Origin of the sequence: Wolbachia endosymbiont (group A) of Rhinocyllus conicus (assembly GCF_947250775.1) — a bacterium.
GTDB lineage: Bacteria > Pseudomonadota > Alphaproteobacteria > Rickettsiales > Anaplasmataceae > Wolbachia.
Map to the genome: position 1 here is coordinate 1,614,799 of NZ_OX366349.1, position 57,671 is coordinate 1,672,469.

Here is a 57,671-nt window from a genome sequence, read left to right on the forward strand (position 1 = left end):
TAATATTAAGTTTCTTAAACCTTCTTGATGCTTGTGAATAGCTGATAACTGCCAAATCTCTTCCTATTTGTTGCAAATACCCTTTTATAAACCCGACTGTTTGTCTTAAACCAATTCTAAAGAAACTGACGATTATATGCACCAAAATCACAACTTTATCACTATAAATATAGTTGCCGCCCTGCATTTTTGGACAATTCTCGTACCAATTTTCTATGGCGTCATTGATATAACAAAAAATGCTTCCTCTTTCTTGGAGAAATTTGTTATATTCATGGCAGTTACTGACTCTCATTTTTTGTGGCATATTTTTTCTTCAACGGTTAAATGGCTATTTATAATGAATTTTGTCAGTAACTGCCAGTTCTTTTCACTTGAGCGATGCAACAAAGCCCACTGGCATCCAGTTTTCCATATAATCTCATCGAAAATGTTGTAACCACTTTCTATGCTAGTTTGCTTGCTTACAAGCAAACTTTTCTGGATCCCAGTGGGCTTTGTTGCATCGCTACTTATGAAAGGCTAACTATAGCTAGGATTATAAGCAACCTATTGAAAATCTTGTTTTTTTGCAATCAATCTGATCAAATTTAAGAATAGTAATTTATTATTTATATTAATAAACTTAATTCTATTGAAAATAGCTAAAGCATTGAAATTCTTGAATTTTAGCCGGATTAGTGAGTGGTAGTGAAATTTCTTTTACTCAAATTTAGGTATTCACTGACCGTTCTTGTTATAAATACCAGAATAATAAGCTACTGATATTCTCCATCTTTTTTATCTTTAATCCATCATAGCTAGCGATGCAACAAAGCCCACTGGGATGACACCGTCATAAAGGAACTAGTGTCAGCTACTTGGATGACAGGAGAATGACACCCTCCTGGTAGGCCCAAATTGCAATGTTCGTACAGTTGTGGACGTCGAGCCTATCCTAGTGTTGCATATCAAGCTCATACTCAGTATGTAAATCTTTGACCAAAGCTACAACGTATTCTTTTTGAACAATTATACTGATTTTGATTTCGGATGTTGTGATAGCAAGTATTTCTATCTTTTTTTCGCTTAAAACCTTGAGTGTGCGGTGTATCACTTCAGTGTTAGACATAACACCAATACCAATTATTGAAATTTTAGCTACATTATCGTTTATAGCATAATTTTCATTCTTATTCAGTAACTTTTCCATTAAATCAATATCAAATTTGGAGATAACAAAACTTGACCCATGTATCATATCAATTTTAACGTTTGCCCCTACTATACCTCTTAAAGTACGCAAGTTATTTGCAAGGTTAGTGAAAGTTACAAGAGCTTCATTAGTGCTATAAGCTATTCCAGTAATTAAGTATCTCTCTAGTACATCCCTTTTGTGTAGTACTGTGGTGCCTTCTACTTCTTTAAAAGTGGATAGCACTTGCACTTTAATGTTATGCTTCATTGCAAGTTGTACTGAACGATTATGCAGTATTTTAGCACCAGATGACGACATTTCCAACATTTCATCGTAAGAGATAAATTTGAGCTTGCGTGCCTTTGGAACAATTCTCGGGTCTGCTGTATATATTCCATCAATATCAGTAAAAATTTCGCAAGTTCTAACACCAAAGGCTACCGTGAAGGCAACTGCTGATATATCAGAGCCTCCTCTTCCAAAAGTAGTGATTCTATCATCATTTATACCCTGAAAACCAGCGATGATCGCAGCAGTATAACCCTCAGCAAAAGATCTTTTCACACGGTCAATCTTTATTGTTTTTATTTTAGACTCAGAATAAAAATCATCAGTTACAATCGGTAACTGCCAGGCAAGCCACGATTTAGCATTAACTCCGATCGATTGGAGAGTGATAGCTAATAGACCGCAAGAAATTTGTTCTCCTGCTGAAAGCATAACGTCATACTCTGATAACTCTTGTCTGCAACTTAAATTTGAGATTTGCCTAGCCTGAAAAGCCATTTGGTCAGTAAATCCTGCAACAGCAGATACAACAACGATTACATTACAACCTTTCTCAATATCGTTTTTTATCAAATTTGCAACTCGGTTTAAATCAGTTAGCGAAGTCCCACCAAATTTTTTTATGATTATTTTGTCCATAGTTACAATATAACTCTCTTCTGAAGAAAAATATAGTTTTTGTAGAGATAGAGGTTGTCCGGAAACTAGAATTAAGGTAGAGTATAAGATGTATGGTTCCAGAGTGTGATGGTGTGGATCTATTATAAATAATTCAGGAGACTTTGTTAACTGAGAACATATAAATTCAAAAGGCGTAAGACCCCTAAGAGCTTTGAGTCTCTTTGCATAATTGTAGGCCATAACAAAGTCATAAAGATGCTCCTTAAGTTGCTGATGCGAACGATAGTAATATTTCTTAACTGTAGCATTCTTTAAAGTTTTATTCATACGTTCAACTTGTCCATTTGTCCAAGAATGGCTAACTTTTGTCAGACGATGTTCAATGTTATTTTCTTCACAAACTCTATCAAATATGTGTTGGAAGGCGTATTTATGGCGCTTCTGATTTGTAAATTGTATGCCATTATCTGTCAAAATAGTGTGGATTTTATACGGTAAAATTCTAATCAGATTACCTAAAAACTCAGCAGCTATGGGTTTTGTAGCACTTTTGTGCAACTCAACGTAGGTGAATTTGATCTATTGCAACAAACAAATACAGCTTTCCTTCTTCTGTTCTAACTTCCGCGATATCAATATGGAAATAGCCTATAGGATATTGTTTGAATTTCTTTCTTGGTTTAACTTCACCATCGACATCTGGTAGTCTGCTAATGTTGTGCCTTTGTAAACAACGATGTAAGCTGGAGCGACTCAAATGTGGGATTGAGGTTTGCAAAGCGTAGAGACAGTCATCTAATGGCAATAGAGTATGCTTACGAAATGCAACACTCCTCTTCTAAAGTTAAAACAGTTGATCTTGGATGCTTTGGACCCATACCAGCATCTTTGGTAAATGAGCGTTTTCTCCACTTAATAATAGTTTTTGGTTTAAGGTTTGGAGAGTTTTGCTATGCTCTCTTTACTATTTTGTATTGCTCTACGAATTGTCTCTGTTGTTCTGGCGCACCCATGTAATACTTGTCCCATAATTCCTCCCTTGATGATATTTTTTTCTCACATTTTATCATACCATCACACTCTGGAACTGTACATCTAATACAATTATAGAACAAGTTTAAAAGTTCTGGTAAAGTAGTTTTATTTACAAAGAATATGCTACTTGAAATTGAAAAGCGCAGCATAACAAATGCATTGTGGAAGTTGCAAGAAGCAGATCAAAGGGAAATCTTAACTCTTATACAGAGATTTGAGTTGCCAGAAGTACTAGCAAGAATATTGGTTACTCGTGGTGTTAACATAGAAAATGCAAGCGACTTCTTATATCCACTAATCAGATTGCTATTACCAGATCCCTTTCACCTTCTTGATATGGATAAAGCTGTTTCTCGTATAATACGGGCAATAAAAAATAATGAAAACATTGCAATATTTGGTGACTATGATGTTGATGGTGCAACGTCGTCAGCATTGATTAACAGGTACCTGAGAGCAATCGATATACACTCTATAATCTACATTCCAGATCGTGTTGATGAGGGCTATGGATTAAACACAGATGCTTTATTACAACTTAAAAAAAACGGGATCGATTTATGTATTTCCGTTGATTGCGGTACGCTTGCATATCAACCAATAGAAGATGCAAAGGTCTTTGGTCTTGATATTATAGTTGTCGATCATCATCTTGGTACGGAAAAGTTACCAAGCGCCGTAGCAGTTGTTAACCCAAACCGCCTTGATGAAAGCTCTCCTTATACTAACCTTGCAGCAGTTGGAGTGTCATTTCTGCTGATTATTGCTCTTAATAAAAGCCTACGTGAGCAAGGATTTTTTACCAACAAAAAAGAACCAGATTTATTTGATCTGCTGGATTTAGTTGCCCTTGGAACTGTTTGCGATGTTATGCAGATTACAGGCCTCAATAGAGCATTTGTCTCACAAGGATTAAAAGTTATGTCAGCAAGAAAAAACGTTGGCTTGCGTGTTTTATTTGATGCTTTGGGGATCCTTGAAAAACCAAGTGTTTCACGATTAGGGTTTAGTATTGGGCCATGCATAAATGCTGGAGGAAGAATTGGAGAAGCATCGCTCGGTGCAAGGTTGCTTTCCACCGATGATGATGAAGAGGCACATTCAATCGCGCTAAAATTAATAGATTTGAATAATGCAAGGAAAGTGTTAGAAAATGAGGCTCTCTTGGAAGCTACAGCACAAGCGGAAAAATTTGCCCAATTAGGTGTAAATTTTATAATGGTAAGCGGCAACTGGCACCAGGGAATAATCGGTATAATTGCATCGAGGCTAAAGGAGCAGTTTCACTTACCAACAATAGTGATGTCTTTAAACAATGGAATAGGAAAAGCAAGCTGTAGATCAATTTTGGGAGTTGATATCGGTGCTGCAGTCCTTTCCGCAAAGTTTACAAATTTAATTATTGAAGGTGGTGGCCATAGTATGGCGGCAGGATTTTCAATTAAAGAAGACAAAATAAATGATTTGCATGATTTTTTTACTGAAAGATTTTCAAACTCTATAAATGAGAAAACTTTAAAAGCTGATAGTATAGTAACTGCTAAAGCAATAAACTTATCTCTGTGGAACCAACTGCAACGCTTGGGACCATTTGGAGTTGGGAATCCTGAACCAAGGTTTATCATTCAGGGAGCAAAGATAAGAAAGCCTGAAGTTATAGGAGTTGACCATATAAAATGTTTTATTGCTGATGATAATGTTATGGTAAGAGCTATTGCATTTCGCTCTGCAAATACTCACCTTGGCTCTGCTATCATGCAGGGTAATGTTAAAGCCATTTTGGGTAAAATCTCTATGAATTACTGGAATGGCAATGAATTTGTACAATTTTTAATAGAAGATGTATTGACCATTAGTTGAGTTACTATTTTACAATAATTACCTATCAATCTCACCAAAAACTATATCGAGTGAGCCAATAATTGCTGCAACGTCGGCAAGCATGTGTCCTTTTGCCATAAAATCCAAAGCTTGTAAATGTGCAAAGCCAGGTGCTCTTATTCGGCATCTATAAGGTCTATTGGTACCATCTGAAACTATATACACTCCAAACTCACCTTTTGGTGCCTCAACAGCTGTGTAAGCTTCACCTTTTGGTACGTGATATCCTTCTGAGTAAAGTTTAAAATGGTGAATCAGAGCTTCCATAGATTTTTTCATCTCTGCTCTTGGCGGTGGAGAAATTTTTCTATCTTCAGTTTTTATTGGGCCTCCAGGCATTTTCTCTATACACTGCTTCACCAAGCTAACAGACTGCCTAATCTCTGCCATTCTAACTAGATAACGGTCATAACAATCGCCATTTTGGCCAATAGGTATATCAAAATCTAGCTGATCATATATTTCATATGGCTGGCTTTTTCGCAAATCCCAAGCAAGCCCAGCAGCACGCAGCATTGGTCCACTAAAGCCCCAGTCAAGTGCCTGTTTAATTGATATTTCACTGATTCCTACAGTGCGTTGCTTCCATATCCTATTTTCTGTTAAAAGTTCATCAACATCGTCTATATACTTTGGAAATTGCTCTATAAACTTTGCAATATCCTCAATCAAGCCTTCTGGAACATCTGCTGCAACTCCACCTGGTCTGATGTAAGCTGCGTGAAACCTTGCGCCTGAAGCTCTTTCGTAAAATTCCAGTATTTTTTCTCTTTCTTCAAAGAGCCATAAAAGAGGGGTCATTGCTCCAACATCAAGCGCTTGAGAAGAAACGTTCAGTAAATGATTTAGTATTCTCGTCAGTTCACAGAACAAGACACGTAAATACTTTGCCCTAATTGGAATTTCGCATTGCAACAATTCCTCTACACATAGTGAATACGCATGCTCTTGTGACATTGGTGACACATAGTCAAGGCGATCAAAATAAGGCAAAGCTTGAAGATACGTTTTATGTTCTATTAATTTTTCAGTACCACGATGCAAAAGCCCAATATGAGGATCAGCTCTCTCAACCACTTCGCCGTCCATCTCTAAAACAAGGCGCAACACTCCATGTGCAGCTGGGTGCTGAGGGCCAAAATTTAACATCATTGTCTTTAGATCGGGCATGTCCAGTAGTTTAAGATATTAAAATTGTATAGGCTAAAGTGCGCTCAAAGTCAATAGACTTCTTGCATAGGCTACAACTGTCATTCAATAGAAACAAAAACTTTTACAATGCTAATAAGTGTTGGTAAAACTAAGTCACTTTAGCTATAGAATGACAAAAAAGGTTTGCATTAGCCAAATTTTTAGTTGAGGTAGCATAAGAGGTTAAAGGAAAAGCTTTGTGTTAATGGATTCATTTCAGGTATAATACAGATAATACCACAATACTTATAAAATGGATCATGTTGTTAATGCGTACAATAGACTTGACACTCCTATAGTTAGGGGAGAAGGGGCATATCTTTTTGACAAAGATGGTAAAAAATATTTAGATTTTGCTGCAGGTATTTCTACAACTTCTTTAGGGCATTGTCATCCATACATTACAGACAAACTGAAAGAGCAATTGAGCTCACTATGGCACTGCTCTAACATTTTCACTATTCCCGAGCAAGAAAGGCTTGCTGACCGTTTAACAACCCTTACTTTTGCAGATAAAGTTTTTTTCTGCTCAAGTGGGCTTGAAGCAACAGAAGCTGCAATTAAGTTTATTCGTCGTTACTTTTATTCAAAAAGGCAAGCAAAACGTAATCGTATTGTTACAATTGAAGGAGGGTTTCATGGCCGCAGTATTGCTGCAATTTCTGCTGGAGGCAATGAAAAATCACGCGAAGGTTTTGCTCCGCTCCTTTCTGGTTTTGATAAAGTGCCAAGAAATGACATTAAAGCTTTGGAGAAAAAAATCAGCGATGAAACAGCTGCTGTGTTTTTAGAGCCCATACAAAGCGAAGGCGGAGTATATCCACTAGACGTAGAATATCTTCAAAAAGTAAGGAAAATAACAAAAGCTCAAGGGATAATTTTGTGCTTTGATGAAGTGCAATGCGGATATGGACGCATCGGTTCTTTATTTTATTATCAAAATGTCGGCATTGAACCTGATATGCTAACCTGTGCAAAAGCTATGGGTAACGGTTTTCCTCTAGCTGCATGTTTAGTAAAAGATTACATAGCAGAAGCAATCACTCCAGGAACTCATGGATCAACCTATGGTGGCAATCCACTTGCCATGACTGTTGGTAATGCAGTGCTCGATATAATGCTAAAAGAAGGCTTTTTTGATCATGTTAAGAGAATTAGTAAATATTTAAAAGAAAAGCTGTTGCCTTTAGCTAAAGAATTTCCTGAGATGATTTCAGAAGTTCGTGGAGAAGGGTTACTAATGGGAATAGAACTAGCAACTCCTGTAGCTGATAAAGTTATTAGTCGATCTCTTGATAAAGGTTTAATAATAACTAGGGTTTCAAACAACAAAGTAGTAAGGATAACCCCACCACTTATCATTGAGGATGAGCATGTGAATGCGGCGTGTAATATGCTTTATGATTTATTTTTTAAGATTAAAGATATATAAAATTCGGCAATATAAATTCAGGCTTGCAAATACCTCTCATAACATGTAAAATTAATTTTATTTTTTATCACAATAACATCGTACTTTAATGGATTGGTTATTGGTCTTAGTATCATCAGCAATTTTTATTTTGTTAATTTTATCGTTTTTGTTCTCAGGAGCAGAAATAGGCTTAACCTCAATTAGCCGTTCTCGAGTTAATAAGCTAAAGCTAGACGGTAACAAAAGAGCCAGGATAATAGACCGCTTATTAAATAAGAAAGAATTGACAATAGGAACGGTATTGCTCGGCAATACAATTATTAATATTACTTGCTCTGCTTTATTTACAGCAATATTTATCAATCTTTTTGGAAATGAGGGCATTCTCCTATCAACAATTATAATGACATTTTGTATTTTATTATTCTGCGAAGTTCTACCAAAAACTTATGCTATTCAAAATCCTGAAAAATTTGCATCATTTTCTGCTTATTTTGTATTGTTTTTTGTAAAGATTTTTTCTCCATTGACGCTAGGTATTCAATTTATTGTTAACCTCATCCTGAAATTATGTGGGCTGCATAAAGATAAGGAAGTAATATCTGCAGCGGATGCAATGCGTAATATGATTACTCTTCACCGCAGTGAAGGAACTATGTTACAACAGGATTTAGATATGCTAAGCAGCATACTTGATTTGGCTGAGACAGAAATATCACAAATTATGACCCATAGAAGAAATTTATTTTCTCTTGATATAAATCGAAGTAAAGAAGAGTTAATAAGGGAAATTTTAACTAGCAGTCATAGTAGGATACCTTTATGGCAAAAAGAACCAGATGATATTATCGGTGTAATTCACGTGAAGGGTCTAATAAATGCCTTGCGTGAAAAGAATAATAAAGCGGAAGAAGTTGACATTACCCAAGTTATGTCAAAGCCTTGGTTTATACCAGAAAGTACACCGCTCAGCGTGCAACTTCATAACTTCCGTAAGAACAGGAAACACCTTGCATTTGTTATTGATGAGTATGGAGCACTGCAGGGAATTGTAACTCTTGAGGACATACTGGAAGAAATAGTTGGAGAAATTTCGGATGAACATGATTTGATCACGGAGAATTTCATAAAGAAAATATCTGACAATATGTATCACATAGAAGGAAAATCTACTATTAGGGACATTAACAGGCAGTTACACTGGAATCTCCCTGATGAAGAAGCTACAACTCTAGCAGGTATGATTGTGAATGAAATAGAGCGCATTCCTGACGAAGGCGAGGAGTTTTCCATGTATGGTTTTCGCTTTAAGATTTTAAAAAAAGATAAAAATATTATTACTGTTGTTGAAGTGCAAGTAAAAACTGGTAATACTAGTAGCAGCAATTAATTAGTGGAGTTTCATGGAAGATACAGTAAAAATAACGGCTGAAGAGTTGAAGGGTTACATAGAGAGAATCGAAAAACTTGAACAAGAAAAGAGGGATGTGCAAGATCACATTCGTGATGTATATGTAAAAGCCGCAGATGAAGGTTGGGATATAAAAGTGATGAAACAAATTATTAGGCTGAGGAAGATGGATGATGATGACAGAGAGGAACAGGAAATATTGCTTGATACCTATAAACGTGCATTGGGAATGAGCTACGAAGAAGAGTTAAGTGAATAGCAGAATTGTAATTGGAATAAGTGGAGCATCTGGTTCTATTTACGGTGTACGTATTTTAGAGGCGTTAAGAAATATTAATAGATCTCTTATCCCTGTCATCCGAGTGGCTGACACTGGGATCCAGGGAAAAGGAAATATAGATTCCAGCGTCACGCGCTGCAAATTTGGTTATGAAACTCATTTAGTGATAAGTCGTGCTGGAAAAATAACTCTAGCTCATGAGATTAAAGAAAAACTTGAAGATATTACATCACTTGCAGATTTTTACTATTCTGAAGAAAAAATAGGAGAAAAAATAGCAAGTGGCTCATTTAAAACCTCAGGAATGATTGTAGCACCATGCTCTATGAAGACAATGTCTGAAATTGCATCAGGTGTTACTTCCAATCTATTGACAAGGGCTGCAGATGTAACGCTAAAAGAAAGAAGAAAATTAATTCTTATGGTGCGAGAGTCACCACTACATCTTGGGCATTTACAAAATATGTTAAAATTAACGGAGATGGGAGCAATAATTGCTCCACCAGTGCCTGCTTTCTATATTAAACCAAAATCGTTGGATGATATTATTAATCATTCTGTTGGCAAAGTATTGGATTTATTTGATATCAAATTACCTGACTTTAAGGAGTGGCAAGGAAGTGACAATTATTATTGATGGTAAAAAAATAGCAAACGACCTATGTGAGAGGCTATCACAAAAAATTGATATTTTAAAGAGAGAGCATAATATTTTTCCTTGCCTGAAAGTAATTCTCGTGGGCAGCAATCCAGCAAGTCAGGTTTATGTTCGCAACAAACAGAAAAAAGCAGAGTCAATAGGCATAAGTTCTGAGACCATTGTTTTACCTAATAATATTTCAGAAGATGAATTGATTGAAAAAATCAATGAGTTAAATGAAGATCCATCTGTGCATGGCATTTTAGTGCAGTTGCCTTTACCAAATCACATTGGTGCAAGCAGAGTCATTAATTCAGTAAGTGTGGAAAAAGATGTAGATGGCTTCCATGATGAAAACGTTGGCAAATTAGTTAAAGGTGAAAAAAACTGCCTTATACCTTGCACTCCTAAAGGTTCTTTGCATTTAATTAAATCAATTGAAGAGAACCTTTCCGGTAAAAACGCAGTGGTGATTGGTAGGTCAAATATCGTGGGTAAACCAATGTTTCACCTGCTATTGCAAGAAAACTGCACTGTTACCATCTTGCATTCACAAAGCAAGGATTTAGCTGAATATTGCTCTAAAGCGGATATAGTAGTTGCAGCAGTCGGAAAGCCAAATTTTGTTCAAGCAGACTGGATAAAGAAAGGTGCAATAGTGATCGATGTTGGCATAAATAGCGTTAACGTAGGAAAGCTTGTAGGTGATGTTGACTTCGAGGGAATAAAAGGGAAAGCCAAAGCTATTACTCCAGTACCCGGGGGCGTTGGCCCAATGACCATTGCATTTCTAATGATGAACACTGCCATTGCTGCTTGCTTACAGAAGGGAGTTGATGCTTCTAATTTCATTAGTTGAGGTATGAAGAGGAAAGCTATATGAAGATAGACATCTCACAATTAATAAAAAATTGAGATTTTTGAAATTCCTCAGTAGTCAAATTTATTAAATATTTAGGATCATCATCTATTCTTTTTTCTCTACAAGTATAGTATTTTCAAAAGCGAATGATAAACGTCTAAAATGGTATTACCAACTAAAAGGTGTAAGTCTGTACATTGATGCATTAGAGGTCTGAGGCGACTTTTGATGATGTGCCAACAATGCTCTATCGGATTTAGATCAGGTGAATATGTTGGAAGATAAAGCAAATGACAGCCAAAAGACTCTATTAATGACTTTGTTTTGGGAGTTTTATGGAATGTAGCATTATCCATAACTATGGTTGTATTACGCTGCAATTGTGGTTCGCTCTAACCATACATTAAATACATCTTTATTACACCCTCCTGTGAAGGTCATTGGTGCAATAAACTTCTTTTTAATCCATCCACCTATTATACTCACTCTTTCCCACTTTTTTCCTGGAACATCAGCATATATTTTTTCTCCTCTTGGAGCTCATGCATATTCTCGGTATAGTCTATTATCAACTCCTGCTTCATCTATATATAAAATGCTACAGTGGTCTATTTTTGAGACTTTATCGATAAATTGCTGCCTATCTTCTTGATTGCGCTCTTGATAGAATGTGACTTTTTTTAAGGTTATTTTTAGCTGTTTTAACCTATACCAAATTGCACTTATTCCAAAGCCATTTTATACCTTTTTATCCCTTCTGAGGTAACCTTTTTTCAGTTAGCTATAGGTATAAAATAATGGAGTATGTCTCTCCATCATTCAACAGCAATCACAGTATGTTTTTACAAATTTGAAAATTAGTGTTAAATAAAAATATAAATGCAAAAGGAAAAGAAATGATTGAACTTAAAGGCCAAGAAATTTGTGCAGGCGGAAATAAGAAAAATTTGATTATTTTTTTACATGGTTGGGGCTCAAGTGGCGATAATTTCATTCACCTTGCTAAAGTTATGAGCAAGTTTTTACCCGAGTCATATTTTGTAGCACCCAATGCTCCGTTTGAAAGAGAAATAGGTGATGGTTATCAGTGGTTCAGCTTGGAAGATCCTAGTGAGGAAGCGCTATATAATGGAGTAAAAAATGCTACATCAATTGTAAATCATTTCATTGATACAAAATTAAAGGAGCTTAATTTAAAAGATACGCAACTTTCTTTGGTTGGATTTTCTCAAGGAGCAATGCTTGCAATACATACAGCTCTCACCCGCTCTCAATCCTGTGCATCAGTTGTTGCATACTCTGGTAGGTTTCTTTCACCTTCAAAAACTGCACCAGAGATCAAGTCAAAACCTAACATATGTGTTATCCATGGTGATGCTGACGACGTGGTACCTTTTTCGTCCCTCGACTTAGCGGTTAAAGCTTTGAAAGAAAATGGAATAAATGTTGAAGGGCACCCAATTCATGCATTAGGGCATATTATTAATGAAGAGGGGATAAAATTAGGAGTAGAATTTATCAAGAAGAATTTTAAAAATTAATTTTCATGCACTTGTTTTGCTTTGGTTATGGATATGTGGCTAAATTTTTATCGAAAAAACTGCTGAACTTAGGTTGGAAAGTCAGTGGCACATCAAGAAGTAAAAATATACAAAATGTAATCCTCTTTAATTATGAGAAAGTTAGTCAAGATCTGCTTAAAAGCGCAACGCACGTTTTAATTTCTATTCCTCCAGATGGTGATGATGTTATGGAGAGATATGGTGATTGCCTGCAAAATGTTAAATGGTTTAGTTATTTGTCTGCAACTAGCGTTTATGGTGATTACTCTGGTAATTGGGTGAATGAGGAATCTGAAACAAAACCTATAGAAATCAGAGGAGAAAAGCGCCTTAGATCTGAAAAGAAGTGGCTGAATAGCAAACTGCCTGTACATATTTTTCGTTTAGCTGGAATATACGGTCCTGGTAGGAACGTGTTAATTGACTTGCAGCTTGGCAAAGCAAAAAATGTGAAAAAAGAAGGGCATTTTTTTTCTCGTATTCACGTTGAAGATATATCGAACATTCTATTTTCTTCCATGCAAAACATAAAACCTGGTGAAGTATACAATTGTGCAGATGATTTACCCACTACACAATCTGAAGTGATAATGTATGCAGCCAAACTTCTCAATGTTAGTCCTCCAGAGCCAATTGAGGTTTCTTCCTTACCAGATTATGCACAGAGTTTTTATTTAGGGTCAAAAAAAGTAAGTAATGTTAAAATTAAAAAAGATCTTAATGTCTCTCTAATTTATCCTAACTATAAGGTGGGATTAGAGAGTTTGCATGTAAAAAAAACTGAAATCACATTAGAATGAAGTAGATAGACCTATTGTTTAGTTGTATCCGTTCAGCAAAGTGGCAAAATAGGTAGGCGAGATAAACCAAAAAATCAAGAAAAAAGTAAGTTTACAACAAATGGTCAGTGCTTGACACTGGAATCCAGCCTTTCCATAATCATCAAAAACATTGTATTTTAACGTAAAACAGCTATTTTTATGCTCACCAACTTAATAAAATTCCTGGATCCAAGTAGTCAAGGCACTGGGATGACAAAGGAGAGCAGTGTCAAGCACTGATCACTTTTGCTTCAATATTTGCACATTAGCCATGCCTTGAATCAATACGTTTAGTTCTGTAATTGTGTCCGCTCAGACTAATGTTCTCTAGGTGAGATCGTGGAGTATTCGTTGCAGTATTTGGCTGTTCAATTACGCTAGTTGGTATAATACTTCTATTTCTTTCAAAATTTCCATCTCGTATAGCTTCCAGAACGCTTTTTCCTCCTAAAAGACAGTTTTCTCCTAAACTTTTCCCCTTATCTTCTAACTCGTTAAGCCTTGCTTCGCTCTCCTTATCAAGCTTTACTTCTATTTCATTACTATTTTCCTTAGGATTTAGATGAATACTGATTTTTCCTGCTTCACTATCAAAAGATAATGTTACACCTTGCTTACAAACGTCCAGATAATTTCTTTTTCCGTTGTAGCTTTCAACTCTTACTATACTTTTCCCAATTTGCAGTATACCAACTCTTAAGTTTAAACCTTCATTCTTTTCATTGCTTAGGATTTTTGCAACTTCAACAATACTATCTTGTGGATATTCTATATAAAAACATCCATTATCTATCTCTACTTCTAATTCATCCTTTTGGGTTTGCTTATTTTTGTTTACAATACTTTCATATGCTACATTTTCTAGATCGTTTTCAATTTCCTTACATTGTGCAAAGAGATCATTTACATAATCAGAATCAGAAGTTACATGTCCTAGCTCACCACCATCGAAAAGACCTCTTTCTACTTTCCCACCTTTTAACAATAAATCCCTAATGGTGTTTCTTATGATGTCTAAATTACCATCTTCCAGTGCTTCATTCGTGTTGTCATCATCTTGATCTTCATTGCTATAGGAAACATCCTGACCTCTCAGTGCATGTGCTTTACTGCTAGGGCATAGGCCTTCATTATTGATAACACCTATTATTTCTTCAAATATCAAATTTGTTACAGTTCTATAACGATCACCATAACATGAATTCAATCTTATCCCTTTCCTTAAGTATTCATCTGTTATGCGTTGAATAAGCCTTAAAGCACTTCCTTTGTTATTTTCTTCTTCCACCTTTTTCATCTCATTACAAAATTCATCAATCAGCTTCTTTTCATTTTCAGTTAATGGTATTTCTAGATCCATTAAAAGTGAGCCATCTTCCGAAAAACAAGAATAATCTGAACTACAGCTCGAATTTGAGTCCCCATCACTTGATTCAGGACAAGGCGTCTGATTACCATCAGCAGAACTATCATATGAATCATAATCACTAAAGTTCTGTAGTCGATCATCACTTTCGTGTTCATCTGTTTTGTTTGACAAATCACTGCGAGAGAACTTCATCGGATCTTTTATATTACTTCCAAACTTTGTTGATTATCACTTTCGCCTAACCTAATATCAGTTAGTGTTGGATCATATAATTCTTGGGTATTTTTTGCTTCTGTTTTCCTCGTCTTACGTAATGGATAAGGCTGATAAAATTGAGTTCGTTTCCTTTTTACCTTATTCATGTTGCATAACCGTTATTCAATAATTCTTTAACAAATACCATAATACATAGGCAAGTCAGTAAAAAAATTTGACTTACATTACTCTACCACAATTTTGAGATAGAGTAATGAATTATTTTCGTTTGGCATTTAAACGTTTTGTATCTGCTGTAATGATTTCACTTCCAATTTGCTATTCTTTACATATTGAATTGCAAGCACTAACGCTTTACTCCCAGAAGCTGTGGTGCTATAAGCTATATTTTGCAAAATAGCAGTTCTCCTGATATCTTTGCTATCTGAGACTGATTTCACACCTTTTGAAGTATTGATTACTAGATTTATTTTTCCATCTTTGAGCATATCAACTATGTGGGGTCTGCCTTCTCTCACTTTATTTACAGCTTTTGCAGCAATGCCGTTATTATTCAGATATAAAGCTGTGCCTTTGGTTGCATATATTTCAAAACTCAGTTCTTTCAACATTCGTGCAACAGGCAATATATACTCTTTATCATCATCTTTTACTGAAACCAGAGCTGTTCCTTCTATTGGTAACTTGTATCCTGCAGCCATGTGCGTTTTTGCAAGTGCAGCTTCAAACGATGAGTCAATTCCCATTACTTCTCCTGTTGATTTCATTTCAGGACCAAGTAGAGTGTCAATTCCCGAAAAGCGCGTGAATGGAAAAACAGCAGCTTTAACTGCAAAATGATTGAAAGGCTTGTTTTCCTGATTCAATTTTTTACCCAAAATAACCTGAGTGGCAAGCTTTGCAATAGGAATATTGATTACCTTGGAAATAAAAGGAACGGTTCGACTAGCTCGTAAATTTACTTCAAGTATGTATACATAACTCTCTTGAACAGCAAACTGAATGTTTATCAGACCTTTCACTTCTAGTGCAAGAGCTATTCTTTCAGTTTGGAGCTCGATCTCTTTTATTACTTCGTCACTCAATGTATTTGTCGGTATTGAGCATGTTGAATCGCCAGAGTGGATACCAGCTTCTTCAATATGCTCCATGACCGCTGCAATGAAAACTTTTTTCCCATCACACACAGCATCAACGTCAACCTCAACTGCATTGACTAAAAATTTATCAAGAAGCAGCGATCCGTGTTCAAAAATTTTGGTTTGATTCAAGACATACTCTTTAAAGCTCTGAGTATCGTGTCTAATCGACATAGACTGACCGCCGAGGACATATGATGGCCTGACTACTAGTGGAAACCCCACCTTTTCTGCGTTGGTTAACGCTTCTTTTACTGAATGGCAGATAGAACTTTCAGGTTGTTTTAAATTAAGTTGCAAAGCAAGGTTTTTAAACCTCATGCGATCTTCTGCAAGGTCAATAGAATCAAACGAAGTTCCCAGAATTTTGAAACCTCTCTCGTTAAGCACTTTGGCTAACTTTAAAGGTGTTTGACCACCTATTTGAACTATTACACCAACCAGTGTGCCATTTTCTTGCTCTTTACTTAGTATTTCAAGCACATCCTCTGCAATCAGTGGGGCGAAATATAAACGATCAGCGGTATCATAATCAGTTGAAACGGTTTCTGGATTACAGTTGATCATTATTGTTTCATACCCCATTTCTTTGGCGGCAGAAGCTGCATGTACGCATGCATAATCAAACTCAATACCTTGACCAATGCGATTTGGACCACTTCCTAAAATGACAACCTTTTCTCGGTCAGAAACATCTGCTTCGCACTCCATTCCCTCTGTCATCCGAGTAGCTGACACTGGGATCCATTCTTCCTTATCTCTGGATTCCAGCGTCACGCGCTGGAATGACATCATTGTGTTACCCTCATAACAGCCATACATATAAGCAGTGCTCGATTCAAATTCAGCTGCACAGGTGTCTACACGCTTATAAACTTGTTTAATGCCAAATTTTTTTCTTATTTCTTCAATTTGCTCTACTTTCTTATTGCTTAATTTTGCCAATCTTGCATCTGAAAACCCCATTTTTTTCAGCTCTAACATTTCATATGCAGTCTCAGGAAGGCCGTTTTCCTTGATTTTTTGTTCAGCTAATATAATTTGCTGTATATTCTGCAAAAACCATAAGTCATATCCTGTAATCGAATTTATTTCTTCTATGCTTATTCCATGACGCATTGCGTCAGCAGCAATCAGTAATCTGTTTGGCAGCAATTTTGCTAATTGAGATCTGATGTGATCAATATCAGTATTTTCAGGAAATACTTCATTAAGTCCCGTAAGCCCAGTTTCAAGCGAGCGAAAAGCTTTCTGCAGCGACTCATTAAAAGTGCGGCCGATCGACATCACTTCCCCCACTGATTTCATGGAAGTTGATAGTTCACAATTCGTCCCCTTAAACTTCTCAAATTCAAAACAAGGAATTTTAGTGACGATGTAATCAATCACTGGTTCAAATGCAGCAGGTATAACTGGAGCGCAATCATTACGTATCTCATCGAGTGAATAGCCGATAGCAAGTTTAGTTACAACTTTTGCAATAGGATAACCTGTTGCTTTTGAAGCAAGTGCAGAAGAGCGAGAAACCCTTGGATTCATTTCAATCACAACGAGGCTTCCATCTTCTTTAGGATTCACTGCAAACTGAACATTTGCACCACCGGCACTAACATCAATTTCTCTTAGCACTGCTATAGATGCATTTCTCATCTGTTGGTATTCTACGTCACGCAGAGTCAAAGCAGGAGCAACCGTGATACTATCCCCAGTGTGCACTCCCATTGGATCAATATTTTCTATCGAACAGACTATTATGCAGTTATCTTTACAATCACGGATAACTTCCATTTCATATTCTTTCCAGCCGATAATTGATTCATCTATCTGAACTTCATTTATTGGCGAAATTTTGAGAGCACTTTCTGCAATATTGAAAAACTCCTCTTTATTGTATGCTATGCCGCTACCTGCACCACCAAGGGTGAATGACGAGCGGATGATTGCTGGTAATCCAATGTAATCCAAAGCCTTTCTTATTTGTTCTTGATTTTTTATAATGATACTTTTGGGGTATTTTAGCCCTATTTTATCCATGGACTGACGGAATAACTCTCTATCCTCTGCTTTTTTTATTGCTTCTCTATTTACCCCTATTAATTCTACATTGTATTTGTCTAACACTCCATCATCTGCAAGTTTTATTGCGCAATTGAGTGCTGTTTGCCCGCCCATTGTTGGCAATATTGCATTTGGCATCTCCTTAATTATAATTTTCTCTATGATTTCAGGCAGTACCGGCTCAATATAAGTTGCATCAGAAAACTCAGGATCTGTCATTATAGTTGCGGGGTTGGAGTTAACCAAAATGACTTTATAACCTTCACTTTTTAATACTTTACAGCTTTGCGTTCCAGAATAATCAAACTCGCATGCCTGACCTATAACTATTGGGCCTGCTCCTATTACTAATATAGATTCTATATCTGTGCGTTTTGGCATAATTACAATAACGATTTCTGTTCAAATAATGTTACCAATCTTTCCTGTATATGTGAATTTTTATTAAATCTATTAGCTAACTGTTTTTAGGCTTGACGCATAACTGTACGAACATTGTGATTTGAGTCTACTAGGAGGGTGTCATCCAAGTAGCCTTCTTCTCCTGTCATCCCAGTGCCCAGACACTGGGATGGCTTTGTTGCATAGCACCTTAAGCAGTGATGGTTTACGACAAATTTATGTAATGATTTCAAATTTAGCCATACCAATATCAGTGAATTTGTTGAGCAAATAGCACTTAATTAGTAATTCTTTTTCACGATTTACTTCAGATTTATTCCTAAAGCTAAATCCAAATACTTGCTTCAACCTTGAGAAAAATCCTTCTATGTAAGATCTCTTTCCATAAATTGCTTCCTTTTTCCACTCTTTTACACCATCTTGTCCATATAATTTTATTAACCTAATAGCAGCATTCCTGTCAGACATATAATCTATTTTTGAATGTTCTGCTGCATCCTTTTTTGGTAGAACTTTTGTCTTTATATCGTATTTCTTACACAATTTATAAAGTTTGTGCCTATCGTATGCCCTATCTGCATATAATGCTTTTATTTTGTGCTGAAAATTAACTTCTTCAAGCAAATCGCAAGCTCCATAGTGGTCAGAGTAGACGCCATTACTGTATCTTGCAGCTATAGCTTTTTTACTATTCACACTTAACATAACATGTAACTTTCTTACTTGCTCGTAGCTTCGGTACTTTCTATCTGCACTGTTTTCCTTACTGTGGCCAGGAGTGTTACTGTAAATGCTGATACTTGTGCTATCTATGATAATTTCAATATTTTCCATGTTGCTTTTATCAACCCTGCAATCATTTATCTTAATATTAAGTTTTTTAAACCTTCTTGATGCTTGTGAATAGCTGATAACTGCCAAATTTTTTCCTATTTGTTGCAGATATCCTTTTATAAACCCCACCGTTTGTCTTAACCCAATTCTAAAAAGATTGACAATTATATGCACCAAAATTACGACTTTATCACTGTAAATATAGTTGCCGCCCTGCATTTTTGGACTATTTTCATACCAATTTTCGATAGCTTCATCGATGTAACGAAAAATATTTCCCCTTTTTTCAAGGAATTTGTTATATTCGTTTTGGTTACTGACTTTCATTTTCTGTGGCATATTTTTTCTTCAACAGTTAAATGGTTATTTATAATGAATTTTGTCAGTAGCCACCAGATTTTTTCGGTTGCTATGCAACAAAGCCCACTGGGATCCAGGAAACTTTGATTGTAAACTAATTTGGTAAGCATAAAAGTAAAACACAACGTTCTTGATTATGTTAAATTAAAAACTAGATCCCAGTGTCTGGGCACTGGGATGACATCCTTTCTAGTGTAATTTATTCGGGAGATTTGCTAAGCGGTAAGATTTTTCCTGATACGCTGCAATCGTTAGAAGCTAACTCCACAAATTTGTCTGTTAGTTTATCAGGTGACACCAATTCAGATCCAGGAAATGCCTGCTCACTACCCACAGGTCCTTTCGTGTATACAGCATTTACACATAATTTTGTATGTTTTGTCTCAGATGCATATATCTGCACCATTATTTCTAGTGCAACTTTACTTGCAGCATACGGCATCCAATATGGATAAGAGGAAGGAGAAAGTGTCACCTCTGAGGTCATGAATATCACTCTTCCAGCATTAGACTTCTTTAGCATTGGATCTAAGTTTTTTAGTAAGTACCAATTGGCAGTAAAATTTGTATTCATTACGTTCTGTAGCTCTTCAATCTCACAGTCGTGAATAGGGTTCAATTTGCCTAAAATTCCAGTACATGCAACTAATATATCAAGTGCTCCAGATTCTGATAATTTCAGGCTTTCTATCATGTTTGTCAGTATCTTTACATTCTCAAAGTCTAAAAGATCAAGCTGAATTAGTTTCACAGAGCCTTCTTTAAATTCTTCAAGCTCTTCAATTTCATTATATAGTGGCTTGAGATTATCAAGAGATCTTGAAATCAGAATCACACATGCACCTTCTTTTACAAATCTTTTTGCAACAGCAGAGCCTATTTCACCTGAAGCTCCGGTGATTAAAGCTACTTTACCTTCTAACTTACTCATTTCTTTCTCCTTAGCGAGATTCATTGAAATATTTTAGCTGAAAATTAAATTTTGCTCCATATATAAAAATCAAACTTAGCATATAAAAAAATAGTAATGACACTACCATACCACCTAAACTTCCATATATCAAATTCAGTTGATCAAAGGAAGCTTTTAAGTATTGCTTGAAAGCTGAAGCAGAAATTGTCCAAAGAATAACAGCCACACAAGATCCAGGAAAGACGTCTGATAAATTTTGTTTTATGTTTGGCAACATAAAATATAGCCAAGAGACTACTGTGAAAAGTACAAATTCAATGAGGAGATATTTAGTATAACTAATTCCCTGATAGGAAAAATCAATTAGCATTGGCACTAATGTAGAGAACACTATAGTTAGAGTTATAATAAGCGTGATCACTAAAAATTGTAATATACTGAGTACCCTTCTCCATATATAAGGCGGCGAAACCGGAATTTTATAAGCTTTGTTCAATACTGTTCTTAGCCCTTCAATTGTTGACGAGGCGGTCCAAACAGCACCTACAATTGCCAAAGTTAGTAAGCTTTGTGGCGGGCCTGATATTATCTCTCTGATACGCGGCATCAAAGATGCCAAAATATCCTGTGGCATGTTATCAATGATAAATACCCAGCCAATGTTATACTGGTCTAAGAAATTTGCGAATGTTGACGCCACAGCCATTAAAACAATAAGAAAAGGGAATATCGATAACAGGATTAAAAATGATAGATACCCTGCATGCTCCACTCCATCATTATGAATTGTGTCAATCAAAGCACGATAAAGGCAATAAACGATGCTGTAAAATTTCTGTAGCACTGTAATATAAACGAACCAAGAAAAGTATTCTAAATGAAATAAAGGATACTTTTAAGCAAAAAAATCCTCACCATTTACTTAAACTTAATCAATGTGATAGATAATCAAATATGAAACAGAAATTATAGGAGGCATAATGAAAAATTTTCTTCTACTTGTAGCTTTAATTCTCTCCTTTGCGTTTGATGCAAATGCTACTACTTTTGTTGATAAAAATGATACAACATCATCAGTCCGGTGCTAGCATTTCCTTGAGGATCAAGATCTACCAATAAAGTGCTTTTTCCCACAGCAGCAAAGGCTGTCGATAAATTTATACTAGTTGTGGTTTTGCCAACTCCACCCTTTTGATTTACTATTGCAATAATCTTGCTCACGCCTTTTATCTTATGTATAAAATAATTCTATTGTATATATGCAAGAAACTTTTGCATTAGAAAATTTTTTTGTTGCTAATCACACTAAAATTAGACTGTCTTTTTTGCTTTGTGTAACACACTTTGAACCTTGTTTCCTAATTCATTCAGAGTGAATGGTTTTGGCAAAAAGTGAAAATCTTCTATATTGATGTCATCACTCTTTAAAAAAGCATCTTCTGCATACCCAGAAATAAAAATAACGTTAATATTTGGCCTATGGATCAATGCTTCTTTAACTATTTCTGGACCACTCACCTCTGGCATGATTACATCAGTGATTATTAGATCTATGTGTTGATTTTTTTTACTGATTATTTCTAGCGCCTCGCTGCCTATGCTCGCTTCTATTACATCAAATCCTTTTCTTTTGAGTGCTTTAGAGATGAATTCCCTTACTGAATTTTCATCTTCAATCAATAAAATTATACCATTACCTTTAATTTCACTTACTACCGGTCTTTCTATTTCTTCACTATCTTCCTCTATCAGATTTTCATCTGATATGTAAACCATGGGCAAAAATATGCTAAATTTAGTTCCATGATTTACTTTGCTAGCAACATAGATGTATCCTTCAGTTTGTTTAATAATGCCATATACAGTAGAGAGGCCAAGACCTGTACCAGAGGTAATATCTTTGGTAGAAAAAAATGGGTCAAATGCCTTTTCAATTGTATCACTTGTCATTCCACATCCAGTATCAATTACTTCAATCACAACATAATTTCCATGTTCGATCGTTTCCTTGTCTGGAGAAAACATGTCCTGAGATGTAGAATTTAATGAGTCAATCTTTTGATTAAAGGTTCGTATAGTTAATTCTCCGCCCTTTTCCATAGCAGCACTAGCATTGACTGCTAAGTTAAGTATAACTTGCTCTAATTGCCCTTGATCAGCCCTAACAGCACCCAAGTCTCTACCATAATAAATATTAAACTTTATATTTTCACCTATTAATCTTTTTATCATTTCATAAAGATTAGCTATAGTACTATTTACATCAATAATTTTTGGCTGCAAGGTCTGTCTTCTTGAAAAAGCAAGCAATTGTCTTACTAAATTTGATCCACGCTTTGCATTTTGCTGTATCTGTATTATATCTCCAAAAGATGGATCACCAGCTGAATGTTGGAGTAAAAGCAAATCGCAAAATCCTATTATCCCAGTCAATATATTGTTGAAATCATGCGCAATACCACCTGCTAACTGCCCTATAGCTTGCATCTTTTGATAATGCTCAAGCTTTATCTCTAGGTTTTTGTGTTCAGTATTGTCAATAAGATAACAAAGTATGAAGATCATTTTATTATGAAGAAACTTATTGAAATATATTTTTATGTTATTATCGCCGTTGAGCTGTACATCAAAGGACGCATTATTTATTCTATTACTCGAAAAATATTCACGTATTTTCACATGATAACTGTCTAATATCAATGTAAAGATTGAATTATTATCTGACCCTGCAAGCTTTATTAGTGCCGTATTTTTCTTTACAAAGTTGCCGTTTATGTCACATTGTGCAATAGCAATTGATGAATTTGCAAAACAAGGGTGTAATTGATAATCAACAATATTTGATTCGGTTGGTGTTATAAAGCCATATATATAGCTATGGTTGTATTTATCACAAAATATAGCAGTGCTCATATAAGCCTTGAATGGAATACCACTTATAGTAAAAAACAAAATTTCATTATCGGTTGTTGTATTGTTATATTTAGATTGAGATATAAAATCACTGATTGAGCTACCTTTTTCCAGTTTTTTCAGTTCAAATATATCTAAAAATCTTTTATTTACAGATAAAATCACCCCTTTGGCATTTGCAATGTAAGTTCCTATACTGTGTTTTTCTATTAACTCTTCATATATCTGCTCCTTGTTTATCTGTGTTGCTTTTAACACAAAATACCCATCTGGCCTTGCTATTGGCACTAATGATAAATTTAAAATCTTATTACTATTTATAGCAATTTGGGGATTATCTGGTATCGGCTCAAAGAGCAAAAGAAAGTTAGATACTCTATTCTTCTTGTTTAAGGAAATGCATACTTGTACAGAAGAGTTATTTTTTAGTGCATGATAGAGTACTTTTTTGTCTTCTTCTGAAACATCTCCTATTTCAAAAATCTTGCCTAACGTAATGTCATCATCTATATGATCTTTAAACCTTTCGTAGAACCTTGCATCAGCATAAATAATACCCTCATCTCTATGTAAAATAAGGCAAAATTCTGTATTATGATTTAGTGCATTTGCAAATATTGCATTTTGAAATTCTATAGTATTAAGTAGGTGTCTGTAGCGTTTTACATTATATATCATAAAGAGAGTTGTTAGAATGCTAACTAATAAATTAATCTCTATATTAATATGCTGACTATATATATCAAAAAAGTAGAGTATCGATATTGCTACTGGAGGTAAGAGCATAATAACTGCCATCACAACAATTGACATTCCATAATTTCTTAGTATGAAATCAACCCTGTTCTCTTTTTTGTTATCTATGTATCTTTTATTCATTATTGTTACTTGGCATCGTTGTACATACGAAAATGTTTTATTATATTGATTTAATTATTATAGATTTATTAACGTCTTTGATAGATAATTATCATCCAAATCTAATTAAGTTCCTTAAATATCAGATATAACAATGTTAATAAGCTAGCGAGAGGATATTATGGAAAAACAAAGAACACAAGCATTTAAGTGGTTCTGTGCACTAAGAGATAAGATCATAGAATCTTTCTTATTAATTGAAAAACAATCATCCGCAGAGCCAAAGATCGAAAAAAGAAAGTGGGATCGCCCAGGTGGTGGAGGTGGTGAATCTACAATTATTTTTGGCAATGTTTTTGAAAAAGTTGGAGTAAACGTTTCAAAAGTACACGGAAAATTTGCAGATTCAGCCATTAATGAAATTCCTGGTGCAAGTGAAAGTAACGGAGAGTTTTGGGCAAGCGGTATATCTTTAGTGTCTCATATGCAATCGCCCCTTATCCCTGCAGCACATATGAACACAAGGCTGATATATACTTCAAAACAATGGTTTGGTGGAGGGATGGATTTTACGCCAATATATAAAAATGAAGAAGATTGCAAGTATATTCATGAATCAATCAAAATGACATGTGATAGATTTGACACCGGATATTATCCAAAATTTAAAGAGCAATGTGACAACTATTTTTTCTTACCACATAGAAAAGAGCCGCGTGGCATTGGTGGTATTTTCTATGATAATCTGAGTTCTGGCAATTGGAGAAATGATTTTGAGTTCACAAAAGCAGTAGGTGAAGCCTTTTTGGAAATTTATTTGCACATCATACGTAAACATATACAAAAATCTTGGACAAAAGAACAACGAGAAAATCAATTAATAAAACGTGGCAGATATGTAGAATTCAATCTGTTATACGATCGTGGCACAAGGTTTGGTTTAATGACTGACGGCAATCCAGATGCAATTATGATGTCAATGCCACCACTTGTTAAGTGGTTATAGAGAGCTGCTATTAGCAGAAAATAAATCATCATAGTTTAAAGTTGTACCATGATAGTGAGCTTTTATATAGGGGGTATAATCATGGGTATAATAGATAATTTTTTAATTAAATCTGTCAAAAACAATGACATAAAAGGTGTTAAACTGACTCTAAGTCTCTACAATGCACTAAAAGGCTGGCTTTAGTGTAGAAGAAATAAAGCAGAAATATGAGCGTAGAGATTCTGGCTACGATTCTGGCTATGATTCCGATACAAAAGTTGAACAACAATTAGAATTAGGATCTAAAACTCCTAAATCTGAAATAAATTCAGTGAATATTAAATATGGAATAGAGAAAGACGTTTGCGCCATAAAATAATTGACTTTATGTGCATAATCAATATAACTTGAGTTAATTCGTATTGACTCTTTCGTCTAGTGGTTAGGACACCACCCTTTCACGGTGGTAACACGGGTTCAAATCCCGTAAGAGTCACTCAAGTAGAATATAATTAAAGTTTTGAATGGGAAAAATTAGGCTTTATTTTGAAGAAGCTTTATCACAAGGCGTGAGTTTAGCACTTAATCCACAACAAAGTCACTATATTTGCAATGTAATGCGGCTTAAGAAGTATGATAATCTCTCTCTTTTTAATGGAAAGGATGGAGAATGGTTAGGAGAAGTAGTTAATATATCGCGTAAATTAACAAAAGTTACACTCAAAGAATGCACTAAACAACAGCAATATGAGGAAAATTTATACTTATATTGTGCCATGGTAAAAAGTGGTGCTTTAGGCAACATAGTAAGACAGGCAACTGAAATGGGAGTAACCTGCATTCAATTTATTTCAACGGAACGTACAGTAGTAAAAAACATTAACCTAAGTAGAGCAAAATTACAGGCAATCGAAGCTGCGGAACAATCCGGTAGGATGAGTATACCAGAGATTTTGCCTCCTATTAACTTTTGTGAGTTACCTGATTCCCAGAGTAAAAATTTTGTTTTATGTGATGAAACAGGTAAAGCTGATAAAGTGCTGAAAGGTAAGAAAAATGTTGCTATTATTGTTGGCCCTGAAGGTGGTTTTTCATCTTATGAACTTGATCTTGCCGATAAGTTTTGTCAAAAATTGAGTCTAGGAAAAAGAATTTTAAGGGTCGATACTGCTGTGGTTGCTGCACTAACTTTCACCAATTGGTGTAGCTAGATTTTTAAATATGGCTAAGGTTTGGGCCATAGAGAAATCTGATTCAGTGTTGCACGCGCTAACTGTACAAACTCTATAGGCCGCCTGCGAAGCAGTTTGCTACTAAAGAGGAGCTAATAAAAAACATATTCTAAAATAATATTAAATCTTATATTATATTTTTTCTAAAATAAACAAATGAATCTTGCATTTTGCCTGAGTTATTGATACTCTGAGTAAAGAAGTCGGGGCGTAGCGCAGCCTGGTAGCGCATTTGGTTTGGGACCAAAGGGTCGGGAGTTCAAATCTCTCCGCCCCGATGCTAGCAGAAGTTTTAACGCTTTTAATAGTTAGAGCTTTTAAAGGCATTTCGTTCATATTGCAGTTTAACGCTCAAGTTTATAAAATAATTGACAATGTTAATTTTCTAATTTATAAATAAATTTTGAAATGATTACCGAAGGAGGTATAGAGTTTGATTGAAGTATCAGTCCATTATGGTGATGTAGGCAGAGCTCTTCCAGTATTGAAAAAAACAATTCAAAAGGAAGGAAGAGGGTTGAAAATGAAAAAACAATATCATGAAAAAAAATCAGAAAAAAGAGCTAAAAAGAAAGCTGAAGCGAGAAAAAAGAGGCACCAGCAAGAATGCAGAAGGCAGCGTTACGGTTGGTAATTTTTTAATAGTTTATCATTGGTTGTTTTATGAATATTCACGAATATCAAGCAAAAGAGATTTTGCATAAATTTAATGTCCCGGTGCCAAAAGGTTTTGTCACTATATCTGCAGAAGGAGTAAAGACTCAAGTAAGTCAATTAAAATCTGACGTGTTTGTGGTTAAAGCTCAAATTCATGCAGGTGGTAGGGGTAAAGCCGGTGGCGTAAAGCTAGCAAAGTCAGCTGAAGAAGCTCAACAGTTTGTAAAAGACATGATTGGTATGACTTTAGTTACTCATCAAACAGGGCCAAGCGGGCAGCAAGTAAGAAGAGTATATATTGAAGAAGGCTCAAGCATTAAGAAAGAGTATTACTTAAGCCTGGTAATTGACCCGAAGCTCAGTAGGCCAATATTCATATTTTCCTCAGAAGGTGGAATGGATATCGAAGAAGTGGCGAAAAATTCTCCCGCAAAAATTGTGAAATTTGATATTGATCTTGCTACAAGTTTTGATAGCAGCAAGTTAAGCAGCAGTTTTAATTTGAGTTCAGAACAAATAGAAAAAATAACAAATGTTGCAAAAAATATATATGATGCGTTTATTGCAACTGATGCGAGCCAAATTGAAATTAATCCACTGGTTGAAACAAGTTCTGGAGATTTTATTGCGCTCGATGCGAAAATTAATTTTGATGACAATGCTTTATATCGTCACCCAGAAATTATGGAACTTCGTGATTATGATGAAGAAGTGAAAGAAGAGATAGAGGCTTCAAAGTATGGGCTCAGTTACATCAAAATGGATGGCAGTATTGGTTGCATGGTAAATGGTGCAGGTCTTGCTATGGCAACAATGGATATAATAAAATACTACGGAGCAGAGCCTGCTAACTTTTTGGATGTTGGTGGTGGAGCGAGTAAAGAAACTGTAACTGAAGCATTTAAAATCATATTGTCTGATAGCAACGTAAGAGGAATTTTGGTTAACATATTTGGTGGTATAATGCGTTGCGATATTATCGCAAGTGGAATTGTTGCGGCTGTAAAAGAAATGAGCATTAAAGTTCCTCTAGTGGTTAGATTATCAGGCACTAATTTCGAAGAAGGAAAAAGAATTTTAGAAGAGTCAGGATTAAATATTATTGCTGCAGATGAACTGGGCGATGCTGCGCAGAAAATAGTACAAGAGGTGAAATAGAGTATGTCCGTTTTAGTAAACAAAGATACAAGGTTAATATGCCAGGGTTTTACTGGTGCGCAAGGTACATTTCATTCAGAGCAAGCAGTTAGCTACGGAACAAAAATGGTTGGTGGTGTAACTCCTGGCAAGGGTGGTAGCACTCACCTTAACTTACCAGTTTTTAATACTGTAGCAGAAGCCAAAGAAAAAACTGATGCGAATGCCACGGTAATATATGTACCTGCTAAGTTTGCAGCTAATGCAATACTTGAAGCAATAGATGCAGAGATAGAGCTAATAGTTTGCATTACAGAGGGCATTCCTATACTTGACATGGTAAAGGTGAAGCATGCTCTTGCTCGTTCAAAAAGTCGATTGATTGGTCCTAACTGCCCGGGAATTATTACGCCCGAAGAGTGCAAAATAGGGATTATGCCTGGCCATATCCATAAGCGTGGACATATAGGGATTATGTCTCGTTCTGGAACTTTAACTTACGAGGCAGTAGCACAAACAACCGCTGTTGGTCTTGGTCAATCCACGTGTATCGGAATTGGGGGGGATCCAGTTCATGGTATGACATTTGTCGACTGTATGGAGCTCTTTTTAAAAGATGACGATACTCATGGTATTGTAGTTATTGGTGAAATAGGTGGAAACGAAGAAGAAGATGTATCACATTTTGTGAAAACAGAAAAAACTAAAAAGCCAATCGTTGGTTTTGTAGCAGGTCAAACAGCACCTCCAGGAAGACGTATGGGACACGCTGGAGCAATCATCTCTTCCAGTGGTGGAAGTGCTGGTGCAAAACTAGAAGTTATGCGGAGCGCCGGGATTGCAATTGCTGAAACCCCTGCAGTGATTGGTAAGAAGGTATTGGAAGTAATGCATTAGTGCCTAATCTAAAACGCAGCTGTACGAACGTTGTGATATAAGGGACCAAGAATGATGTCATCCCAGTGCCCAGACACTGGGATCCAGAAGACTTAATTCTAACCAAGTGGCTGCATAATAAAGACTGGATGCCAGTGTCAAGCACTGGCATGACACCATTTGTTGTGTTTAACAAAGTTCGTACTTAGCTTCATGTTAGCTATAAACATTAAGAAATTTACCAAACGAAAAAAAAGGCAAAAGAAACCCTGGTCACTGTCTATTTTCAGTATTGGCGTTTTTTAAGTCTTAAACACTGCAATTTAGCTGCTTTTAAGTGCAACTAACCTTAGCTAAAATGTTTAAGAAATTTACTAAGCAGAAAAAAAGGCAAAAGAAACCCCGTGGTAATTAGTGTTCACTCCCTAATCCTGCAAATTGGCGTACTATACTGTCTTAAACGACTTATAAGCGCGTTTCAGCTTATATAGGTAAAAACCTAGAAATATTGTGAAGACATAAGGTGCACATAGTGCAAAAAATTAAAAATAAGACGCCAACTACGTTGTTTTCTTGCTGTTTAATCTGCACAGATGAAGATAACTGAATACCTTCAGTTTCATGATAAGGGGGCTGGCGGAGTTTGTAAAGTAATTTTTTGTAGCTCTCATGGTTTTTGGATTCTAACTAACGTCACGCGCTGGGATAACACCCTTGGTGGTAACAACTAAAGAAAAATATCAACTAGGTTTATAATCTATTACTACTGTTTTTGCAATTTTATCATAAAAAGTCTGCTTGCGCCGGTCGAATATCGCAAATATTAAAACTAAAATTGGTAAAATTATAAACCACTGAGAAACATAGTGAGTCAGCAAAAAAGAAATAATCAAGAAAACTGTCTCAGAAATACACCTTATTGCTGCTTGCATAAGAGTAGTATTTTTAAATGTGTCTGCATCTTTGATATACATACCACACAACAGTTGTCCTGGCGTACCTCCCAGTCTTGTTATCATTAATATTTCTAATACTGTACACAGCACTGATGTAAAGATTGTATAAGGAGATGTTAACTGTTCAATTTCGTCAAGAAAATTATTAACCTCATTATTGCCCAACAATGCAATGTATAGGATGAATGAAGGAAAGAAAAATATTATTTGGTCAAGTATTGCTGTTACAGTACGCCTTGTAAATCCTACATAATTTACTTTAACATTTGCTTCAGTATCCATAACCCTACCTATATTTCATAATGTCATTATATACTATAAAAGCACGTTATTAAATAATCGTAAATATACTAATTTGTGCAATACTAGCTACTTGTGCCACTCTATTATTTGAATTAACATTAAATCATTTACAGTTAGGGAAGTTATGTCAACACCAATCACAGTTGCATATGGTGATGGTATCGGACCAGAAATTATGGAAGCGGTGCTGTCGATATTGCGCGAAGCGGAAGCGAAGATCTCAATGGATATTATTGAAATAGGTGAGCGTGTTTATAGTAAGGAATGGTCTCACGGAATTTCTCCAAGTGGTTGGGAATCTATCGAAAGGACAAAAATATTATTAAAATCTCCAACAACCACTCCTCAAGGTAAAGGCCACAAAAGCTTAAATGTAGCGCTCAGAAAGAACCTAGGGTTATATGCAAATATCAGACCGTGTATTTCATATCATCCTGTTATAGAAAATAAATTCGATAAGTTTGATATCGTAGTGATACGCGAAAATGAAGAGGACGTTTACACCGGAATAGAGCATAGGCTCACTGGTGACTCTTACCAATGCACTAAAATTATTACTAGATCTGGCTCAGAGAAGATATGCAGGTATGCTTTTGAATACGCGAAAAAACACAACAGAAAAAAAGTAACTTGCCTGACTAAAGACAACATAATGAAAATGACTGACGGAACTTTCCATGCAGCGTTTGATCGCATTGCAAAGGAATACCAGGACATAAAGGCAGAACATTATATAGTTGATATTGGAATGGCACGTGTTGCCACAGAACCGGAGAATTTCGATGTTATAGTAACTGAAAATCTATATGGCGACATATTATCAGACATAGTGGCACAAACCTCTGGATCTGTGGGACTCGCTGGAAGTAGCAATATAGGTAATGAATATGCGATGTTTGAAGCGGTTCATGGTTCTGCTCCTGATATTGCAGGAAAAAACATAGCTAATCCTTCTGGTCTTTTAAATGCTGCAGTGCATATGCTAATTTACATAGGTCAAGTGGGTACTGCAAAACTAATCTACGATGCATGGCTGAAGACTTTAGAGGATGGAATACACACTGCCGATTTGTATAAGGAGAAAAGAAGTAAACAGAAAGTTGGTACAAAAGAATTTGCAGAAGCTGTTATAGATAATCTAGGGAAAAAACCTACAATATTATCTGAGCTTATAATTGGCAGTGATTTGGATAGTAAAATAAATAAAGTACAAGACAATTACGAACAAGATTACAAAGTTAAAAAGCTAGTGGGTAGTGATATAACGCTTGCTTGGGACAAATCCAGCAATTTTGATCAAATAGTAGGATTAAATAATCTGCAAATGATAGCAATATACTCAAAAGGACTGGCAATTTGGCCAAGAAGCTCAAAATCTTTAAGTGACCAAATAACCTGTAGGTTTATCGCAAATAATGAAAAGCAAGCTATTACAAATAGTGATGTAAATAACTTGCTAATCAAACTCGAAGAAAATAGCTTTGACGTGGTGAGAATGGATAAGTTGTATTTATATGATGGGAAAGAGGGGTTCTTTTCTTAATTCTTTAAAAGAGGTGTGATAAATGAAATGGATTCAAAAAAAATAGAACTAATATTTAAAAAGTTTCAACAATCAAATCCTGCGCCAAAAATAGAGCTAAATTATACCAATCATTTTACACTACTAGTTGCGATAGTTTTATCAGCACGGACAACCGATGTAAGCGTTAATAAAATTACAAGAGAACTATTTAATATCGCTGATACGCCAGAAAAGATGCTGAGTTTTGGGCAAAATGAGCTGAGAAAATGCATAAGCAGTATTGGTTTATATAATTCCAAAGCAAAAAACATAATCGGGCTCAGCAAAATATTGATTGAGCGGTACAATAGCGAAGTGCCTACTGATTTCGATGATTTGGTATCTTTACCAGGGGTTGGGAGAAAGAGCGCTAATGTGTTCTTAAATTCAGGACTTGGTATTCCAACATTGGCAGTTGATACTCATGTTTTTAGAGTGAGCAATAGACTTGGACTTGTGAGAGAAAAAGATGTGTTTAAAACAGAGCAATCTCTTTTAAATGTAGTTCCAAAAGAATACCTGCTTTATGCTCATCACTGGCTAGTTTTGCATGGTAGATATGTTTGCAAAGCGCAAAAGCCTTCGTGTGAAACGTGTATAATTCATGATTTGTGTGAGTTTGAATGCAAAAGGTATAAAGTCTAGCACACTATGACCCCTTTCTTGTCACTCCGATATTCCTTCCTTTTATCATCCGAGTAGCTGACGCTGGGATGGCTTTGTTGCATCGCTCAAGTGAAGAGAACTGGCAGTTACTGACAAAATTCATTATAAATAGCCATTTAACCGTTGAAGAAAAAATATGCCACAAAAAATGAGAGTCAGTAACTGCCATGAATATAACAAATTTCTCCAAGAAAGAGGAAGCATTTTTTGTTATATCAATGACGCCATAGAAAATTGGTACGAGAATTGTCCAAAAATGCAGGGCGGCAACTATATTTATAGTGATAAAGTTGTGATTTTGGTGCATATAATCGTCAGTTTCTTTAGAATTGGTTTAAGACAAACAGTCGGGTTTATAAAAGGGTATTTGCAACAAATAGGAAGAGATTTGGCAGTTATCAGCTATTCACAAGCATCAAGAAGGTTTAAGAAACTTAATATTAAGATAAATGATTGCAGAATTGATAAAAATAATATGGAAGATATCGAAATTGCTATGGACAGTACAGGAATTAGTATATACAACAACACTCCTGGTCACAGCAAGGAAAATAGCACTGACAGAAAATATCGTGGCTATGAGCAAACGAGAAAATTGCACGTAATGTTGAATATAAACAACAAAAAAGCCATAGCTGTAAAATACAGTAACGGTGTCTACTCTGATCACTATGGAGCTTGTGATTTGCTAAAAGAAGTTGATTTTCAGCATGCCATAAAAGCACTATATGCAGATAGAGCATGTGATAGGCACAAGTTTTATAAGTTGTGTAACGAATATGATATAAAGACAAAAATTCCACCAATAAACAATGCGGCAGAACATCCAGAAATAGATTATATGTCTGACAGGAATGCTGCTATTAGGTTAATAAAATTATACGGTGAAGATGGCATGAAAGAATGGAAAAAAGAAGTAAATTATGGGAAAAGATCTTATATTGAAGGGTTTTTCTCAAGATTAAAGCAAATATTCGGATTTAGTTTTAGGAATAAATCTGAGATAAATCGAGAAAAAGAACTGCTAATCAAATGCTATTTGCTTAATAAATTCACTGATATTGGTATGGCTAAATTTGAGATAGTTACATGAATTTACCATAAATCACCATCTCATAAAGTGTGATGCAACAAAGCCCGCTGGGATCCAGGTTGCTCATAAGCAAACTATAGTATTTTCAAAAGCGAATGATAAAGGTATAATATGTTTTTTTAAAGTAGGGAAAGCGATGGTATATAGTGTAGATTTAAGGGAAAAAGCAGTGTCTTTGGTAGAAAAAGGAAAGTCAAAGGTTGAAGTTGCAGAGGTTTTTGAGATAGACACTATATAGATGGCTAAAAAAGAAAGCTACTGGCCAAGGTCTCAAAGCGGTAAAAAGTACTGGTTTTATTCGGAAAATAGACCCAAAAATACTTGTAGACTATGTTAAAAAACACCCAGATCACACACTAGCAGAAATGAAACAAAACCTTGGCTTTGGAATAAGTGCAATTTGGTATAGGTTAAAACAGCTAAAAATAACCTTAAAAAAAGTCACATTCTATCAAGAGCGCAATCAAGAAGATAGGCAGCAATTTATCGATAAAGTCTCAAAAATAGACCACTGTAGCATTTTATATATAGATGAAGCAGGAGTTGATAATAGACTATACCGAGAATATGCATGAGCTCCAAGAGGAGAAAAAATATATGCTGATGTTCCAGGAAAAAAGTGGGAAAGAGTGAGTATAATAGGTGGATGGATTAAAAAGAAGTTTATTGCACCAATGACCTTCACAGGAGGGTGTAATAAAGATGTATTTAATGTATGGTTAGAGCGAACCACAATTGCAGCGTAATACAACCATAGTTATGGATAATGCTACATTCCATAAAACTCCCAAAACAAAGTCATTAATAGAGTCTTTTGGCTGTCATTTGCTTTATCTTCCAACATATTCACCTGATCTAAATCCGATAGAGCATTGTTGGCACACCATCAAAAGTCACCTCAGACCTCTAATGCATCAATGTACAGACTTACACCTTTTAGTTGGTAATACCATTTTAGACGTTTATCATTCGTTTTAGAAAATACTATAGTTTCATTAAGATTTTTTTTTAAACTCCTCTTGTTTACTTTTATCTTGTCCGTTATGCACTGGTCTTGGTGTGATATATGAGAATTTCATTCTTTGCATATTACGGTGTACTGTAGACTTGCTAAACCAAACTTTTCCTGAATTCTTATTCTCGTTTCTTTAATGGTAATGTTGGGATTTTCTTGTATCCATGCTTCAACTTGTTCAAGTTGGCTTTGGTTCAATATAGTTTTTCTACGGCGTTGAGGTGGAGCAAATAATTTTTCTTCTCTGCCAAATTTTAGGTCATGCAGTAAGTGCCTTTCTTGAAATGCAACATATTTTTGCTACGGCTGTTATACTATGCTTTTTTGCTGCAATTACAGCATTTAGTTTTTTTGCAACATATGCATTATTTCTTACTTTCTTCAGCATTTCTTTTGCTCACTTTTTCATCCAATAATTTTGATCTTAATGCCATTTAAACCTCGCTATTTTACTTACTCCAGTATGGCTTTTTTTCCATTATTGTCTATCCGTTACTTGTATAGAGGGAATTGGTATTAGGAGATTTATTTGACTTTCTTTTTGGTAGTTCTAAAGCTAATCGCCAATTTGAAAATAATATCGGAGTACAAAAAGAATTGTATGGTCGGTACAATAAATTCATGGATAGTCTTGGGGGCTTAGGAAAAGATGGTCCAGGAGGATTTATTAATCAAATAGCATCGCAATATCAAGGCAATCCTTACCAGCAGTTTATTAGCAATCAAATGATTGGCAACCAATTAAGAGCAAGTGGGCTTGATCAATCAAGCTATGGTCTATCTAAAGTTGCAAGTTTAAACTCTGAACTTGCGTCGCGTGGCTTGAATGACTTTATCGGTTCATCTTTAGGAGGGCTGCAAAGTCTTATCGGAGCACATGGTCTTGGTGCACAAATTGGTCAAAATCTAGGTGGTGGTTACACTTCTTACGGCAGAGCAATAAATGATCGCTGGCTAGCTATAAATCAAATGTTGGGTGAGTTTGGTAAAACTGCAGGAAAGTTTGCAATAGCGTCAGCATAGTTACTTATCTTTTGTAAATGTTATCTCTATGTCCTATCTCTGTGATAACCACTGTACGTTCTGGTTGATTTACCCTATAAACCACACGATAGTCACCTACTCTTAACCTTCTGCGCCCTTTTAAGCTATGATGTAGTGGTTCACCAAGATTTATTGGATCGACTGTAAGTCGTTCTTTTATAGCCTTTTGAACTCTTAGCCTTATTGTCTTTGGAAGATTTGGTAAATCCCTTTCAGTAACGCTCTTTAGAGACTTAATTTTATAACGTTCTAGTCCCACTTAATATCTTCAAAATCAACTGTTTCTGCGCCTTCAACATCACGCTCATCAGAAATTTTAGACACTAAAAAATCCTCGATTTCAAGCTCAATTGCTTCTTTGAGTAGTTTCTCTGCTAATTCTTGAGCAGGCTGCTTAGTGAGCTCAGCTAGCTCGGCAAGGTGCAGTAAAGTTTCTTTACTGAGAACTATATTAGCGTTTAAGTCTGCCATAAGTTTTACCAAAATCTACTACTGTAACAATTTTACAACATTTTTTTTAATTTTTCAATAAATTAGTGTATGCTGGAATTAGTTTAAAGGATGAAAAATGCTATCTCAGGAGGATATTATTTTATGCCGCAAAGATTTTGGTTTCTTTGCGTTTCAAGGCATGCTGCGAGTGTTTAATATCAGATTAAATTTAAAAAGAAAAGATGGCAGCAAAAACTATTTGTGGGTGCTGTTCAGCAGCATTAATCGCTTGGTGTTTGAAAAAGCACACAGTCAATGGTGGAACATACCACCACGCTGTGCTAAGACAACACTGGGTTTTATATTTCATGTGGCGTTTGCCCTCGGTAATAATCCAAGGGCAAAGTTTATGTATATTACGCACCAAAGAGATTTGATGCGTGAAAAAATCAATGAACTGCACATTGTCCTTGAGTCTCCATTTTACCGTCAAGTCTTTCCAAACGTAAAAGTAGTTGGTCGCAAAAGTACGCGAGTAATTAGAACTAAAGAAGGAGGTTTTGTTAATGGCTTTTCAATATCAGGGCATGTAACAGGTACAGGAGCTGGGGATAGTTCTCTTGATTTTGATGAAGGTCGAAAGTACGGTGGTTGCATTATCCTTGATGATTTACATGATGCAAGCTGCGCTTATAGTCGGGTATCGCTGATCAGTGCCTGTCAAAAGTTTGAACAATGCATAACTTCAAGGCGTAATACTGCTGATACGCCATTTTTAGTGATTGGTCAAAGGATCAGTGTTTACGACATATTTGGTTATTTAGAGAAAAAATCAGAGCGACAGTTTGAGAAGATCATAATACCTGCAGTACTTGAAGATGGCACGAGTATTGATGAGAATAGATTGCCAATGCAGGAACTTAGGATCAAGGAAAAAGCAGATACCGTCACGGAATAATTAACCGTCATACCGCGATTCATTCGCGGTATCTCTTAGCATAGATCCCGCTAACACGTAGCGGGATGACGATTGTCGATGAACCTAAGTTACTTTAGCTATAAACATTAAGAAATTTACTAAACGAAGAAAAAAGGCAAAAGAAGCCCCATGGTTGGCTAATTACTTACATTATACTTTCAAGTATGGCGTTTTTTTATTCTAAACGTTTAATAACCACGATTCAGTTGCTTTTAAGCCGCAACTAATCTAAATTACAAACGTTAAGAAATTTACTAAACAGAAAAAAAGGCAAAAGAAACCCTAGGGTAGCTAGTTATTCACTATCCATTTTTTAAGTTGGCGTTTTTTTATGTTTTAAACGCTTTATAAGCGCGTTTCAGCTTATGTGGGTAAAAAACCAGAAATTTTATAAAGACATAGAGTGCACATAGTGCGAAAAATTAAACATGAGACGCCAAATACCCTAAGTTTTTTGTCATTAACCTGCACAGATTGCGAAGATAAATAAATAGCTTCAGTTTCATGATAAGGGGGCTGGCGGAGTTTGTAAAGTAATTTTTCGTAGCTCTCATGACTTAAAAAGCTGGATTCCAGCTTCACGCGCTGAAATGACAGATTACTGTTACCTTATCTAGATACAGAAAAAAAATCTTAATACTTAACACATTTTTCATAGTACACACCGTATGATTGATAAATAAAATAATGAATAGATTTACATAATGTTTGGAGGCTACCAATGGTCAACGACAAGATTACTTTGAACTTTGAGATAGAAAAAGGCGAACCTATAGATCGATACTACTTTTCTGCACGTATGAGACTTACAGATGAAAGCAAAAATCTTTTGCGTGAGAAGCTTGGCAGTACAATTCAATTCGATAACCTAGATGATCACTTCAATCTTAACCATGAGAATTTTTATATCTACTACAATAAATATAGTGAGCACAATGGTAGAAGTGAGCTATACGTTAGGGATGATAACGGTAGATATTTAACTTCCAATCTTCCACTTAATCACTATGGATTCTCAATGGAACTATCATCTGATGGGGCGTCAATAGCAGATTATGGCTTTTATCCTCTTTATGCAATCTATAACCCAAATCACTATGATAAGGCAAAGGAAAAAGTATTTGATGATCACGGTGAATTGTCACCAATTGCATCAAATATGTTAGATAATTTTTTAAGCAACACAAATAGCTTAACCACACAAGAGATGTTTTTACAGTTGCAAAATGGAGCTACTGAAAAAGAGGAGAAATTGATAAGAGAGAAAAGACAAGCAGAAGAAGAATTAGATCAAAAGAATGAGAAATTAAAGGAGTTCATAGAAAAAGGTGAAATTACCTTGTTTAAAGTGGTAAAAGGTAATGACGTAGGTAACGGGCGTTCAGAAGTAGTTTTACAGTTTACTGCAGAAGGTAAGGGGACAAATGAAATTACCCTTGATTCCGAAAAATTCTATATAGCAGATTATGAAGATAGTGAATTCTTGCATTGTGTTAGCTCTGATTATGACATGCTACTTGATTATGAAAATTTATTTTTCGCGCTCAATCAAAGCTTCTACTCAGACTTTGAAAGTGGGTTTTATTCAGCAGACAGCACTGATCCCTATAATTACGCTAAATATTCAAAGGAACCATATTTGAGTGGTGATCAGCTATCTGAAAAATTATCTCATGAGTTGGAGAAAGATAGTAACCAGATAGATGCAGAAGTTATGTTTAGTGATCAACCTATGAACGAAGAAGTTACAGTGAAAAGTGAAGTCAAATCTAGAAAGAAAAGGGCAGTTGAAGAAGATAATGCAGAAGATACTGTAGGAAACATAAATGAAACAAATGAGGTAACCGGTGCGACGCGTTTGCACTCCGCTTCTTTATCAGGGAATTTGAATGAAGTTATCGAACTTGTAGAACATAGCGCAAATATTGACGCGAAAGATAAAGCCGGACAAACACCGCTACATCATGCTATTAAATCAGGAAATACAGAAATAGCAAAATATCTTATCGATCAAGGTGCAAATCTCAATTCTCAAGATATTTATTACGAAGGAACTGATTACTCTTGTTTTAAGACACCTTTGCACTATGCCATAAAATCGGGAAACATGGAAATAGTTGAATACTTAGTGGAACATGGTGCAAATCCTAATATTCCAGATGCTCACAATCTCAGGCCGCTCGACTATGCTATAAAGAACACAGCTTTAGTAAAATATCTTGTGGACAATGGTGCAGATATTAATATACGTAATCCGATATTCCATTTTGTTAAGCTAGGTGACCTGGATATGGTAGAATATTTAGCTCAACATGGTGCAGATCTTAATGTCAAAAACACCTCTGCTCAAACACTACTACATTATGCTATTGAACTCAAACATACAGAGATAGCTAAATACTTAATAGATCACAATGTAGATATTAATACTCGAGATATTAGTTCTGGTAAATCTCCATTACATTTTGCCATGAGCATGAAAAATATAGAGGTAGCAAATTACCTAATAGAGCATGGTGCAGATGTTAATGTTAAAGATAGTTACGGTTTAGCACCTTTACACTTTGCTGTTAATTTAGGAAACCAAGAGATATTAGAATATTGTAAGTTGAAAATGTGATATAAAAGAGGATAAGAGGGAAAGATAGCCCTACTCACTATAGGAATAGGACTATCATGGGCGTGTGCGACCGGAAGAATATTGGTACTACAACCGTTTAAATCAAGGTACACTAGCCCATCTCTCGATACGTTTGAATAGTTGCTTGGGACATATATATGCACCCGTTTACAATCTTAAATTAACTAAAACTATCGAGGTTTATTATGGTTACATCTTATCAAAATTTTATTGGCATTGACATCGGAAAATTTAAAAATGTCGTTGCAATTCACAAACAGAAGAACGCTGTCAAATTTGACAATGATTCTGATGGTTGGCAACAATTATTTCAAAAGTTTTCAGATATTCTACCTAATTCTTTAGTAACTTTGGAAAACACAGGAAAATATGAGCTTGGTTTGTCACATTTTCTTATTGACAAGAATATTGCAGTACATCGAGCTAATACTCGTAAAGTAAAAAGCTTTATCTTGTCTCACGGAACTGTAGCAAAGTCTGATAAATCAGATGCGAGGGCTCTTGCTCAATATGGATTTGAACGCCATAGAACTCTCTCTCTATTTGTACCTACATCAAAAGAACAATCAACCCTGGTTGCACTTTGTCAACGTCGTGATGACATTACGCAAATGAGAGCTCAGGAAAAGTGTAGACTGGAAGCTCCTGAAAATGATCATATAAAGAAAAGTTGTCAGAAGACCATTGAATTTTTCGATAGTCAAATAAACGAACTCAATGATACTATACAAAAAATTATTGATGGAAGCCATGAACTACAACAACGTCAAAAAATCCTTAAAACAGTTTCTGGAATAGGTAAAAAGTTATCACAAGATTTTCTGTGTTTAATGCCAGAGCTTGGTTACTTAAGTAGAAAAGAAGTAGCAAGTCTTGCCGGAGTTGCACCTCATCCTAGGGAAAGTGGTAAAACTGTTGGTTACCGAAGGATTATAGGAGGTAGAAGTAATGTTCGTTCAAAGCTCTTTACATCTGCCATGTCTGCTGCAAGGTCCAAATCTGCACTTGGCACCTTTTATTCCAAGCTTGTTGAAAGTGGTAAGAAGAAGATGGTAGCTATAACAGCTCTAATGCGTAAAATTATAGTAATTGCTAATGCAAGGCTTAAAGAGGCAATTAATTTGAATGTTTAAAAATTTACATAGCAGTAATTGAAATGAATATTGTGCGTCCACACAAACTTAAAGTGCTTGTTCACATAGCTTAAACGGAAATTGTTGCAGTAGCTGTTTGATATAGAATTCTGTTCCTATGACAAACGGGTTTTTATTATCTATATGGTTGGGTAAAGTTGCAAAATTATACAAATGAAAAATTAAAAAAAAACATAGTTGATTCAAAGGACAGCGAAGCAAATAGCCTGGTTTATAAAACAGGTCATGCGTTGATAATGTACTTACAGGAAAAAGATCCTAGTTTATTAAGAGACTACCTAGATGCTTTACGTCAAGGTAACTCAGATGAGTCAAAAAGTTTCTTGAAAGACATAAAAGGACATGATGCTGACTTCAAAAGTTGGCTTGCTGAGAATGATACAGAAACTGCTATGGAAGAAATTAATGCCCTACAAGTTACAAAAGGAGATTTTATAGCAACTGGTCAAGAAATAGTGGGTGGAGAAATTAAAAACATATCCTACTATAAAGCAAATATAGAAAAAATAGATGGAGAAAACGTTGGAAGTTTTTCTCCTGTAGAACATGTTGCATTTCATGATGTTGCTCGCGCTGTTAATAGGGCAACAAATGATAACCTCGATATATCAAAGGAATATCATTTCTTAAAGGCAGTAAAAACTGCTGATGGGCAGGTTAAGCTGACTTACTCTGACCAACAAGGTAATGAATACCAAAACAGTTTAGAGTATAAAAATCAGGCTTTAAGGACATTGTCAAATTATGATGAGAATTTAAAAAAGACTTATGATGAGAGATTAGAAAATATGGATGAGCAGATTCGTAAGGAATCCGCTGAAGTAGGTGAAAAATACCATAAGCAAGAGATTTCTTATGAAAAACTTTTGGAACAATATAATTTCATTAATTCTTCCTCTCGATATGAAGAATTGAAAAGTTCCTTGCTCGATGAGATGATAAGCACTGGTTCAAAACAGTTAAAGTCAACTCAGAACATCGACGTAGAAAAGATGTTAGAAGAGATGATCAATATCGATTCAAACTTAATCAGAGGTACTCACATTAATCTACAAGAAGGTAAGATTTTTTCTATGCAAGCTCATGGTCAAGGAGATATGGGTGCACTGTCTATATATGACGGAAATACAAAGCTTGGAGAATTATTGAGCGAATCAGGATTTTTTAAGCAAGTTGAAGGCCAAACTAAAGAAACTTTTGTTTTTGAGGACATATTGCACAACTTAAATGTTCAATATGATGGTGGTGCTTATATGGCGGTTACAAAAGAAAATGGTCATTATAAAGCTTCTCTGATAGATGGCAGAACAGTTGAACGCGATGAATACTTTGATGAAGCACATTTACATGAAAATGAATTGTTGCATCCTAGCACTGGACACATCCAAAAAGATTTAGATTCTCTGCTCCTTAGAGGTACCAAAATTTTGAATCATCAGGATTCAAAGCATGCACAATATTCTGATGAGCAAAAGGCAAATGGAGTAATCGTGGAAAAAGGAAAACTACTGGATAATAAGGGAACCGACAGGACAGACGACGATGTATACGAAGCGGTTGTAAAGCAAGGAGACGAGCGCTTACATGAATTCAAAAATATGGGCTTTTATATTACCGAAGAGGTGAAAAATGAAAGAGGTGAAATTACAAATGGAAGTAACTTGTTCATTCATGATCACGGAAAAAATGTGCGCTATGAGTTACCTGAAAAAGTTACTCATCTAAAGTTAGTGCAAAAGGATGGACAATATAAGTTAGCACCATCTGATTCTGAAGGGAGAGAGTATAATGGCATACCAGATGAATATAGATATATAGATCCAATATTTGCACATGAATATGAGAAGAGAGATTATTCCCATAAACATGTAAATGTGGGCCTTATAAACTTAGAGAAATATGGCTCTGGCAAACTTTTTGCTATAAAGTACGATCCAAATGATTACCAAATACAAAGAAACTCTAGCGGTGAAATAGTTAGAATAAAAGATCAAGCATATTTCACTAAAGTAAAACTATTTGATGGTGATACTGATGAAGAAATTGGAATGTTATCTAATAATTTCCATAACTTCAAAGGGAAAATATTCTTTTCTGCTGACTACAACTACAGTTATAACGATTTCCTCGCATCTGTTTCTCCTCAAGTTGAAATTGAGGACATGGGGAATGGAAGTAAAAAAATAACTTTCGATCAAGGTGATGGCGATATCGGTGATACTAATAGAGGCTACACGGACTATCAGAGAATATTCACACAAGAGAAGCAAACCGAAAGTCCAGCACAACAAACAAGTGTAGGTAAAGTTGATGCAGAAGTTGATACTTCACATAGAACTACTAATGTTATTGCACAAGCCTCTGAAGAACAAGCTGTTATCAGAGAAGATGAAATGCAGTCTGATCAGTCAATTTCATCACAAAGTTTAACAAGAACGAAAAGAGCATCTTTAGTGGAGGAGAAAGAGCAGGTAGTGTTGAAAGACACAATCTTGAAAATAGAAAAGAGCTATGATCGAGATGTAGAAGGAAAGCACAAGGCAAATGTAATCATAGATTATAATGATGTGAAAGCCTTGTATAATAGAGCAGAAGGAGCGGAAAAGCAATCTGTGTTAAAGTTTTGGCACAAATTGGCTGAATCAGGATATAGGGTTGGTGCTTTGCCAGAAGACAAATACTATTTTGAAAAAGGCAAATTCGTAATCCACGATAGTGGCGCAAAGAAACTTATAGTGTTACCTGAGGATAAGGTATCCATCAAAATAATGAAGGATGGCAATCATTATGATCTAGCTATATCTAATAATGATAATGGTAAAGTGATAAGTAGCATTACCAAAATAGACAACTTAAACTATGAGTTGCTGTCAGATTCAAGTTATTTCAACTTAGAAACGCAAGATAGCACTATATTTTCAGGTCAACATAACGAATATAATCTTTATCTAGAGAATGGCTTTGCGAAAATGTTCGATTGCGCAAGCGATCATGTTTATCACGATCATAACTCAGCCTACATCTAATACATACAGGGAGGGCACTGCCCTCTTCTTGTCATCCCAGTCTGGGATGGCTTTGTTGCATCGCTAGCTATAATGGATTAAAGATAAAAAAGATGGAGAATATCAGTAGCTTATTATTCTGGTATTTATAACAAGAACGGTCAGTGAATACCTAAATTTGAGTAAAAGAAATTTCACTACCACTCACTAATCCGGCTAAAATTCAAGAATTTCAATGCTTTAGCTATTTTCAATAGAATTAAGTTTATTAATATAAATAATAAATTACTATTCTTAAATTTGATCAGATTGATTGCAAAAAAACAAGATTTTCAATAGGTTGCTTATAATCCTAGCTATAGTTAGCCTTTCATAAGTAGCGATGCAACAAAGCCCACTGGGATCTAGCCTTTATTATTTGGTTGAAATTAAGTCTTCTGGATCCCAGTGGGCTTTGTTGCATCGCTAGCTATGATGGATTAAAGATAAAAAAGATGGAGAATATCAGTAGCTTATTATTCTGGTATTTATAACAAGAACGGTCAGTGAATACCTAAATTTGAGTAAAAGAAATTTCACTACCACTCACTAATCCGGCTAAAATTCAAGAATTTCAATGCTTTAGCTATTTTCAATAGAATTAAGTTTATTAATATAAATAATAAATTACTATTCTTAAATTTGATCAGGTTGATTGCAAAAAAACAAGATTTTCAATAGGTTGCTTATAATCCTAGCTATAGTTAGCCTTTCATAAGTAGCGATGCAACAAAGCCATCCCAGTGTCACGCACTGGGATGACAAAAAAAGGAGCACTGGTTCACCTTATGACGGTGTCATCCTAATACCTTCCCCTGTCATCCAAGTAGCTAACACTGGGATCTCATTTTACTTTATGATGATGTCATGAAAGTAGCCTTCTTCTTGTATCTTGTCAGATGTTTTTCTCTCATTTATAAGCAAAAAAGGAAAGCGTGAAACTAGAAAAAGAAGCTTTAAGAACGATGGTTTCAAAGTCTACTGAATTTTCTACACAAACATAATGTAGAAAAAGTAAAAACCTGCATGGAATCTACTGGTTGTTATAGCGAAGCACTGGCTGAATTTCTACACAATGCTGGACATTTTGTAAGTGTTGTAAATCCTTATTGCATAAAATCTTATGCAAGGAGTAAGCTGATACGACAAAAGAATGATCAGACCGATGCAGAAGTTATTGCTGATTATTGCCAAAGACAGGAACCTTCTAGTTGGACACCACCTTCTCCTGAAATGAAAAAATTAAAACATCTTTATCGTTGCTCAGTTGCGTTAAAAGATGAGTTAACATTAGTAAATAACCACTTAGAAAAAAAAGAGAGACTGCCTAAAGAAGTTGCAAATGCTTGGGAAGACCTTGCAATGAATATAGCTCAAAAAATAGAAACAATAAAAAACTCCGTACGTGAACTATTAAATCAACACAAAGAATTGTTGGAAAATTTTCAACTTCTATTGACTATTCCAGGCATAGGAGAAGAATCAGCAATAGCTATTTTAGCTGAAGTTTCTGATATAGAGGTTTTTAGAGATGCCAGGCAATTGGCAGCATATACAGGAGTTATACCACGAAATATGACGTCAGGTTCCTCTGTATATGCCAAACCCAGATTAAGTAAATCCGGTTCACAAACATTACGTAAGGCACTTTTCTTTCCTGCCATAGTAGCTAAGAATCACAATCCTATCATTATGAGCTTTTGCCAAAGATTAAAGGAAAAGGGTAAGCATAATATGGCCATCGTTGGTGCTGCAATGCGTAAGCTACTCCATATCATTTTCGGTATTCTGACATCCAAAAGTGCTTTTGATCCTAACCATATCAAAAACTACAGGGCTAGGAGGTTGACTGAAGGTTTAGTACTTTAAAATCAAAAATGCTTCCTATCTATCTTATGTAAAGTGGTATCTTACACAAATTTATTGAATGTTGTTGGTTAGTGGATATGTTGATAAGTAAACTTCATCTGTTTTGTGCGTATAAAACTAATTTACTTATCAACATATCCACTAACTATAATCTGTGTACTGTTACACAATTGGAAGTATTTTTTGATTTTATGATGCAACTTGGGAAATTTTTATAATTTTTTTGTTGACTAACAAGACGGTATCTCCTGTCATCCCAGTGCCCAGACACTGGGATCCATTTTGCATGTAATTCCGCTATAGTATTATGTTTTAGTGTAAAGTTTGGTATTTATCCATTAAGTTCGTTTGCGAGCAAAGTTCGCTAGATTCCAGTGTCAAGCACTGGGATGACAAAAAAAGGAGCACTGGGATGACAGCAGTCCTACGTCATACCGCGATTCATTCCTACGTCATACCGCGATTCATTCGCGGTATCTCTTAACATAGATCCCGCTAACAAGCAGCGGGATTACCCCGCCAACAATGTTGCAAAAAACGTAAAATTAGAGAAAAGCATTTCTCGAAAACTTCTATGTCCAAAAACAAGAGTGCCATTTATTTATAGTGCCAACAATCAATTAACCATCAGTTTCAATGAATGATATGAACATATTATTTCAAGGAAAGTTCATGGGAAATAAGAGATTAGCTATACGGATTAGCTGTAGCTATGAAACTAACCGGTTGGCAGAAAAGTATTTGTTAGATGCTTATGAAAAAGCCGTGTCAAAGCAAGTAAGCCAAAAAAATTTAAAACATAAAAATGGGATGGCTTTGTTGCATCGCTAGCTATGATGGATTAAAGATAAAAAAGATGGAGAATATCAGTAGCTTATTATTCTGGTATTTATAACAAGAACGGTCAGTGAATACCTAAATTTGAGTAAAAGAAATTTCACTACCACTCACTAATCCGGCTAAAATTCAAGAATTTCAATGCTTTAGCTATTTTCAATAGAATTAAGTTTATTAATATAAATAATAAATTACTATTCTTAAATTTGATCAGATTGATTGCAAAAAAACAAGATTTTCAATAGGTTGCTTATAATCCTAGCTATAGTTAGCCTTTCATAAGTAGCGATGCAACAAAGCCAAATGGGATTCAAGGAGGATCAAATGGTAACAGTGAGTTTATATGCAAGAGTTTCTTCGGGGAAACAAGCACAAGAAAATACAATAGCAAGTCAAGTTGCAGCTTTAGAGAAGCAAATTAGTACGGATGGATACAAATTATTAAGTGAGTATAAATTTATTGATAATGGCTACAGTGGATCTAATCTAGTCCGTCCTGATCTAGAAAAGTTACGTGATAAAGTAACAGAAGGTAAAATTGATAGAATTTACATTCATTCACCTGATCGCTTATCTAGAAAATATGCATATCAAATGGTATTACTTGAAGAATTTGAGAAAGCAGGAGCAGAAACGGTTTTCTTAAATTATGAGATTAACGATAATCCAGAATCTCAATTGCTGTTACAAATGCAAGGTATGATAGCAGAATATGAACGAGCGAAAATTATGGAACGAAGTCGTCGCGGAAAGATTTATGCAGCTAATAAAGGTTGTGTAAGCGTAATGGGAGGAGCTCCTTATGGTTATCGTTATATAGATAAATATATGGGAGGAGGACAAGCTTTATTTGAAATAAACGAAGAAGAAGCTAATGTTGTTAGGAAAGTATTTTTGTGGATAGGAAGAGAAAGGACAAGTATTGGGGAAGTGTGTCGTCGGCTAAACACTATGTCTATTATAACACGAACAGGAAAAAAGTACTGGGATAGAAGTGTGATTTGGGGTATGTTAAAAAATCCTGCTTACAAAGGACAAGCGGCTTTTGGTAAAACAAAAGTAGGTATAAAGTTACAACATATCAGACCACAGAAACATTCTTGTGAACAACCGAAAGATAATTACTCTACCTATTCTGTTGAAAAAGCAAATTGGATTTATGTTAAAGTGCCAAATATAGTGGACGAAGATGTATTTGATATAGTTCAAGAACAATTAGCTGAGAATAGAAAAATAGCAAGGACAAGAGAAAGAGGAGCAAAATATTTACTACAAGGTTTAATCGTATGTAAGCGTTGTCGTTATGCATATTACGGAAGTCCTGTAAGAAATAAGCGAGGAGAAAAAATTGATCATTATGCTTATTATCGTTGTATTGGTAGAGATTCTTACCGTTTTGGTGGTAATAAAATTTGTGATAATAAACACATTCGTACAGATGCATTAGAAACAGCCGTTTGGGAAGAGGTTAAGCATTTATTGAAAAATCCAAATAGGGTTTTAGAAGAATACAGGCGTAGACTTTCAGAGCTTAAAAAATCATCATGGGATCAAAAAAGCGATTTACTAGAGAAACAAGAAAATAAATTAAAACGTGGTATTGCTAGACTTATTGATAGTTATGCTCAAGAATATATTAATCAAGAAGAATTTGAACCACGAATTAAAGCAATGAAACAAAGTTTAAAAACAATTGAAGAGGAGAAGAAAAGGATATTCGATCAAAAGAAATTAAAACAGGAATTAACTTTGGTTGTAACCAATTTAGAAGACTTTTCTTCCAATATTACATCAAACCTTGATAACGCAGACTGGCTAACTAAACGTGATATTATTAGAACGTTAGTCAAGAGAATTGAAATTAACCTTGAGGACGTAAATGTGGTATTTCGTGTAAAAGAGCTACCAAACTCTCCTGGAAATAATCGAGAAGAAAAGAAAAATTTGCAACATTGTTGGCGGGGTAATGACACCCTTTCTAGTAGAGGTTGCTCTCAAATCACAACGTGCATACAACTGCAGCGGCATGATGTTTTATTTATTATAGCTATAACACTAAAGTTTACAGTTGAAACAAACCACTTGGCCACGTGGAACTGACTTCAGCTTGTCCGTTGAAACTTGATTTGAGCAGAGTATGCATTTTATTGTGTTGCTTGGAGTAAGTGAGTTATCAACAGCAATTCTATCATCAAAAACAAAACACTCACCTTTCCAATTACCATTTTTATTATAAGTTTTTTCAAGGTAAGAAAGAATGCCGCCTTTCAGGTGGTATACATTGTTAAATCCAAGATTTTTCATGTACGCTGTTGATTTTTCGCATCTAATCCCACCAGTGCAGTACATAGCTACTTTCAGGTCTTTACTCTCAGAGAAAGACTTTGCCCACTCAGGAAAATCGCGAAAACGCTGAGTATGTGGATTGATTGCATTTTTAAACTTGCCTAATTTCACTTCATACTCATTTCGTGTATCTATTACTAAAACGTCAGGTTGAGAAGTAAAATCATCCCAATGCTCTGGATCAACATATTTACCCTTAAGGGAAATATCAAGATTGCCTACACCAAGATTCACAATCTCTCTTTTTAATTTTACCTTCATCTTGCTAAATGGTTGATATTCTGCTGCACTCTCTTTCCATGTAAGGTCCCTTAGCCTATAATCAGAACGTAGAAAATCGAATATTTTATCAATCGCGTTTCTTTCACCAGATACGGTTGCATTAATACCCTCTTCTGCAAGGAGTATAGTACCCTTTAATTCAATGTCGTCGCATGCAGTTTTTATTTCGTCTTTCATGTCATAATAATTAGAGAGTTCTACAAAGTGATAGAAAGTTGCAATGACGAAGCTCATGATTATTCACTTATCAACTAAAAACATGATATACAAAATTATAAAGATATTCAATAGTACGGCTGTTATAGCTAAAGTGGCTTGGGTTTACCTACAATTTGAAAAACAACAAATTCGTCATTCCGCTACTCGTTAGCGGAATCTATGCTGAGATACCGCGAATGAATCGCGGTATGACGTAGGGAAACCTTTCTTGGGTTAGCTATAATTACTGGATATCTTCAGTTTTTACATATAACATTTTAATATCAAATATAGATCCAAATTAATGTTTTTGAGAGTATTTAAAAATATATTCTTATTTTTAGTAAGTATATTATTCGTCTGTCCTATACTATCGTTAATATCGATTCTATTTACAGAATCAGCAAATTCTGGATGGGTAATCAGCACACTTTTCCCTGAATATATACTGAGTACGCTAATTTTGATGATAGGAGTGGGGGGGATATCCTTCATATTTGGAGTGATTCCAGCATGGCTCACCACATTTTTTTCATTTCCTGGAAGTAAAATTTTTGAGATTGCTTTGTTCTTTCCGATATCGATTCCTGGATATATAGTAGCGTTCGTCTATGTAAATACACTAGAATTTTCAGGTCCGGTGCAGAGCTCATTAAGAGACATTTTAGAGTGGAGCAAAGGTGACTATTGGTTTCCTGAAATAAAATCCCTAGGTGGTGGAATATTAGTAATGGGATTTAGTTTATATCCATACGTTTATATGCTAGTCCGCTCAAGTCTAAAGAATGTTAGTAACTCAGTCACTATTGCGTCAACACTTGGGTTCTCCTCATTACAGAGCCTGTTTTCTGTCATCATACCTTCCATACGTCCATCAATTATAGCTGGGTTGTCCTTGGTACTAATGGAGGTAATTACGGATTTCGGCACACCACAGTTTCTTGCTATCGATACTTTTACGACAGGAATATATCGCACCTGGTTTTTACTGCATGATAAATATTCAACTACTGTTTTAGCAGTTGCAGAATTGATTTTCGTTGCAACACTAATAGCTATCGAAAAGAAACTACAAAAAAAAGGAATATCTTACTCTTCAATCAACGCTAATGCAGATTATCACAACAAACGGAGTGTAAGTGGCACTATACCATTGATCTTTGCTTATCTTATGTGTGTATTGCCGATATTAATAGGTTTTATTTTGCCAATGATTCCGCTCATATATTGGAGCATAGAGAAGGGGTTTTTCATATACGAAGCAAGGTTCTATAATATAATAGCAAATAGCGTTAGTTTATCATTTATCACCGCATTAATCTCAATTAGCATTGCAATAATGATTGGATATACGGCGCGTAAAAGTAAGGTAATCAATAATGTAGCACGTCTCATTTCTTTAGGCTACGCAATTCCAAATGCAATTATCGCAATTAGCATAATAATATTTTTAAGCAGAATATCTTCTTTCATTACTCAATATATTGTGGAAATTAGCTTGGTAGGAACTATTGGCGCATTAGTTTACTCATATTTATTTCGTTTTTTTGCTATATCTTTCAAGGCGGTAGAATCAGGGCTCAAAAAAACACCAAATGAAATTGAGTGGACTGCATATACCATGGGTCATGGGCCTATTTCCACATGTTTGAATGTTCATATCCCTCTCATCAAGAAGAGTATATTATCGGGATTTTTGCTCGTATTTATGGATACTATCAAGGAGCTCACAGCAACACTCATTATAAGACCATTTAGTTTTGAAACTATATCAACTAGAATATATGAACTTGTAAGCGATGAGCGCTATAGAGAAGCTGCCCCATTTTCGTTGATAATAGTTATAATAGGCTTAATCTCTACAATAACCTTATTTACACTTGATGATAAGGATAAAAAATAAACGTAACCGTTCACAGATTTCCACTTAATTCTTCAATCTCACTAATAGAAAGGCCAGTAAACTTGACAATAGTGTTGACATCAACATTATTAGCCAGCATTGCTTTTGCGACTTCAATTTTCCCTTCAATTTTCCCTTCAATTTTTCCTTTCTCTATACCTTTTTGTATACCTTTCTCTTCAGCAAGATCAAGTCTGTATTCAAGAATGGCTTCTTCTTTCCGTAGATCCATTATTCTTTCTTCGTAAGCTACTAAATCTTTTTCGTTCCAACGAAACTTGTCTAATTCATCATATGCTAGCTTTATTATTGGCGCTTTTTCTGCTATCTCTTTTAAGTCCTCTTCTGTTGTTTCTTCTGCGTATTGTTGTCTAAGTGAAGAAGGTCGCCCTTCCTCACTCGACTGCAAAACCGTACGTGAGACTTTGCGCCTCATACGGCTTCTCTCTAATTTGGTGCTTTTCATGCACACCTCCTGTGTAATTCATCGTGACAATGTCCATGTAACAAAGATAAGTTTGTGATCATATTGTTTCGTCTATTCCGGTCTTTGTGATGTATTTCTATTGTATCATCACTTTTAAACCATAGTCTACAATTATCGCATTTACTTTGTTGCAACCTCAATAATTTTATTACTCCTAGTGGCTTATCTGGTATTTTTCTCAGACGTTTACCCCAATATACCCAATCACCATCATATGGGGATCTGGTTTTTTGCACTTTGATATGTCGTTTAATAACATGATCGCTGTGTATAGTAAGACGTACCTTGTTACTTGTCATAAAGCGCCAGTTTTCGTTATTATACTTCTTAAAGTACTTTCTTTTTATCCAGCATCTCCCTTTGTTTGGGTGCCTAAAAACTGCCCACTTCCAGAGTTTTCTATGCATAATATTATCCAATGAGCTAAAGATTTTACATGAAACTACCGAGGAGTAATATTGACTCCATCCTCTGTTTATTGGATTGAGATCCTTTATCACCCGTTCTTGTGGTGCTCCACGCATTTCTCTGAGTTTATGTTTAATAGCTAGTGTATGCTGTTTTATAGAATTACGACTTGGTTTGATTAATAACTTGTAACCTTTCTTACTTTCTTTTATTGGATATTGTCTTATTGAAAATCCAAGAAAATCAAATCCTGGTTTTGTTTCGTCAATGGTTCTTAATGTATGAGAAACTCTTGTTTTAGAGGGCTTTAATTTTAGTCCAATGGTTTCTAACCATTCTTCAACTAAAATTTTTGCTTTAAGAATAATCTCTTCGTTTTCATGTATGATGACAAAATCATCACAGTAGAAAATTACACTAATAGACTTTTGCGCGTTTCTATGCGATATCCTACCATATTTTCTTTTCATGCATTGAAAGAGTTCGTTTGTTAATGCTTTTTTGACATGTTGCTCTAATCCGTGTAATGCAACACAAGCTAGCAACGGTGAGATTACCCCGCCAACAATGTTGCAAAAAACGTAAAATTAGAGAAAAGCATTTCTCGAAAACTTCTATGTCCAAAAACAAGAGTGCCATTTATTTATAGTGCCAACAATCAATTAACCATCAGTTTCAATGAATGATATGAACATATTATTTCAAGGAAAGTTCATGGGAAATAAGAGATTAGCTATACGGATTAGCTGTAGCTATGAAACTAACCGGTTGGCAGAAAAGTATTTGTTAGATGCTTATGAAAAAGCCGTGTCAAAGCAAGTAAGCCAAAAAAATTTAAAACATAAAAATGGGATTCAAGGAGGATCAAATGGTAACAGTGAGTTTATATGCAAGAGTTTCTTCGGGGAAACAAGCACAAGAAAATACAATAGCAAGTCAAGTTGCAGCTTTAGAGAAGCAAATTAGTACGGATGGATACAAATTATTAAGTGAGTATAAATTTATTGATAATGGCTACAGTGGATCTAATCTAGTCCGTCCTGATCTAGAAAAGTTACGTGATAAAGTAACAGAAGGTAAAATTGATAGAATTTACATTCATTCACCTGATCGCTTATCTAGAAAATATGCATATCAAATGGTATTACTTGAAGAATTTGAGAAAGCAGGAGCAGAAACGGTTTTCTTAAATTATGAGATTAACGATAATCCAGAATCTCAATTGCTGTTACAAATGCAAGGTATGATAGCAGAATATGAACGAGCGAAAATTATGGAACGAAGTCGTCGCGGAAAGATTTATGCAGCTAATAAAGGTTGTGTAAGCGTAATGGGAGGAGCTCCTTATGGTTATCGTTATATAGATAAATATATGGGAGGAGGACAAGCTTTATTTGAAATAAACGAAGAAGAAGCTAATGTTGTTAGGAAAGTATTTTTGTGGATAGGAAGAGAAAGGACAAGTATTGGGGAAGTGTGTCGTCGGCTAAACACTATGTCTATTATAACACGAACAGGAAAAAAGTACTGGGATAGAAGTGTGATTTGGGGTATGTTAAAAAATCCTGCTTACAAAGGACAAGCGGCTTTTGGTAAAACAAAAGTAGGTATAAAGTTACAACATATCAGACCACAGAAACATTCTTGTGAACAACCGAAAGATAATTACTCTACCTATTCTGTTGAAAAAGCAAATTGGATTTATGTTAAAGTGCCAAATATAGTGGACGAAGATGTATTTGATATAGTTCAAGAACAATTAGCTGAGAATAGAAAAATAGCAAGGACAAGAGAAAGAGGAGCAAAATATTTACTACAAGGTTTAATCGTATGTAAGCGTTGTCGTTATGCATATTACGGAAGTCCTGTAAGAAATAAGCGAGGAGAAAAAATTGATCATTATGCTTATTATCGTTGTATTGGTAGAGATTCTTACCGTTTTGGTGGTAATAAAATTTGTGATAATAAACACATTCGTACAGATGCATTAGAAACAGCCGTTTGGGAAGAGGTTAAGCATTTATTGAAAAATCCAAATAGGGTTTTAGAAGAATACAGGCGTAGACTTTCAGAGCTTAAAAAATCATCATGGGATCAAAAAAGCGATTTACTAGAGAAACAAGAAAATAAATTAAAACGTGGTATTGCTAGACTTATTGATAGTTATGCTCAAGAATATATTAATCAAGAAGAATTTGAACCACGAATTAAAGCAATGAAACAAAGTTTAAAAACAATTGAAGAGGAGAAGAAAAGGATATTCGATCAAAAGAAATTAAAACAGGAATTAACTTTGGTTGTAACCAATTTAGAAGACTTTTCTTCCAATATTACATCAAACCTTGATAACGCAGACTGGCTAACTAAACGTGATATTATTAGAACGTTAGTCAAGAGAATTGAAATTAACCTTGAGGACGTAAATGTGGTATTTCGTGTAAAAGAGCTACCAAACTCTCCTGGAAATAATCGAGAAGAAAAGAAAAATTTGCAACATTGTTGGCGGGGTAATCGTCCCTCCTTGAATTGTACCACGTTTTGTGGATTGAAGCTTTCCATCTTCCATAACACCAGCTCCTAACCATCCTTTTATGATTTTCTTTAATGTTGGTGTGGTATTGAGCTTTTCAAGCAATTTATTATGGTTAATATTGTCAAAGCATCCAGAAATATCAGCATCTAATACATATGCTGTTTTCTGTTTTAGCACATCAAATATGGCTTCAATTGCATCATGACATGATCTACCAGGTCTAAAACCATAAGTGTTTGGCTCAAGTTTTGCCTCCCATTCTGGTTCTAAAGCCATTTTTACAAGTGTTTGTTTTGCTCGACACGATATAGTGGGTATACCAAGTGGGCGATGCTCCGATGGCTTACCAGATTTTGGAATCCAGACACGTCTTGATGGCTTTGCTTTTTCTTTTATATCTAAAAAATATGATAGTTGTAATCTTTCTTTTTGATTAAGGTTAGCTTTTCCATCAATACCTGCAGTCTTCTTCCCCCTATTGTCCTGTGTTACTTTCTTAACAGCGAGTGTTTTTGCACTTGTTGATTTGAGTAATAATCTCTGAAGATTATGCATCTTTTTGATATCATTACATTTAGAAGCTTGGTAAATTCGTTTTTGTAGCTTAAATGAAGATTTCTTTAGCTTGCGCCAAGGAATTCCATTCCATTCATACCTAACTTTTTGCTGGTCCATAACATATTCACTACTATTCACCACTTTACCTTCCAAATTAAAGTGTTTACGTCTGCATATCCCAGATATTACTTTGGGCATTAGCTTCTTAAACAATCCTTCCACATAGTAGCTTGTGGCTGGCTACTTACTTATATTTTAATGAATATAAGAGCTTCTATGTGGTTACTCTGTTCCATGGCTTCGTTTCACGTTAAACTTAGATTCCTACTATTTGCCGGAAGCTTGGAACATCAATAACTAAAGTCTTCAATCTTTAGTTCCCTTTTTGCTTCGTACCATTTTGGTCTATGCGTAGTTCAATCTCTTTTCGCATATTATGCTTTGACGACAATTCAAACATAGGTTTCTCTCGTAATCATATCTAACTCTGTTTGCAGGGATTCACCACGAGATTTAGTGTTACCTGCTTTTATCTCATGCTTGCATCCCAGAGGTTGCCACTCTTTGAAATGTGAGATATACATTATCCCTGATGTCTGGGAAGATGGAATTTAACCACCACAAAACCATGACCTTCCAGGTCGCACTAAAGAAAAATAGCCAACGATCTACTATGCTTTCTAGCTGTTCTACTTTGCTTTTTGTAAATTTAGGTAACTCAATAAAGACAAATTGAAAATCTTTTAAGTAATGGCCGTTGGTTTTTATATCACGTATATTATGAGTAGAGATATAACCAACTTCTTCAGGAAGTAAGTTACAATTGGAAATAGCAATAAAGAAGACTTTCTTTAAATCAATGTAGTTGCCAGATTTATCTAATTGTCTTGAGTAAGCCTTAGCAGCATATAGTTGAGCGCGTTTCTCAAAACCTTTATCACGAGCCAGTTGCATCTCAATCACAAACCTATTACCAATAGAATCCTTGCAGAGAACATCAACAATACTTTGTTTATCAGAGGCAATTTCGGGATCCATGATAGTACTTAAGAATTCTACTTCTTGTATTGCACTTGCCTCAGCAAATCCTAAAATATCGTTCAAAAAGTGAATAAGGATATTCTTATTTTTTTCCGTTCCAAAGATTTTTTTGAAACACAAATCATTGCGAGGATCGAGAAATTTTGAAAGAGCCATAATGCTTGGAAAATATTAATAATTATACACTATTATTAACAATTATTCAACTATATTTTTGAAGATAGCTAGTTTCTGTATTTACTTTAAATTGAAGAAAGCTCAAATGAAAGATCGTGTTTTTCACAGAATGCAGTCTGGTTACTATATAATTTTTTGATTTTCACTTTTTTTTTAACCTTGCAATGATATTTTCTTTGCCGATAAAAATTAATAATTTAGCGAGCTCTGGTCCTGTTTCTGTTCCTGTTAAAGCTGAACGCAACTGCATAAATAAGTCTTTTGCCTTTATATCCACTGTCTGTCGAATAGCTTTTACCCACTCTGATAATGTGTTTTCGTTACAATCGCCTTGAGGCAATGCATTGAACGCAATTTTTATAAGCTCCTTATCAAGAATCACAGGCTCTATATCAGATTTGCATATTTTCCACCACTTGGCCACCTCAGAAAACCTTTCTATATTGTTCCTTATAAAATACCAAAACTCTGAGGAGTCCACTCCAATTTGATTTAAACGGTCTTGCACCATTTCAAATGGCATTTGTTGCAGCACTTTGCTATTTAGCTTGTATACTTCACTCAAGCTGAATTGTACAGATGCTGAGCTAAATTTTTTAATGTCAAATGAGTCAATCAAAGATTGCATACAGGCGCAAGCTTCAATTGGATTGGATGTTCCGAGCTTCACTAAATAACTAACTAGCGCCATTGGTTCAGTCTCATCTTCTCTTATGGACTTGATATCCAGCCCGCCTTTCCGTTTCGATATCTTGCTATCATCAAAATGTAGTAGAGAAAGGTGAGTAAATATAGGGATTTTCGCTTTTAATGCTTTAATCATTTGGATCTGAACTGCGGTATTAGTTACATGATCTTCCCCACGTACAACATGGGTTACATTAAAGTCAACGTCATCAATAACAGAAGGTAGCATGTATGTATAAATTCCATCTTCTCTTTTTACCACAGGATCGCTGATGTGACTTGTTGCAATATTTATTTCACCTTTAACTTCATCATTCCA

General features: G+C 35.2%; 48 protein-coding genes, 2 tRNA genes and 9 pseudogenes (2 of these 59 only partly in view). 33 read left to right on the forward strand and 26 right to left on the reverse strand.

Going from position 1 to position 57,671, the window contains the following annotated elements; all coding sequences use genetic code 11:
• Positions 1-307: the 5' end (the start) of an IS5 family transposase gene (locus OOK92_RS07970; protein ID WP_253309764.1), read on the reverse strand. Its footprint begins 650 nt before the window's first position; 307 of the gene's 957 nt are visible here — the first part of the coding sequence; its start codon is at positions 305-307; its stop codon lies off the left edge, out of view.
• Between the two features lie 74 nt (positions 308-381).
• On the opposite strand from OOK92_RS07970, the gene OOK92_RS07975 reads away from it, so the two are divergent.
• Positions 382-594: a hypothetical protein gene (locus OOK92_RS07975; RefSeq protein WP_264735797.1), complete on the forward strand. Its 213-nt coding sequence runs from the start codon at positions 382-384 to the stop codon at positions 592-594.
• Positions 595-937: 343 nt separating this feature from the next.
• On the opposite strand, the gene OOK92_RS07980 is transcribed toward OOK92_RS07975, so the two are convergent.
• Positions 938-2,104, reverse strand: coding sequence for an aspartate kinase (locus OOK92_RS07980; protein WP_264736415.1), 1,167 nt, complete (start codon positions 2,102-2,104; stop codon positions 938-940).
• A gap of 90 nt (positions 2,105-2,194) precedes the next feature.
• Positions 2,195-3,115, reverse strand: a pseudogene (locus tag OOK92_RS07985) (IS481 family transposase); the annotation flags it as partial.
• A gap of 126 nt (positions 3,116-3,241) precedes the next feature.
• Between OOK92_RS07985 and recJ the strand changes: the two are divergent.
• A complete protein-coding gene (recJ, locus tag OOK92_RS07990) occupies positions 3,242-4,981 on the forward strand; it encodes a single-stranded-DNA-specific exonuclease RecJ (RefSeq protein ID WP_264735798.1) in 1,740 nt (579 codons plus the stop codon).
• Positions 4,982-4,999: 18 nt separating this feature from the next.
• Here recJ and OOK92_RS07995 read toward each other — a convergent pair whose 3' ends face one another.
• Positions 5,000-6,172, reverse strand: coding sequence for an NADH-quinone oxidoreductase subunit D (locus OOK92_RS07995; protein WP_264731771.1), 1,173 nt, complete (start codon positions 6,170-6,172; stop codon positions 5,000-5,002).
• 274 nt (positions 6,173-6,446) lie between these two features.
• Here OOK92_RS07995 and OOK92_RS08000 point away from each other — a divergent pair, with 274 nt between their 5' ends.
• The 5 genes from OOK92_RS08000 (at position 6,447) to folD (ending at position 10,797) form a co-directional block, all read left to right on the forward strand.
• Positions 6,447-7,625 carry an aspartate aminotransferase family protein gene (locus tag OOK92_RS08000; protein ID WP_264735799.1) on the forward strand — a complete coding sequence of 393 codons (1,179 nt, stop codon included), beginning with the start codon at positions 6,447-6,449 and terminating at the stop codon, positions 7,623-7,625.
• A gap of 88 nt (positions 7,626-7,713) precedes the next feature.
• Positions 7,714-8,997, forward strand: coding sequence for an HlyC/CorC family transporter (locus OOK92_RS08005; RefSeq protein ID WP_253309372.1), 1,284 nt, complete (start codon positions 7,714-7,716; stop codon positions 8,995-8,997).
• 13 nt (positions 8,998-9,010) lie between these two features.
• Positions 9,011-9,277, forward strand: coding sequence for a DUF2312 domain-containing protein (locus OOK92_RS08010; RefSeq protein ID WP_064125346.1), 267 nt, complete (start codon positions 9,011-9,013; stop codon positions 9,275-9,277).
• Positions 9,270-9,935 carry a UbiX family flavin prenyltransferase gene (locus OOK92_RS08015; RefSeq protein WP_264735800.1) on the forward strand — a complete coding sequence of 222 codons (666 nt, stop codon included), beginning with the start codon at positions 9,270-9,272 and terminating at the stop codon, positions 9,933-9,935. Before OOK92_RS08010 ends, OOK92_RS08015 begins: the two co-directional genes overlap by 8 nt.
• Positions 9,919-10,797, forward strand: a complete 879-nt coding sequence (gene folD / locus OOK92_RS08020; protein ID WP_264735801.1) for a bifunctional methylenetetrahydrofolate dehydrogenase/methenyltetrahydrofolate cyclohydrolase FolD — start codon at positions 9,919-9,921, stop codon at positions 10,795-10,797. The genes OOK92_RS08015 and folD overlap by 17 nt, the downstream gene beginning before the upstream one ends.
• A 122-nt stretch (positions 10,798-10,919) precedes the next feature.
• On the opposite strand, the gene OOK92_RS08510 is transcribed toward folD, so the two are convergent.
• Positions 10,920-11,156 (reverse strand): transposase, encoded by a 237-nt coding sequence (locus OOK92_RS08510; protein WP_353286753.1) that lies wholly within the window; start codon positions 11,154-11,156, stop codon positions 10,920-10,922.
• Between the two features lie 540 nt (positions 11,157-11,696).
• Here OOK92_RS08510 and OOK92_RS08025 point away from each other — a divergent pair.
• Together OOK92_RS08025 and OOK92_RS08030 are read left to right on the forward strand one after the other, a co-directional pair.
• Positions 11,697-12,341, forward strand: a complete 645-nt coding sequence (locus OOK92_RS08025) for an alpha/beta hydrolase (protein ID WP_319803925.1) — start codon at positions 11,697-11,699, stop codon at positions 12,339-12,341.
• Positions 12,342-12,346: 5 nt separating this feature from the next.
• Positions 12,347-13,162, forward strand: coding sequence for an SDR family oxidoreductase (locus tag OOK92_RS08030; RefSeq protein WP_264735803.1), 816 nt, complete (start codon positions 12,347-12,349; stop codon positions 13,160-13,162).
• 286 nt (positions 13,163-13,448) lie between these two features.
• Here the strand turns inward: OOK92_RS08030 and OOK92_RS08035 are convergent, their stop codons facing one another.
• The 8 genes from OOK92_RS08035 to OOK92_RS08070 form a co-directional block, all read right to left on the reverse strand.
• Positions 13,449-14,723, reverse strand: a complete 1,275-nt coding sequence (locus tag OOK92_RS08035; protein ID WP_264735804.1) for a hypothetical protein — start codon at positions 14,721-14,723, stop codon at positions 13,449-13,451.
• A gap of 29 nt (positions 14,724-14,752) precedes the next feature.
• Positions 14,753-14,914 (reverse strand): hypothetical protein, encoded by a 162-nt coding sequence (locus OOK92_RS08040; protein ID WP_264688451.1) that lies wholly within the window; start codon positions 14,912-14,914, stop codon positions 14,753-14,755.
• Positions 14,915-15,043: 129 nt separating this feature from the next.
• Complete coding sequence (gene carB / locus OOK92_RS08045) at positions 15,044-18,346, reverse strand: carbamoyl-phosphate synthase large subunit (protein WP_264735805.1); 3,303 nt, start codon at positions 18,344-18,346, stop codon at positions 15,044-15,046.
• Between the two features lie 86 nt (positions 18,347-18,432).
• Positions 18,433-18,600: a hypothetical protein gene (locus OOK92_RS08050; RefSeq protein WP_264735806.1), complete on the reverse strand. Its 168-nt coding sequence runs from the start codon at positions 18,598-18,600 to the stop codon at positions 18,433-18,435.
• Positions 18,584-19,540, reverse strand: coding sequence for an IS5 family transposase (locus OOK92_RS08055; protein WP_264735368.1), 957 nt, complete (start codon positions 19,538-19,540; stop codon positions 18,584-18,586). The genes OOK92_RS08050 and OOK92_RS08055 overlap by 17 nt, the downstream gene beginning before the upstream one ends.
• The gene (locus tag OOK92_RS08060; protein WP_264735807.1) at positions 19,525-19,671 is read right to left on the reverse strand and encodes a hypothetical protein; all 147 of its coding nucleotides are present in this window, start codon (positions 19,669-19,671) and stop codon (positions 19,525-19,527) included. The genes OOK92_RS08055 and OOK92_RS08060 overlap by 16 nt, the downstream gene beginning before the upstream one ends.
• Before the next feature lie 89 nt (positions 19,672-19,760).
• Entirely contained in the window at positions 19,761-20,516 is a 756-nt protein-coding gene (locus OOK92_RS08065; protein ID WP_264687976.1) for an SDR family oxidoreductase, read from the reverse strand.
• A complete protein-coding gene (locus OOK92_RS08070) occupies positions 20,503-21,318 on the reverse strand; it encodes a YihY/virulence factor BrkB family protein (RefSeq protein ID WP_264735808.1) in 816 nt (271 codons plus the stop codon). The genes OOK92_RS08065 and OOK92_RS08070 overlap by 14 nt, the downstream gene beginning before the upstream one ends.
• 136 nt (positions 21,319-21,454) lie before the next feature.
• Between OOK92_RS08070 and OOK92_RS08515 the strand changes: the two are divergent.
• Positions 21,455-21,559 (forward strand): annotated as a pseudogene (locus OOK92_RS08515) (TrbC/VirB2 family protein); the annotation flags it as partial.
• Here the strand turns inward: OOK92_RS08515 and OOK92_RS08075 are convergent.
• Positions 21,552-21,695, reverse strand: a pseudogene (locus OOK92_RS08075) (ParA family protein); the annotation flags it as partial. The pseudogenes OOK92_RS08515 and OOK92_RS08075 overlap by 8 nt on opposite strands.
• Positions 21,696-21,785: 90 nt before the next feature.
• Positions 21,786-24,266, reverse strand: a complete 2,481-nt coding sequence (locus OOK92_RS08080; protein WP_264735809.1) for a response regulator — start codon at positions 24,264-24,266, stop codon at positions 21,786-21,788.
• Positions 24,267-24,426: 160 nt separating this feature from the next.
• Here OOK92_RS08080 and hemF point away from each other — a divergent pair, with 160 nt between their 5' ends.
• The 8 genes from hemF to OOK92_RS08120 all read left to right on the forward strand — a co-directional run bounded on the left by hemF (position 24,427) and on the right by OOK92_RS08120 (position 29,344).
• Complete coding sequence (gene hemF / locus OOK92_RS08085) at positions 24,427-25,251, forward strand: oxygen-dependent coproporphyrinogen oxidase (protein ID WP_264735810.1); 825 nt, start codon at positions 24,427-24,429, stop codon at positions 25,249-25,251.
• 406 nt (positions 25,252-25,657) lie between these two features.
• Positions 25,658-25,729, forward strand: a tRNA-Glu gene (locus OOK92_RS08090).
• Between the two features lie 28 nt (positions 25,730-25,757).
• Positions 25,758-26,444 (forward strand): 16S rRNA (uracil(1498)-N(3))-methyltransferase, encoded by a 687-nt coding sequence (locus tag OOK92_RS08095; RefSeq protein WP_264687982.1) that lies wholly within the window; start codon positions 25,758-25,760, stop codon positions 26,442-26,444.
• Positions 26,445-26,669: 225 nt separating this feature from the next.
• Positions 26,670-26,743: transfer RNA gene (locus tag OOK92_RS08100), tRNA-Pro, on the forward strand.
• Positions 26,744-26,898: 155 nt separating this feature from the next.
• Positions 26,899-27,099, forward strand: coding sequence for a 30S ribosomal protein S21 (gene rpsU, locus OOK92_RS08105; RefSeq protein WP_264735811.1), 201 nt, complete (start codon positions 26,899-26,901; stop codon positions 27,097-27,099).
• Positions 27,100-27,128: 29 nt separating this feature from the next.
• Positions 27,129-28,280 (forward strand): ADP-forming succinate--CoA ligase subunit beta, encoded by a 1,152-nt coding sequence (sucC, locus tag OOK92_RS08110; RefSeq protein ID WP_264735812.1) that lies wholly within the window; start codon positions 27,129-27,131, stop codon positions 28,278-28,280.
• 3 nt (positions 28,281-28,283) lie between these two features.
• Complete coding sequence (gene sucD, locus OOK92_RS08115; protein WP_253309325.1) at positions 28,284-29,156, forward strand: succinate--CoA ligase subunit alpha; 873 nt, start codon at positions 28,284-28,286, stop codon at positions 29,154-29,156.
• Between the two features lie 65 nt (positions 29,157-29,221).
• Entirely contained in the window at positions 29,222-29,344 is a 123-nt protein-coding gene (locus OOK92_RS08120; RefSeq protein WP_264735813.1) for a WPE palindromic element domain-containing protein, read from the forward strand.
• Between the two features lie 531 nt (positions 29,345-29,875).
• Here the strand turns inward: OOK92_RS08120 and OOK92_RS08125 are convergent.
• Positions 29,876-30,373: an RDD family protein gene (locus OOK92_RS08125; protein ID WP_264735814.1), complete on the reverse strand. Its 498-nt coding sequence runs from the start codon at positions 30,371-30,373 to the stop codon at positions 29,876-29,878.
• Positions 30,374-30,518: 145 nt separating this feature from the next.
• Here OOK92_RS08125 and icd point away from each other — a divergent pair, with 145 nt between their 5' ends.
• The 6 genes and pseudogenes from icd to OOK92_RS08520 all read left to right on the forward strand — a co-directional run bounded on the left by icd (position 30,519) and on the right by OOK92_RS08520 (position 34,695).
• Positions 30,519-31,937, forward strand: coding sequence for an isocitrate dehydrogenase (gene icd, locus OOK92_RS08130; protein WP_264735815.1), 1,419 nt, complete (start codon positions 30,519-30,521; stop codon positions 31,935-31,937).
• A gap of 27 nt (positions 31,938-31,964) precedes the next feature.
• Positions 31,965-32,603: an endonuclease III gene (gene nth / locus OOK92_RS08135; protein ID WP_264732591.1), complete on the forward strand. Its 639-nt coding sequence runs from the start codon at positions 31,965-31,967 to the stop codon at positions 32,601-32,603.
• Positions 32,604-32,760: 157 nt separating this feature from the next.
• Positions 32,761-33,717 (forward strand): IS5 family transposase, encoded by a 957-nt coding sequence (locus tag OOK92_RS08140; RefSeq protein ID WP_253309764.1) that lies wholly within the window; start codon positions 32,761-32,763, stop codon positions 33,715-33,717.
• 136 nt (positions 33,718-33,853) lie between these two features.
• Complete coding sequence (locus tag OOK92_RS08145; RefSeq protein WP_213863610.1) at positions 33,854-33,955, forward strand: IS630 transposase-related protein; 102 nt, start codon at positions 33,854-33,856, stop codon at positions 33,953-33,955.
• 49 nt (positions 33,956-34,004) lie between these two features.
• Positions 34,005-34,292 (forward strand): annotated as a pseudogene (locus OOK92_RS08150) (IS630 transposase-related protein); the annotation flags it as partial.
• A 184-nt stretch (positions 34,293-34,476) separates the two neighbouring features.
• A complete protein-coding gene (locus OOK92_RS08520) occupies positions 34,477-34,695 on the forward strand; it encodes a transposase (RefSeq protein WP_406722567.1) in 219 nt (72 codons plus the stop codon).
• A 26-nt stretch (positions 34,696-34,721) separates the two neighbouring features.
• Here the strand turns inward: OOK92_RS08520 and OOK92_RS08155 are convergent.
• Positions 34,722-35,166, reverse strand: a pseudogene (locus tag OOK92_RS08155) (winged helix-turn-helix domain-containing protein); the annotation flags it as partial.
• 76 nt (positions 35,167-35,242) lie between these two features.
• Between OOK92_RS08155 and OOK92_RS08160 the strand changes: the two are divergent.
• Complete coding sequence (locus tag OOK92_RS08160; RefSeq protein ID WP_264735816.1) at positions 35,243-35,755, forward strand: hypothetical protein; 513 nt, start codon at positions 35,243-35,245, stop codon at positions 35,753-35,755.
• A gap of 4 nt (positions 35,756-35,759) precedes the next feature.
• Here OOK92_RS08160 and OOK92_RS08165 read toward each other — a convergent pair whose 3' ends face one another.
• Together OOK92_RS08165 and OOK92_RS08170 are read right to left on the reverse strand one after the other, a co-directional pair.
• Complete coding sequence (locus OOK92_RS08165) at positions 35,760-36,035, reverse strand: type II toxin-antitoxin system RelE family toxin (protein ID WP_264735817.1); 276 nt, start codon at positions 36,033-36,035, stop codon at positions 35,760-35,762.
• Positions 36,026-36,247: a hypothetical protein gene (locus tag OOK92_RS08170; protein WP_253309216.1), complete on the reverse strand. Its 222-nt coding sequence runs from the start codon at positions 36,245-36,247 to the stop codon at positions 36,026-36,028. The genes OOK92_RS08165 and OOK92_RS08170 overlap by 10 nt, the downstream gene beginning before the upstream one ends.
• 97 nt (positions 36,248-36,344) lie before the next feature.
• Here OOK92_RS08170 and OOK92_RS08175 point away from each other — a divergent pair, with 97 nt between their 5' ends.
• The 4 genes from OOK92_RS08175 to OOK92_RS08190 all read left to right on the forward strand — a co-directional run bounded on the left by OOK92_RS08175 (position 36,345) and on the right by OOK92_RS08190 (position 44,008).
• Complete coding sequence (locus OOK92_RS08175; protein WP_253309217.1) at positions 36,345-37,166, forward strand: hypothetical protein; 822 nt, start codon at positions 36,345-36,347, stop codon at positions 37,164-37,166.
• A 742-nt stretch (positions 37,167-37,908) separates the two neighbouring features.
• Positions 37,909-39,807 (forward strand): ankyrin repeat domain-containing protein, encoded by a 1,899-nt coding sequence (locus tag OOK92_RS08180; protein ID WP_264735818.1) that lies wholly within the window; start codon positions 37,909-37,911, stop codon positions 39,805-39,807.
• 206 nt (positions 39,808-40,013) lie between these two features.
• A complete protein-coding gene (locus OOK92_RS08185) occupies positions 40,014-40,961 on the forward strand; it encodes an IS110 family RNA-guided transposase (protein ID WP_264711509.1) in 948 nt (315 codons plus the stop codon).
• Positions 40,962-41,119: 158 nt separating this feature from the next.
• Complete coding sequence (locus tag OOK92_RS08190; RefSeq protein ID WP_264735820.1) at positions 41,120-44,008, forward strand: peptidase M2; 2,889 nt, start codon at positions 41,120-41,122, stop codon at positions 44,006-44,008.
• Positions 44,009-44,662: 654 nt separating this feature from the next.
• Here OOK92_RS08190 and OOK92_RS08195 read toward each other — a convergent pair.
• Positions 44,663-44,803 carry a hypothetical protein gene (locus OOK92_RS08195; protein ID WP_264735821.1) on the reverse strand — a complete coding sequence of 47 codons (141 nt, stop codon included), beginning with the start codon at positions 44,801-44,803 and terminating at the stop codon, positions 44,663-44,665.
• Between the two features lie 112 nt (positions 44,804-44,915).
• On the opposite strand from OOK92_RS08195, the pseudogene OOK92_RS08200 reads away from it, so the two are divergent.
• Positions 44,916-45,895 (forward strand): annotated as a pseudogene (locus OOK92_RS08200) (IS110 family RNA-guided transposase).
• A 1,125-nt stretch (positions 45,896-47,020) separates the two neighbouring features.
• Entirely contained in the window at positions 47,021-48,832 is a 1,812-nt protein-coding gene (locus OOK92_RS08205; protein WP_264735822.1) for a recombinase family protein, read from the forward strand.
• Here OOK92_RS08205 and trhO read toward each other — a convergent pair.
• A complete protein-coding gene (trhO, locus tag OOK92_RS08210) occupies positions 48,788-49,594 on the reverse strand; it encodes an oxygen-dependent tRNA uridine(34) hydroxylase TrhO (RefSeq protein ID WP_264735823.1) in 807 nt (268 codons plus the stop codon). The genes OOK92_RS08205 and trhO overlap by 45 nt on opposite strands.
• 268 nt (positions 49,595-49,862) lie before the next feature.
• On the opposite strand from trhO, the gene OOK92_RS08215 reads away from it, so the two are divergent.
• Positions 49,863-51,461: an ABC transporter permease gene (locus tag OOK92_RS08215; protein WP_264687949.1), complete on the forward strand. Its 1,599-nt coding sequence runs from the start codon at positions 49,863-49,865 to the stop codon at positions 51,459-51,461.
• Between the two features lie 10 nt (positions 51,462-51,471).
• Here OOK92_RS08215 and OOK92_RS08220 read toward each other — a convergent pair.
• Together OOK92_RS08220 and OOK92_RS08225 are read right to left on the reverse strand one after the other, a co-directional pair.
• Positions 51,472-51,828 (reverse strand): annotated as a pseudogene (locus OOK92_RS08220) (Rpn family recombination-promoting nuclease/putative transposase); the annotation flags it as partial.
• Positions 51,829-51,923: 95 nt separating this feature from the next.
• Positions 51,924-52,901 (reverse strand): group II intron maturase-specific domain-containing protein, encoded by a 978-nt coding sequence (locus tag OOK92_RS08225; RefSeq protein ID WP_264735523.1) that lies wholly within the window; start codon positions 52,899-52,901, stop codon positions 51,924-51,926.
• A 302-nt stretch (positions 52,902-53,203) separates the two neighbouring features.
• Between OOK92_RS08225 and OOK92_RS08230 the strand changes: the two genes are divergently transcribed.
• A complete protein-coding gene (locus tag OOK92_RS08230; protein WP_264735669.1) occupies positions 53,204-54,937 on the forward strand; it encodes a recombinase family protein in 1,734 nt (577 codons plus the stop codon).
• Here OOK92_RS08230 and OOK92_RS08235 read toward each other — a convergent pair.
• The 3 genes and pseudogenes from OOK92_RS08235 to gltX form a co-directional block, all read right to left on the reverse strand.
• Positions 54,899-55,645: pseudogene (locus tag OOK92_RS08235) on the reverse strand (reverse transcriptase N-terminal domain-containing protein); the annotation flags it as partial. The gene OOK92_RS08230 and the pseudogene OOK92_RS08235 sit on opposite strands and share 39 nt — an antisense overlap.
• Positions 55,646-56,095: 450 nt before the next feature.
• Positions 56,096-56,644: pseudogene (locus OOK92_RS08240) on the reverse strand (Rpn family recombination-promoting nuclease/putative transposase); the annotation flags it as partial.
• Positions 56,645-56,807: 163 nt separating this feature from the next.
• On the reverse strand, positions 56,808-57,671 hold the 3' portion of the coding sequence (gltX, locus tag OOK92_RS08245) for a glutamate--tRNA ligase (RefSeq protein ID WP_264735824.1). 459 nt of this gene lie beyond the right edge of the window; 864 of the gene's 1,323 nt are visible here — the last part of the coding sequence; the start codon falls outside the window, past its right edge; its stop codon occupies positions 56,808-56,810.

Excerpts from the sequence above, each read along its gene's own strand:
- OOK92_RS07975 (WP_264735797.1), top strand. The coding sequence starts at position 382 with ATGCAACAAAGCCCACTGGCATCCAGTTTTCCATATAATCTCATCGAA.
- OOK92_RS07980 (WP_264736415.1), bottom strand. The coding sequence starts at position 2,104 with ATGGACAAAATAATCATAAAAAAATTTGGTGGGACTTCGCTAACTGAT.
- recJ (WP_264735798.1), top strand. The coding sequence starts at position 3,242 with ATGCTACTTGAAATTGAAAAGCGCAGCATAACAAATGCATTGTGGAAG.
- OOK92_RS07995 (WP_264731771.1), bottom strand. The coding sequence starts at position 6,172 with ATGCCCGATCTAAAGACAATGATGTTAAATTTTGGCCCTCAGCACCCA.
- OOK92_RS08000 (WP_264735799.1), top strand. The coding sequence starts at position 6,447 with ATGGATCATGTTGTTAATGCGTACAATAGACTTGACACTCCTATAGTT.
- OOK92_RS08005 (WP_253309372.1), top strand. The coding sequence starts at position 7,714 with ATGGATTGGTTATTGGTCTTAGTATCATCAGCAATTTTTATTTTGTTA.
- OOK92_RS08010 (WP_064125346.1), top strand. The coding sequence starts at position 9,011 with ATGGAAGATACAGTAAAAATAACGGCTGAAGAGTTGAAGGGTTACATA.
- OOK92_RS08510 (WP_353286753.1), bottom strand. The coding sequence starts at position 11,156 with ATGGATAATGCTACATTCCATAAAACTCCCAAAACAAAGTCATTAATA.
- OOK92_RS08025 (WP_319803925.1), top strand. The coding sequence starts at position 11,697 with ATGATTGAACTTAAAGGCCAAGAAATTTGTGCAGGCGGAAATAAGAAA.
- OOK92_RS08030 (WP_264735803.1), top strand. The coding sequence starts at position 12,347 with ATGCACTTGTTTTGCTTTGGTTATGGATATGTGGCTAAATTTTTATCG.
- OOK92_RS08040 (WP_264688451.1), bottom strand. The coding sequence starts at position 14,914 with ATGAATAAGGTAAAAAGGAAACGAACTCAATTTTATCAGCCTTATCCA.
- carB (WP_264735805.1), bottom strand. The coding sequence starts at position 18,346 with ATGCCAAAACGCACAGATATAGAATCTATATTAGTAATAGGAGCAGGC.
- OOK92_RS08055 (WP_264735368.1), bottom strand. The coding sequence starts at position 19,540 with ATGCCACAGAAAATGAAAGTCAGTAACCAAAACGAATATAACAAATTC.
- OOK92_RS08060 (WP_264735807.1), bottom strand. The coding sequence starts at position 19,671 with ATGCTTACCAAATTAGTTTACAATCAAAGTTTCCTGGATCCCAGTGGG.
- OOK92_RS08065 (WP_264687976.1), bottom strand. The coding sequence starts at position 20,516 with ATGAATCTCGCTAAGGAGAAAGAAATGAGTAAGTTAGAAGGTAAAGTA.
- OOK92_RS08080 (WP_264735809.1), bottom strand. The coding sequence starts at position 24,266 with ATGAATAAAAGATACATAGATAACAAAAAAGAGAACAGGGTTGATTTC.
- hemF (WP_264735810.1), top strand. The coding sequence starts at position 24,427 with ATGGAAAAACAAAGAACACAAGCATTTAAGTGGTTCTGTGCACTAAGA.
- OOK92_RS08095 (WP_264687982.1), top strand. The coding sequence starts at position 25,758 with ATGGGAAAAATTAGGCTTTATTTTGAAGAAGCTTTATCACAAGGCGTG.
- sucC (WP_264735812.1), top strand. The coding sequence starts at position 27,129 with ATGAATATTCACGAATATCAAGCAAAAGAGATTTTGCATAAATTTAAT.
- sucD (WP_253309325.1), top strand. The coding sequence starts at position 28,284 with ATGTCCGTTTTAGTAAACAAAGATACAAGGTTAATATGCCAGGGTTTT.
- OOK92_RS08125 (WP_264735814.1), bottom strand. The coding sequence starts at position 30,373 with ATGGATACTGAAGCAAATGTTAAAGTAAATTATGTAGGATTTACAAGG.
- icd (WP_264735815.1), top strand. The coding sequence starts at position 30,519 with ATGTCAACACCAATCACAGTTGCATATGGTGATGGTATCGGACCAGAA.
- nth (WP_264732591.1), top strand. The coding sequence starts at position 31,965 with ATGGATTCAAAAAAAATAGAACTAATATTTAAAAAGTTTCAACAATCA.
- OOK92_RS08140 (WP_253309764.1), top strand. The coding sequence starts at position 32,761 with ATGCCACAAAAAATGAGAGTCAGTAACTGCCATGAATATAACAAATTT.
- OOK92_RS08145 (WP_213863610.1), top strand. The coding sequence starts at position 33,854 with ATGGTATATAGTGTAGATTTAAGGGAAAAAGCAGTGTCTTTGGTAGAA.
- OOK92_RS08520 (WP_406722567.1), top strand. The coding sequence starts at position 34,477 with ATGGATAATGCTACATTCCATAAAACTCCCAAAACAAAGTCATTAATA.
- OOK92_RS08170 (WP_253309216.1), bottom strand. The coding sequence starts at position 36,247 with ATGGCAGACTTAAACGCTAATATAGTTCTCAGTAAAGAAACTTTACTG.
- OOK92_RS08175 (WP_253309217.1), top strand. The coding sequence starts at position 36,345 with ATGCTATCTCAGGAGGATATTATTTTATGCCGCAAAGATTTTGGTTTC.
- OOK92_RS08180 (WP_264735818.1), top strand. The coding sequence starts at position 37,909 with ATGGTCAACGACAAGATTACTTTGAACTTTGAGATAGAAAAAGGCGAA.
- OOK92_RS08185 (WP_264711509.1), top strand. The coding sequence starts at position 40,014 with ATGGTTACATCTTATCAAAATTTTATTGGCATTGACATCGGAAAATTT.
- OOK92_RS08205 (WP_264735822.1), top strand. The coding sequence starts at position 47,021 with ATGCAACAAAGCCAAATGGGATTCAAGGAGGATCAAATGGTAACAGTG.
- trhO (WP_264735823.1), bottom strand. The coding sequence starts at position 49,594 with ATGAGCTTCGTCATTGCAACTTTCTATCACTTTGTAGAACTCTCTAAT.
- OOK92_RS08215 (WP_264687949.1), top strand. The coding sequence starts at position 49,863 with ATGTTTTTGAGAGTATTTAAAAATATATTCTTATTTTTAGTAAGTATA.
- OOK92_RS08230 (WP_264735669.1), top strand. The coding sequence starts at position 53,204 with ATGGGATTCAAGGAGGATCAAATGGTAACAGTGAGTTTATATGCAAGA.